General features: G+C 70.5%; 52 protein-coding genes and 1 tRNA gene (2 of these 53 cut by a window edge). 38 read left to right on the forward strand and 15 right to left on the reverse strand.

All coding sequences use genetic code 11. From position 1 onward, the window contains the following. From EG812_RS14400 to EG812_RS14410, 3 genes are all read right to left on the reverse strand, one after another. Positions 1–180, reverse strand: the 5' end (the start) of a protein-coding gene (locus tag EG812_RS14400) for a VWA domain-containing protein (RefSeq protein WP_126711821.1). Its footprint begins 1,146 nt before the window's first position; 180 of the gene's 1,326 nt are visible here — the first part of the coding sequence; its start codon is at positions 178–180; the stop codon falls past the left edge of the window. A gap of 48 nt (positions 181–228) precedes the next feature. Beyond that, positions 229–1,374, reverse strand: coding sequence for a hypothetical protein (locus EG812_RS14405; RefSeq protein ID WP_126711822.1), 1,146 nt, complete (start codon positions 1,372–1,374; stop codon positions 229–231). Between the two features lie 108 nt (positions 1,375–1,482). Then, positions 1,483–2,139 (reverse strand): 4'-phosphopantetheinyl transferase family protein, encoded by a 657-nt coding sequence (locus EG812_RS14410; protein ID WP_043722921.1) that lies wholly within the window; start codon positions 2,137–2,139, stop codon positions 1,483–1,485. A gap of 274 nt (positions 2,140–2,413) precedes the next feature. On the opposite strand from EG812_RS14410, the gene EG812_RS14415 reads away from it, so the two are divergent. After that, positions 2,414–2,686, forward strand: a complete 273-nt coding sequence (locus EG812_RS14415; protein ID WP_013731474.1) for a hypothetical protein — start codon at positions 2,414–2,416, stop codon at positions 2,684–2,686. Positions 2,687–3,045: 359 nt separating this feature from the next. On the opposite strand, the gene EG812_RS14420 is transcribed toward EG812_RS14415, so the two are convergent. Beyond that, a complete protein-coding gene (locus tag EG812_RS14420) occupies positions 3,046–4,743 on the reverse strand; it encodes a dolichyl-phosphate-mannose--protein mannosyltransferase (RefSeq protein ID WP_043722930.1) in 1,698 nt (565 codons plus the stop codon). Positions 4,744–4,809: 66 nt separating this feature from the next. Here EG812_RS14420 and rsmI point away from each other — a divergent pair, with 66 nt between their 5' ends. Next, a complete protein-coding gene (gene rsmI, locus EG812_RS14425) occupies positions 4,810–5,679 on the forward strand; it encodes a 16S rRNA (cytidine(1402)-2'-O)-methyltransferase (protein ID WP_502697190.1) in 870 nt (289 codons plus the stop codon). 61 nt (positions 5,680–5,740) lie between these two features. On the opposite strand, the gene EG812_RS14430 is transcribed toward rsmI, so the two are convergent. Next, positions 5,741–6,667: a hypothetical protein gene (locus EG812_RS14430; RefSeq protein WP_013731477.1), complete on the reverse strand. Its 927-nt coding sequence runs from the start codon at positions 6,665–6,667 to the stop codon at positions 5,741–5,743. A gap of 150 nt (positions 6,668–6,817) precedes the next feature. Between EG812_RS14430 and metG the strand changes: the two genes are divergently transcribed. Continuing rightward, a complete protein-coding gene (gene metG, locus EG812_RS14435) occupies positions 6,818–8,620 on the forward strand; it encodes a methionine--tRNA ligase (RefSeq protein WP_126711824.1) in 1,803 nt (600 codons plus the stop codon). Positions 8,621–8,674: 54 nt separating this feature from the next. Here metG and EG812_RS14440 read toward each other — a convergent pair whose 3' ends face one another. Together EG812_RS14440 and EG812_RS14445 are read right to left on the reverse strand one after the other, a co-directional pair. Continuing rightward, on the reverse strand, positions 8,675–9,526 hold the full coding sequence (locus tag EG812_RS14440; RefSeq protein WP_126711825.1) for an alpha/beta fold hydrolase: 852 nt from the start codon (positions 9,524–9,526) through the stop codon (positions 8,675–8,677). A 96-nt stretch (positions 9,527–9,622) separates the two neighbouring features. Beyond that, positions 9,623–10,870, reverse strand: a complete 1,248-nt coding sequence (locus EG812_RS14445; protein ID WP_126711826.1) for a hypothetical protein — start codon at positions 10,868–10,870, stop codon at positions 9,623–9,625. A 102-nt stretch (positions 10,871–10,972) separates the two neighbouring features. Here EG812_RS14445 and EG812_RS14450 point away from each other — a divergent pair, with 102 nt between their 5' ends. The 6 genes from EG812_RS14450 (at position 10,973) to EG812_RS14475 (ending at position 17,263) form a co-directional block, all read left to right on the forward strand. Continuing rightward, on the forward strand, positions 10,973–11,875 hold the full coding sequence (locus EG812_RS14450; protein WP_013731481.1) for a TatD family hydrolase: 903 nt from the start codon (positions 10,973–10,975) through the stop codon (positions 11,873–11,875). Between the two features lie 79 nt (positions 11,876–11,954). Beyond that, complete coding sequence (gene rsmA, locus EG812_RS14455) at positions 11,955–12,827, forward strand: 16S rRNA (adenine(1518)-N(6)/adenine(1519)-N(6))-dimethyltransferase RsmA (protein WP_013731482.1); 873 nt, start codon at positions 11,955–11,957, stop codon at positions 12,825–12,827. A gap of 96 nt (positions 12,828–12,923) precedes the next feature. Continuing rightward, positions 12,924–13,874, forward strand: a complete 951-nt coding sequence (locus EG812_RS14460) for a 4-(cytidine 5'-diphospho)-2-C-methyl-D-erythritol kinase (protein WP_126711827.1) — start codon at positions 12,924–12,926, stop codon at positions 13,872–13,874. A 284-nt stretch (positions 13,875–14,158) separates the two neighbouring features. Then, positions 14,159–15,967, forward strand: coding sequence for an ABC-F family ATP-binding cassette domain-containing protein (locus EG812_RS14465; protein ID WP_126711828.1), 1,809 nt, complete (start codon positions 14,159–14,161; stop codon positions 15,965–15,967). 140 nt (positions 15,968–16,107) lie between these two features. Continuing rightward, positions 16,108–16,563 (forward strand): DUF4383 domain-containing protein, encoded by a 456-nt coding sequence (locus tag EG812_RS14470; RefSeq protein ID WP_013731485.1) that lies wholly within the window; start codon positions 16,108–16,110, stop codon positions 16,561–16,563. Positions 16,564–16,783: 220 nt separating this feature from the next. Continuing rightward, a complete protein-coding gene (locus tag EG812_RS14475) occupies positions 16,784–17,263 on the forward strand; it encodes a DUF4383 domain-containing protein (protein ID WP_013731486.1) in 480 nt (159 codons plus the stop codon). A gap of 63 nt (positions 17,264–17,326) precedes the next feature. Here EG812_RS14475 and EG812_RS14480 read toward each other — a convergent pair whose 3' ends face one another. Both EG812_RS14480 and EG812_RS14485 read right to left on the reverse strand, forming a co-directional pair. Continuing rightward, a complete protein-coding gene (locus EG812_RS14480) occupies positions 17,327–18,010 on the reverse strand; it encodes a TetR/AcrR family transcriptional regulator (protein WP_013731487.1) in 684 nt (227 codons plus the stop codon). A 114-nt stretch (positions 18,011–18,124) separates the two neighbouring features. Then, on the reverse strand, positions 18,125–19,078 hold the full coding sequence (locus EG812_RS14485; RefSeq protein WP_013731488.1) for an acyl-CoA desaturase: 954 nt from the start codon (positions 19,076–19,078) through the stop codon (positions 18,125–18,127). Positions 19,079–19,206: 128 nt separating this feature from the next. On the opposite strand from EG812_RS14485, the gene EG812_RS14490 reads away from it, so the two are divergent. From EG812_RS14490 to cysN, 9 genes are all read left to right on the forward strand, one after another. Continuing rightward, entirely contained in the window at positions 19,207–20,049 is an 843-nt protein-coding gene (locus tag EG812_RS14490) for a helix-turn-helix domain-containing protein (RefSeq protein ID WP_013731489.1), read from the forward strand. 37 nt (positions 20,050–20,086) lie between these two features. Next, positions 20,087–20,158 (forward strand) — tRNA-Gln (locus tag EG812_RS14495). Positions 20,159–20,259: 101 nt separating this feature from the next. Continuing rightward, the gene (glmU, locus tag EG812_RS14500) at positions 20,260–21,786 is read left to right on the forward strand and encodes a bifunctional UDP-N-acetylglucosamine diphosphorylase/glucosamine-1-phosphate N-acetyltransferase GlmU (RefSeq protein ID WP_431883578.1); all 1,527 of its coding nucleotides are present in this window, start codon (positions 20,260–20,262) and stop codon (positions 21,784–21,786) included. A 63-nt stretch (positions 21,787–21,849) separates the two neighbouring features. Continuing rightward, positions 21,850–22,830, forward strand: a complete 981-nt coding sequence (locus EG812_RS14505) for a ribose-phosphate diphosphokinase (RefSeq protein ID WP_013731491.1) — start codon at positions 21,850–21,852, stop codon at positions 22,828–22,830. Positions 22,831–23,140: 310 nt separating this feature from the next. After that, positions 23,141–23,848, forward strand: a complete 708-nt coding sequence (locus EG812_RS14510) for a 50S ribosomal protein L25/general stress protein Ctc (protein WP_013731492.1) — start codon at positions 23,141–23,143, stop codon at positions 23,846–23,848. Between the two features lie 110 nt (positions 23,849–23,958). Next, positions 23,959–24,549, forward strand: coding sequence for an aminoacyl-tRNA hydrolase (gene pth / locus EG812_RS14515; RefSeq protein ID WP_126711830.1), 591 nt, complete (start codon positions 23,959–23,961; stop codon positions 24,547–24,549). A 113-nt stretch (positions 24,550–24,662) separates the two neighbouring features. Then, a complete protein-coding gene (locus tag EG812_RS14520) occupies positions 24,663–25,466 on the forward strand; it encodes an inositol monophosphatase family protein (RefSeq protein WP_126711919.1) in 804 nt (267 codons plus the stop codon). Between the two features lie 74 nt (positions 25,467–25,540). Continuing rightward, a complete protein-coding gene (gene cysD, locus EG812_RS14525; protein WP_102658843.1) occupies positions 25,541–26,452 on the forward strand; it encodes a sulfate adenylyltransferase subunit CysD in 912 nt (303 codons plus the stop codon). Continuing rightward, positions 26,452–27,774 carry a sulfate adenylyltransferase subunit CysN gene (gene cysN / locus EG812_RS14530; RefSeq protein WP_043719643.1) on the forward strand — a complete coding sequence of 441 codons (1,323 nt, stop codon included), beginning with the start codon at positions 26,452–26,454 and terminating at the stop codon, positions 27,772–27,774. The genes cysD and cysN overlap by 1 nt, the downstream gene beginning before the upstream one ends. Positions 27,775–28,360: 586 nt before the next feature. On the opposite strand, the gene galK is transcribed toward cysN, so the two are convergent. After that, complete coding sequence (gene galK, locus EG812_RS14535; protein ID WP_126711831.1) at positions 28,361–29,515, reverse strand: galactokinase; 1,155 nt, start codon at positions 29,513–29,515, stop codon at positions 28,361–28,363. Next, positions 29,512–30,531: a UDP-glucose 4-epimerase GalE gene (gene galE / locus EG812_RS14540; RefSeq protein ID WP_199743872.1), complete on the reverse strand. Its 1,020-nt coding sequence runs from the start codon at positions 30,529–30,531 to the stop codon at positions 29,512–29,514. Before galE ends, galK begins: the two co-directional genes overlap by 4 nt. 46 nt (positions 30,532–30,577) lie before the next feature. Here galE and EG812_RS14545 point away from each other — a divergent pair, with 46 nt between their 5' ends. Genes EG812_RS14545 through EG812_RS14565 form a run of 5 tightly spaced genes read left to right on the forward strand, consistent with a single transcriptional unit; the run spans position 30,578 to position 34,698 of the window. Continuing rightward, entirely contained in the window at positions 30,578–31,570 is a 993-nt protein-coding gene (locus tag EG812_RS14545) for a hemolysin family protein (protein ID WP_081476244.1), read from the forward strand. A 33-nt stretch (positions 31,571–31,603) separates the two neighbouring features. Further along, complete coding sequence (gene trpS, locus EG812_RS14550; protein ID WP_013731500.1) at positions 31,604–32,629, forward strand: tryptophan--tRNA ligase; 1,026 nt, start codon at positions 31,604–31,606, stop codon at positions 32,627–32,629. Between the two features lie 57 nt (positions 32,630–32,686). Beyond that, complete coding sequence (locus EG812_RS14555) at positions 32,687–33,232, forward strand: 2'-5' RNA ligase family protein (RefSeq protein WP_013731501.1); 546 nt, start codon at positions 32,687–32,689, stop codon at positions 33,230–33,232. 57 nt (positions 33,233–33,289) lie between these two features. Beyond that, positions 33,290–34,210: a YihY/virulence factor BrkB family protein gene (locus EG812_RS14560; protein WP_013731502.1), complete on the forward strand. Its 921-nt coding sequence runs from the start codon at positions 33,290–33,292 to the stop codon at positions 34,208–34,210. 56 nt (positions 34,211–34,266) lie between these two features. Further along, positions 34,267–34,698: a hypothetical protein gene (locus EG812_RS14565; protein WP_126711833.1), complete on the forward strand. Its 432-nt coding sequence runs from the start codon at positions 34,267–34,269 to the stop codon at positions 34,696–34,698. A 99-nt stretch (positions 34,699–34,797) separates the two neighbouring features. On the opposite strand, the gene EG812_RS14570 is transcribed toward EG812_RS14565, so the two are convergent. Then, a complete protein-coding gene (locus tag EG812_RS14570) occupies positions 34,798–36,429 on the reverse strand; it encodes a glycoside hydrolase family 13 protein (RefSeq protein WP_126711834.1) in 1,632 nt (543 codons plus the stop codon). 150 nt (positions 36,430–36,579) lie between these two features. Further along, entirely contained in the window at positions 36,580–37,659 is a 1,080-nt protein-coding gene (locus EG812_RS14575; protein WP_086011316.1) for a LacI family DNA-binding transcriptional regulator, read from the reverse strand. 318 nt (positions 37,660–37,977) lie between these two features. On the opposite strand from EG812_RS14575, the gene EG812_RS14580 reads away from it, so the two are divergent. The 11 genes from EG812_RS14580 (at position 37,978) to EG812_RS14630 (ending at position 50,679) form a co-directional block, all read left to right on the forward strand. Further along, positions 37,978–39,279, forward strand: a complete 1,302-nt coding sequence (locus EG812_RS14580) for an extracellular solute-binding protein (RefSeq protein WP_013731506.1) — start codon at positions 37,978–37,980, stop codon at positions 39,277–39,279. A 141-nt stretch (positions 39,280–39,420) separates the two neighbouring features. After that, a complete protein-coding gene (locus tag EG812_RS14585) occupies positions 39,421–40,437 on the forward strand; it encodes a carbohydrate ABC transporter permease (RefSeq protein ID WP_043719655.1) in 1,017 nt (338 codons plus the stop codon). Continuing rightward, positions 40,437–41,291: a sugar ABC transporter permease gene (locus tag EG812_RS14590; RefSeq protein ID WP_013731508.1), complete on the forward strand. Its 855-nt coding sequence runs from the start codon at positions 40,437–40,439 to the stop codon at positions 41,289–41,291. Before EG812_RS14585 ends, EG812_RS14590 begins: the two co-directional genes overlap by 1 nt. A gap of 47 nt (positions 41,292–41,338) precedes the next feature. Further along, on the forward strand, positions 41,339–41,680 hold the full coding sequence (locus EG812_RS14595; protein WP_013731509.1) for a hypothetical protein: 342 nt from the start codon (positions 41,339–41,341) through the stop codon (positions 41,678–41,680). A gap of 567 nt (positions 41,681–42,247) precedes the next feature. Beyond that, positions 42,248–43,315: a BMP family lipoprotein gene (locus tag EG812_RS14600; RefSeq protein WP_043719658.1), complete on the forward strand. Its 1,068-nt coding sequence runs from the start codon at positions 42,248–42,250 to the stop codon at positions 43,313–43,315. Between the two features lie 249 nt (positions 43,316–43,564). After that, complete coding sequence (locus EG812_RS14605) at positions 43,565–45,091, forward strand: ABC transporter ATP-binding protein (RefSeq protein WP_332416470.1); 1,527 nt, start codon at positions 43,565–43,567, stop codon at positions 45,089–45,091. Next, positions 45,088–46,410, forward strand: a complete 1,323-nt coding sequence (locus EG812_RS14610; protein WP_013731512.1) for an ABC transporter permease — start codon at positions 45,088–45,090, stop codon at positions 46,408–46,410. The genes EG812_RS14605 and EG812_RS14610 overlap by 4 nt, the downstream gene beginning before the upstream one ends. 3 nt (positions 46,411–46,413) lie before the next feature. Next, a complete protein-coding gene (locus EG812_RS14615; protein ID WP_013731513.1) occupies positions 46,414–47,694 on the forward strand; it encodes an ABC transporter permease in 1,281 nt (426 codons plus the stop codon). Positions 47,695–47,710: 16 nt separating this feature from the next. After that, the gene (locus EG812_RS14620; protein WP_013731514.1) at positions 47,711–48,412 is read left to right on the forward strand and encodes a cytidine deaminase; all 702 of its coding nucleotides are present in this window, start codon (positions 47,711–47,713) and stop codon (positions 48,410–48,412) included. Positions 48,413–48,609: 197 nt separating this feature from the next. Then, positions 48,610–49,890, forward strand: coding sequence for a thymidine phosphorylase (locus EG812_RS14625; protein ID WP_126711920.1), 1,281 nt, complete (start codon positions 48,610–48,612; stop codon positions 49,888–49,890). A gap of 108 nt (positions 49,891–49,998) precedes the next feature. Continuing rightward, entirely contained in the window at positions 49,999–50,679 is a 681-nt protein-coding gene (locus EG812_RS14630; protein ID WP_013731516.1) for a DUF4272 domain-containing protein, read from the forward strand. 25 nt (positions 50,680–50,704) lie between these two features. On the opposite strand, the gene EG812_RS14635 is transcribed toward EG812_RS14630, so the two are convergent. Beyond that, positions 50,705–51,691, reverse strand: coding sequence for a putative RNA methyltransferase (locus EG812_RS14635; RefSeq protein WP_126711835.1), 987 nt, complete (start codon positions 51,689–51,691; stop codon positions 50,705–50,707). A gap of 59 nt (positions 51,692–51,750) precedes the next feature. Here EG812_RS14635 and EG812_RS14640 point away from each other — a divergent pair, with 59 nt between their 5' ends. Continuing rightward, positions 51,751–52,830, forward strand: a complete 1,080-nt coding sequence (locus EG812_RS14640; RefSeq protein WP_013731518.1) for an adenosine deaminase — start codon at positions 51,751–51,753, stop codon at positions 52,828–52,830. A gap of 19 nt (positions 52,831–52,849) precedes the next feature. Here the strand turns inward: EG812_RS14640 and EG812_RS14645 are convergent, their stop codons facing one another. Next, positions 52,850–53,455 (reverse strand): uridine kinase family protein, encoded by a 606-nt coding sequence (locus EG812_RS14645; RefSeq protein WP_043719664.1) that lies wholly within the window; start codon positions 53,453–53,455, stop codon positions 52,850–52,852. Positions 53,456–53,648: 193 nt separating this feature from the next. Between EG812_RS14645 and EG812_RS14650 the strand changes: the two genes are divergently transcribed. From EG812_RS14650 to EG812_RS14660, 3 genes are all read left to right on the forward strand, one after another. Beyond that, a complete protein-coding gene (locus EG812_RS14650) occupies positions 53,649–57,092 on the forward strand; it encodes a sensor histidine kinase (protein ID WP_126711836.1) in 3,444 nt (1,147 codons plus the stop codon). Continuing rightward, positions 57,089–57,493: a roadblock/LC7 domain-containing protein gene (locus EG812_RS14655; protein ID WP_013731521.1), complete on the forward strand. Its 405-nt coding sequence runs from the start codon at positions 57,089–57,091 to the stop codon at positions 57,491–57,493. The genes EG812_RS14650 and EG812_RS14655 overlap by 4 nt, the downstream gene beginning before the upstream one ends. A gap of 100 nt (positions 57,494–57,593) precedes the next feature. Beyond that, positions 57,594–57,671 carry the beginning of a DUF742 domain-containing protein gene (locus EG812_RS14660; RefSeq protein WP_013731522.1) on the forward strand. Its footprint extends 297 nt past the window's final position, so the window shows 78 of its 375 coding nt (coding positions 1–78); its start codon is at positions 57,594–57,596; its stop codon lies beyond the right edge, outside the window.

Here is a 57,671-nt window from a genome sequence, read left to right on the forward strand (position 1 = left end):
CCGCATCGAGCCGCTCACGTCCAGCACGAGTTGGACGCGAGGCGGCTCGGTGACGGGTTCTGCCGTGTCGTCGGCGGATGCCGGCAATGCGCCGGCCAGCGTGGTTGTCGTCAGCAGTCCCAAAAGGACCACTGACGACCATTTTTTGTTGATCACTGGCCGGAGTGTAGCGACGTCCATTGAGGACAAACGCCCCGGTGCGCCCGGTTTCCCTCGGTGGTCTCCCGACTACGGCTTCCAGGAGCCGGCGATCTCGAACTGGTGGAGGTACTCCAGGACGCCATTGGTGTCGGTGACGTCGAAGACGACCCGGCCGGAACGCGTGGTGCCGGCGGGCAGACCGTTGCCGGCGTTGAGCGGATCGCCGCAGCCGTAGATCGCGCCCACCAGCCCGTTGACGGTGCTGCCGTCGGCGGCCCGCCACTGGAAGTAGAACGGGTTGATCGACGCGGTGCCCTTGGTGACCCTGGCGTTCACCTCGGCGATCAGGAATCGTCCCTTCTGCGGGGCGGGCGCGAAGGAACGGCAACTTTCGGTCACGGTACGGAACCGCGTCACGGTGATCTCGATCGTGCCGCTGTTGTCGCTCGCGACCAGCGTGTCGCCGGGCCGCATGTTGAACGTCTCGCCCTCCTCCTCCGAGAAGACCGGTGGGATCCCACCGTCCGGGGGCGGGGCGTCCGGAGTCCTCGGGGCGGTGACCGGGGGAGTCGGTATCGCCTCGGCGATCTCATCGGCGGTCCGGTTCATCCCGGCGATCAGTGCGACGACGCCGCCGGCGCAGCAGAGCAGCGCGAGGACCACCACCGTGATCACCACGATCAGCGTGGTCCTGCTGCCGCTGCCGCCGCTGGTGGGCATCGGCGCAGCGGAGCCCGGCGGATAACCACCGGCCGGGTAGGCGCCACCGGGCGGATAGCCACCGGGCGGCGGATAACCACCGGGCGGCGGGTAGCCGCCGCCGGCCTGCTTCGGGTCGGCCGGCGGATAGGCGCCGCCCGGCGCGTACGGTCCGGCCGGGTAGCCGGGGCCCGGCGGGAAGGGACCGCTGGGCGGGAGCGGGCCGGCCGGCGGGTACGGCGTGCCCGAGGTGGGCTGCGGGGGGCCGGAGGCGGGATGCGGCGTGCCCGAGGTGGGCTGCGGGGCGCCCGACGTGGGATGCGGCGTGCCGGACACCGGCGGGGCCGGCGGGGCGCTGCTCGGCGGCTGCGGAGCCGACCACGAGCCGCCCGGCTCGGCCGGTGGGGGAGGCGACCAGGTGCCGTCCTGCGGCGCGCCGTCCGTCGACCCGGCCGCAGGCGGTGGTGCCCACGGGTCGCTGGGCTGGGGTTGGTAGGGGTCCTGCGGTCCACCTGGGGGCTGGGGGTAGCTCACCGTACTCCTCGGGCACCTGATACCGGACGTGAACCGCCTGACGCTACCGCGTACCGGCAACACCGATCGGCCACCGTCATCGTCCGATCGGTGTTGCCGGGCGGAGCCCTACCGCGGCGCCAGGACGGCAGCGGTGCGGACCAGATTCGCGTCCACCGCGAAGCGTCCGGTGATCACCGAGGGCGGGTCGGCGGACCCGGCGGCGTCGATCCGGGCCGGTGCGATTCGGGCGATGAACGTCGCGGTGGCCGGGTCCAACTCCACCAGCGCGTCGTGAAAGCCGAGCCAGTCGCCGACGATCGGATGCCAGATCTTGTAGACGGTCTCCTTGGCGCTGAACACCACAGTCGACCAGGCGACGCCGGAGGGCAACCTGTCGTGTTGCTCCTCCTCCTCGGGCAGGCAGATCAGCCGGCTCACCTCCGCACCGAGCACTCGGTGCTGCTCGGCGTCCATGCCGACCGCCCGAATCTCGCTGGTGCGTCCCACCGCGGCGGCGCAGTAGCCCTTGGTGTGGGTGATGGTGCCGACGGTGCCCGGCGGCCAGACCGGCGACCGGTCCGGGCCGGCGGGGACGGCGACGGCGGGCAGGCCCAGCATGGCCATGGCCCGACGGGCACAGACCCGGCCGGCGGTGAAGTCGCGGCGGCGGCTGTCCACCGCCCGTTCGCCGAGGCAGGCCGCCTCGACGGCGTACAGCTCGCCGGTCCAGTCAGCAGGCTCGGCGACCGCCACCGCGACGGTCGGGGGCAACAGGTCACGCACCGTTGACTCCCGATCGCAGAGTCCGACCCGTGAGCCCGGTAGCATCGGCGGGCGCTGATTCGTCGATCGGGTGCGGGCAGCGGTTGTGGTGGGTGGTGACGGCCATGGCTCGTGAACGTACCGCAACGATGTAACGCCGCAGCGTTCCCGGGCGCTGTTCGTTCTGCGCGGGGATCACGGTTGCGGTCGATGATCGACAGCGGGTTCGCCTGCTGTCCGAGGCGAGGCGGAAGGGAGCGCGATGACGGGTGTTGCGGATCGCTCGGATGTCGGGGTGACGCAGGCGGACACCGGCGCGGTTGCGGTGGTGCCGGACGAGCACGCTCCACTGACACCCGACTGGACGTGCGGCACCTGTGGCGCGCAATGGCCGTGTGAGCAGAAGCGGGACCGGCTGCTCTCCGAGTACCTGACCGATCGCGCGATGCTCAGCGTCTACCTGGGTGCCTGTCTGGCCGCCGCCGCCGAGGACCTGCACCTGTCCGGGTCGACCTCCCTGCAGGACCGGTTCCTCGGTTGGTTGCCCCGCCGCCCCAGACGGTTCTGAGAGTTGATCGCCACGCCGGTGTGATCAGTAAGGCACCGGTCACCGCGGGGAGTTTGGGGCGCCATCGCCGTCTCGTCGGAAAACTGACCCGTGCCGCCCCGTTGTGCCGCTGGTCATGGGTGGTTAAGCTGCTGGTGCGCGCCCCAATCGCCCGCTTCCCCCGTGGCAGGCGATCGGGGCGCGTCCTATTTCCTGCTCAGGGCAAACCTGCCTCCTCAAGCCCTGAGGGCATCGGACGACTGCAAAAAGGCCTACACGACAGACGTGTAGGCCTTTTTGCGTAGGGCCTTTCGTGCCGGTGGCGGCGAACGGGGTCCACGCCGGGAGTCCCGGAACGGGCCGGGACTCCGCTCACGCGGTCAGATCCAGCGATCGCCCAGCCACATCCGCGCCGACCACTCGGCGTACGGGATGTTCAGGCCCACGAAGATCGGATAGAAGTACGCGAAGCAGATCACCACCAGTGCCACGTAGGCCCCGGCGATCACCGCGCCGATCATCCGGCGATCTCGGCTCGCCTCGGCGTCCGCGCCGTCGACAGGCAGAGTCCCGCTCATTCCGGCCGGCGACGCGATCGCACCCAGCACGTAGACCACCGCCAGCACGAGGAACGGCACGGCCGGCGCGGCGTAGAAGAAGAACATCGTCCGCCCGTCGAGGGCGAACCAGAACCAGGGCAGCAGCGCGGCGGCCACGAGGAGCAGGATCGCGCCGGCCCGCCAGTCCCGCCGGGCCAGACCCAGCCAGATCAGCGCCACCAGCGCCGGTAGGAACGACCACCACAGCAGCGGCGTACCGAGCAGCAGGATCTCCTCGGCGCAACCCGCTGCTGCCCCGCAGCCGCCCTGGGGCTGCACCCAGTGGAACGCGACCGGCCGGCCCAGCAGCAGCCACTGCCACGGCCAGGACTGGTACTTGTGCGGGTCGTCGAGCTGGCTGTGGAAGCCCAACGCGGCCTGGTGGTACTGCACCAGGTTCCACAGCGGGCCGATGATCGGGGTGTCACTGAGCCCGGCCTGCGGATAGCGCTCGGCGAGCCGGTAGTAGCCCTCATTGCTGAGCAGCCAGCCCGACCAGCTGACCACGTAGGTGACCGCCATCAGCACACCGGCGAGCACCATCCAGGGAAAACCGTCGAGCATGGTGGCCCGCCAGGGCCGCGGCACCCCGGCCGAGCGGCGGGCACCGACATCCCAGAGCAGCATCAGCAGGGCGAACACCGGCACGAAGAACAGCGCGCTCCACTTCACCGCGAAGGCGCAGCCGAGCAGCACCCCGGTCGCCAGCCGCCACCAGGGCCAGTTCCGCCAGCCACCCGGCGGTCGGCCGGCGCGGCCCCGCAGGGTCGGGTCGAGCCCGGCCTCCAGCGCCCGGGCCCACCGTCGGCGGGTGGCGTCCCGGTCCAGCACCAGCGCGCCGAACGCGGCGAGCACGAAGAAGAGCAGGAAGATGTCGAGCAACGCGGTACGCGACAACACCAGGTGGTACCCGTCGACCGCGAGCAGCAGACCGGCGGCGCAGCCGAGCACCGTGGAGCCGAACAGGCGGCGGCCGATGCGGATCAGCAGCAGCACCGACAGGGTGCCGATGAGCGCCGCCGAGAAGCGCCAGCCGAACTCGGGCGCGGTGGTGAACAGCTGGCCGGGCACCGAGATGCCGTGCTCGGCGTCGGAGTAGCCGAAGGCCCACTCGCCCAGGCCGATCAACCACTTGCCGAGCGGTGGGTGGACCACGTACGACGGTCCGCCGTCCTTGTAGTTCCACTCCACGCCCTTGTCGACCAGGGCCCAGGCGTCCCGCGCGTAGTAGATCTCGTCGAAGATCTTGCCCGGCGGGTGGCTGAGGTTGGCGAACCTGAGGATCGCCGCGATCGCCACCACCACCGCCGTGGCCAGCCATGACCGGCTGTCCAACCGGGTCTCGACGGTGGCCAGCCGGCGACGGACCATCGCCGGTACGCCGCTGTCGGTCCGATCGGTCGAACCGGTCGTGGCGGATCCGGCATCCGGCTGCGGCTGGTCGGCGCTCGCACTGTGTGCTGTCGACGCACTCGTCACCCGGCGATCGTAGGCTGCCAACGGGGTCGGTGGCGTACATCGTCCCCGAATCCGGTACGACCGTCGATGAAGGAGCGCGTAAACGTGGGTGAAATGTCCGACCTGGGGCGCCTGATTCTGCTCGGGGCACCCCTCGGCAACCCCGCCGACGCCTCCGCCCGCCTGCGCGACGTGCTCGCCACCGCCGACGTGGTCGCCGCCGAGGACACCCGCCGACTGGGCCGACTGGCCCGCGACCTGGACGTGACGGTCGCCGGGCGGATCATCTCCTACTTCGAGGGCAACGAGGAGCGCCGTACCCCCGAACTGGTCGACGAACTGACCGCCGGAAGGGTCGTCGCCCTGGTCACCGACGGTGGGATGCCGAGCGTCTCCGATCCCGGTTACCGGCTGGTCCGGGCCGCCCTGGAGGCCGGGATCCCGGTCACCGCCGCACCCGGACCGAGCGCGGTGACGACCGCGCTGGCGCTGTCCGGGCTGCCCTCCGACCGGTTCTGCTTCGAAGGGTTCCTGCCCCGCAGTCCGAGCAGTCGTCGGTCCCGGCTGCGTGCCCTGGCCGACGAGGAACGGACCCTTGTCATCTTCGAGGCACCGCACCGGATCACCGCCGCCCTCGCCGACCTGGCCGACACGTTCGGCGCCGACCGGCCCGCCGCGCTGTGCCGGGAGCTGACCAAGACGTACGAGGAGGTGGTGCGCCGCCCGCTGGGGGAGCTGGCCCGGTGGGCGGCCGACGGCGACCCGCGTGGCGAGATCACCCTCGTGGTGGCCGGTGCCCCAACGACACCCGCGACCCGCCCCGACGACGACACGCTGCGCGCCGCGGTGGCCGACCGGGAAGCCGCCGGCCTGACCCGCCGCGATGCGATCACCGAGGTGGCGAGCACCTTCGGCCTGCGCCGGCGCGACGTCTACACAGTCGTGCACCAGGTGTAAGGAAGGGCCCCCTGTTAACGCCTCAGGTATAGGAAGGGCCCCCTGTTAACGGGGCGAAATTTCACCAGGCGGCGACGAGGAAGCCGAGGGTGATCACCAGTGGGCCGGCGAACGCGGCGGCGACCGCCCAGCGTCGGTCACCCGGATCGGAGAACCGGGTGGCACCGGTCCATCGGGCGATGCCGGCGGCGCAGCCCAGCACCCCCAGCAGGCCGAGCAGCCAGCGCAGGTGGGCACCGATCCCCCGGTCGGCGTACGCGATGTCGGCGTTCGGGCCGGTGACCCGGGCGGGCAGCACCGCGCCCGCGGTGGCCCGCCGCTCGGGCACCCCGCTGACCCGGATGCCGTAGCTGCGGAACCGATCCTCGGCAGCGGCGAAGTTGCCCCGGCACCGCTGGGACAGGCCGCCGCCGGTGCAGTCGGTCACCACCACGCTGCCCGAGGTGGCATGCCCGACCGCGAGCCAGAGCGGGCCGGCGCTGACCCAGGCGAAGAAGGCCGTGGCCAGACTCAACCCGACAAGCGCGGCCAACCCGGCCAGCGGGTCCGGCGGACGGCTGGACCGCTTCCGGTCACGCCGCAGCCGCCAGGTGGGTCGCCACCAGGCGCGGGTGGCACCCGACGCGTCCTGCCGTACCGGGGTGCCGTCCCAGTGCACCTGCTCGATCGGCGCCCAGAACACCTCCTCCGTACCGTCGTCGGTCCGGCGGCCCCGGCGCCCGGCGGCCCGCAACGGCACCCGACGCGGCAGCGCGTCGACAGGTGCCCCGGTGGTGGGTTCCACCTCCACCCCGGGCGGCGCGGGGTCGGTGGACGTCGCGCCGTCGGGCGGCACCGTCCGGGGTTGCGGTGCCACCGCAGACGTACGCGCGGCCGCCGCCACCTCCGACCACGGAGTACGCGGGGCCGTGCCCGGATCGGGCCGGGCGTCCGTGGGAAGGCCGTCGTCGTGGTCGCGGGCGGCTCTGCTGCCAGTCACGCGGTTCATTTGACACCGGCAGAACAGTCACAGAGGGCAGCTCAGGCAGCGTGTCGGCGACAAATCGGACGAGTGGTCGGGTCGAAGTGGTCCGCTTCATCGACCCGGCACCCCTATTGGTTCGCGGCCACCCTCGACGGGTCACTAGGCTTGCTCGTCATGAGTCACGTTCTCGCGGCAGTGGCCTGGCCGTACGCCAACGGCCCGCGCCATATCGGCCACGTCTCCGGTTTCGGCGTTCCCTCCGACGTCTTCTCCCGGTACATGCGGATGGCCGGCCACGACGTGCTCATGGTCTCCGGCACCGACGAGCACGGCACGCCGATCCAGGTGCAGGCCGACGCCGAGGGGCTGACCCCGCGGGAACTCGCCGACCGGTACAACCGGGTGATCGTGGAGGACCTGCACGGCCTCGGCCTCTCCTACGACCTGTTCACCCGCACCACCACCCGCAACCACTACGCCGTGGTGCAGGAGTTGTTCGAGGGGATGTACCGCAACGGCTACATCGTGCCGAAGACCACGATGGGGGCGATCTCCCCGTCCACCGGCCGGACCCTGCCCGACCGGTACATCGAGGGCACCTGCCCGATCTGCGGCTACGGCAGCGCCCGCGGCGACCAGTGCGACAACTGCGGCAACCAGCTCGACCCGATCGACCTGATCGACCCCAAGTCGAAGATCAACGGCGAGACGCCCAAGTTCGTCGAGACCGAGCACTTCTTCCTCGACCTGCCGGCCCTGGCCGACGTGCTCCGGCAGTGGCTGGACACCCGGGAAGGCTGGCGTCCCAACGTGCTGCGGTTCTCCAAGAACCTGCTGGACGACCTCCAGCCCCGGGCCATCACCCGCGACCTGGAATGGGGCGTACCGATCCCGCTCGACGACTGGCGGGAGCGCACCGACAAGCGGATCTACGTCTGGTTCGACGCGGTGATCGGCTACCTCTCCGCCTCCATCGAGTGGGCCCGCCGCTCCGGCGACCCGGAAGCCTGGCGCAGGTGGTGGTCCACCGACGGGGCCGGGAAGGACGCCCAGGCGTACTACTTCATGGGCAAGGACAACATCGTCTTCCACTCGGTCATCTGGCCGGCCCTGCTCGCCGGCTACTCCGGCGAGGGCAGCCGGGACGGCGAGCCGGGGCAGTTGGGGCGACTCAACCTGCCCACCGAGGTGGTTTCCAGCGAGTTCCTGACCATGGAGGGGCGCAAGTTCTCCTCCTCCCGCCGGGTGGTCATCTACGTCCGGGACTTCCTCGAACGCTACGACGCCGACGCGCTGCGCTACTTCATCGCCGTCGCCGGCCCGGAGAGCAACGACACCGACTTCACCTGGGCCGAGTTCCTCCGCCGCAACAACGACGAACTGGTCGCCGGCTGGGGCAACCTGGTCAACCGGTCGATCTCGATGGCGGCGAAGAACTTCGGCCAGATCCCGGCGGTCGACCCGAACGGGCTCACCGAGGCTGACGAGGCGCTGCTCGCGGTGGCCCGCGCCGGCTTCACCACGGTCGGTGACCTGATCGCCCGGCACCGGCAGAAGCAGGCCATCGGCGAGGCGATGAAGGTGGTCGCCGAGGCCAACAAGTACCTCTCCGACCAGGCGCCGTGGAAGCTCAAGGACGAGGCGGACAAGCCCCGGATGGGCACCATCCTGCACGTCGCCCTGCAGGTGGTCAGCGATGCCAACACGCTGCTCACCCCGTTCCTGCCGCACTCTGCGCAGAAGGTCCACGAACTGCTCGGCGGCACCGGGGTGCACGCCCCGATGCCGGTCATCGAGCAGGTCGAGGACCTCGACGGCGGGCCGGCGTACCCGGTGCTGACCGGGGACTACACGCAGGGCGCGCGGTGGGAGTCCGTACCCCTGGAGGTGGGGCGACCGCTCGCGGCGCCCAAGCCGATCTTCCGCAAGCTCGACCCCTCGATCGTGGACGAGGAACTGGACCGGCTCGACGGCTGAACGGCGCGACGGGCGCGACCCCCGCACCGGGGTCGCGCCCGCGTCCGTGGGCGGTCAGGCTCGGGCCATCGCCGGCGCCCCGATGAACTCCATGATCGCCTGGAGTACGTCGTCGGCGTTGGTCCACGGGGTGCCGTGCGGCGCGCCCTTGAGGGTGACCAGCCGGCTGTCCGACAGCATCGGCTGCAACCGCTGGCCGGTCTTCGGGTACGGCAACACCATGTCCTTGTCGCCCTGCACGATCAGCACCGGCACGTCGATGCGGGACACGTCGCCGCGGAAATCGGTGCCCCAGGCGTCCACGGAGTCGTGCGTGCCGATCGCCGAGGCCCGTGCGCCGATCTCCCAGTGCGCCCGGTACGCCTCCTCGCTGACCAGCTTGCCCCGGTTCTCGTCGTAATTGAAGAAGTTGTTGCAGAACTGGGTGAGGTAGGCGAACCGGTCGTCGATGATCGCCTGCTTGAAGCCTTCGAAGAGGCTCGGGTCGACCCCCTCCGGGTTGTCCGGCGCCTGCTTCAGGTACGGCGCCAGGGGCGCCAGCAGCACCGCCCGGTCCACCCGGTCCGAGCCGTACGCGCCCAGGTAGCGGGTCACCTCGCCGGTGCCCATCGAATGGCCGACCAGGATCGCGTTACGCAGGTCGAGTTCGGTCATCAGCACGTCGAGATCGGCGGTGAAGGTGTCGTAGTCGTACCCGAGGGCCGGCTGCGCCGAATTGCCGAAACCACGTCGGTCGTACGTGATCACCCGGTACCCGGCCGCGAGCAGCGGCCCGGAGATTTTCTCCCAGGTCGCCCCGTTGAACGGGAACCCGTGGATCAGCACGATCGGCTGACCGGAACCGTGATCCTCGTAGTACAGGTCGATGGGCGCGGAGTTCTCCGTACCGACGGTGATGAAGGGCATCTCACTCTCCTGCGGTCGGACGACATGGTCGCCCGCGCATTCCCGTGCCACCGGCCGATATGCGTGGCTCGGCCGCATACGGCGGTGTCCGGTTCGTCAGAGGACGTACGGATGATCGATCACCCGGTCGTCGGTGACCTCGTTGCCGGGCGCCCAGGTCTCGTAGACACCCCGTTCGTGGCACTGCGCGCCGGTCACGGCCACCGCGTCCGGATTCGGATGCCGCAGCCGCAACCGCAGCCAGTCCGCCTCCTCGCCGAGCACCAGACAGGGCACGCCGCGCCAGGTTGCCTGCCGCAGCCGGCGGGACACCCCGTCGACCGGGTAGCGGGCGGCCCGGGTCAGCGCCAACACCCGGAACCCGCCCGGCAGATCCGCCACCGCCTCGTACTCCCCGCCGGCGTACGTGCCGACCAGCCGCGTGGACCAGGGCGCCGCACCGGTCGGCACGTACTCCTGATCCGGCGACAGCCCCGGCACCGCGGCGAGCAGATGCCGCCACTGCGGACCCACCATCCGCAGCCAGCCGCGCTGCTCGGCCTGGTAGACGTAGAGCACCACCTCGATGCCCTCGGCCGGATAGGCCAACAGGGTCGCGTTGGCCGGCATCGGCAGGTCGGCGAAGTCCCGGGTGACGAACTCGGGAACGAGTTGACTGCTGCTCGGCGCGAAACCGGTACCGAGCACCGCCGGCCCCAACCGGTCCCGGGCGCCCAGCGCGGTCAACCCCCGGTACGCCACACCGGCCGGCACGTCGTAGTCACCCGGATCGGCCGCCCGCCACCGCAGCGCGTACGTCACCTCCGCCGCGTCCCCACCACCCCCGCCATCGGTACGCAACACCGAGGTGGCCGCCGGAGTACGCAGGTGCGCCACATCGTGCTCCCGGTAACAGAACCCGTGCGGCAACCAGCCCCGGACATGACCGGCGAGTTGCCGGGCGGAAAGGATCTTCACCATCCGGGTGCCCCGGCGGATGATCGCGGACGCGCGAACCGCCCGGACCAGGGGATCATCCGCCGCGTTCGGCTGCTGGCTGAGCCGGTGCACCTCCGACCAACCCCGCTCGCGGTGTAGCGGCACCAGCAACGGCGCCTCCGGCTCCTCCGCCGGCTCGGTCGGGCAGTGCACCGCACCGACCTCGGTGACGTGCACGAACCGCCGCCACGGCAGCGCCGAGTTCGGTCGGGGCGCCCACTGGAAACCCGGCACCTCGTGTGGGCTGAACAACTCGTACGCCGCACCGCGGGCGATCTCCTCGGCGGGATAGACGGCACCGCCGTACGCCACCCGCAGCCCGGTCTGCTCCGGCGCCGCGCCCTCGGCGCGAGGGGTGATGCTCACGGCCTCACCTCGCTTCCTGCGGTCACCCCCGCGACGGTAGGACCGCCCGGCGTAGTCGAGGTGAACACCGGGTGGCGGACGGGTGGACCGACCGCGTGTGTGATGCTGTCGCTGATGAGCCAGCCGACCGAGTCCCGCAGCCAGCGCGCCGCGCGCCGCGCCGGTGAGTTCCCGCCCGCCCCCGAACCGTTGCCCCGGCCGGTGCTCGACAGCCACACCCACCTGGACATCACCGTCAGCGAGGTCGGGGTGCCGGGTGCCGGTGACGCCACCGACCCGGTCACCGCGGCGATCGACGTGGCCACCGCCGTCGGCGTCGACCGGCTGGTCCAGGTCGGCGTCGACGTGGAGTCCTCCCGCTGGGGCGCCGACGTGGCCGACCGGCATCCCGCCGTGCTGGCCACCGTGGCGCTGCACCCCAACGAGGCGCCCCGGCTGGCCGACCTCGACGCCGCGCTGCGGGAGATCGAGTCGCTGGCCGCCCGGGACCGGGTACGCGGCGTCGGCGAGACCGGCATGGACTTCTTTCGCACCGGCGACGACGGCCGCGCCGCCCAGGAGGAGAGCTTCCGGGCCCACATCGCCATCGCCAAGCGGTACGGCAAGACCCTGGTCATCCACGACCGCGACGCCCACGCCGACGTGCTGCGCATCCTCGACGACGAGGGCGCACCCGACACGGTGGTGATGCACTGCTTCTCCGGCGACGCACAGTTCGCCGCCGAGTGCGTCCGCCGCGGATACCTGCTCAGCTTCGCCGGGACGGTCACCTTCGCCAGCGCCGGATCGCTGCGCGAGGCTGCCGCGCTGACCCCGCTGGACCAGATCCTCGTCGAGACCGACGCGCCGTACCTCACCCCGATGCCGTACCGGGGGCGGCCGAACGCGTCGTACCTCATCCCGCTGACCGTGCGGGCCCTGGCCGACGCCACCGGCGCCGACCTCGACGACCTCTGCGCCGCGATCTCCACCACCGGCGAGCGGGCCTTCGGCCCCTGGTACTGATCCCGCACGTTAAGAAGGGGCCCTTGCTATACACGAGGCGTTAATAAGGGGCCCTTCCTTACCCGTAGGCTGTCGGGCTATGGCCGCAGACCTGCTCGGACCGGCGGAGATCCGGGACCTCGCCGCCCGGCTCGGTGTCGCCCCCACCAAGCGGCTCGGGCAGAACTTCGTGCACGACCCGAACACCGTGCGGCGAATCGTCACCACCGCCGGGCTCACCGGAGACGACGTCGCGCTGGAGGTGGGACCGGGGCTCGGCTCGCTGACCCTCGCCCTGCTGCCCGTCGCCGCCCACGTACACGCCGTGGAGATCGATCCGACGCTGGCCGCGGCGTTGCCCGACACCGCCGCCCGGCACGCCGGCCCGCACGCCGCGCGGCTCACCGTGCACCACGCCGACGCGCTGCGGATCACCGGTGCCGAACTGACCGACCCGGCACCCACCGCGCTGGTGGCGAACCTGCCCTACAACGTCGCCGTACCGGTGGTGCTGCACCTGCTGGCCGTACTGCCCAGCCTCCGCCACGGCCTGGTCATGGTGCAGAAGGAGGTCGCCGACCGGCTCGTCGCCGGTCCCGGCTCCAAGGTGTACGGCATCCCGTCGGTCAAACTCGCCTGGTACGCCCACGCCCGCGCCGCCGGCAAAGTGCCACCTAACGTGTTCTGGCCGGTGCCCAACGTCGACTCCGGCCTGGTCGCCTTCACCCGCCGCGAACCACCCCGCGCCGACGTACCCCGGGAACAGGTCTTCGCCGTGGTGGACGCGGCGTTCGCGCAGCGCCGCAAGACACTGCGGGCCGCCCTGGCCGGCTGGGCCGGCGGCGCCGACCGGGCCGCCGCGGCGCTCACCGCAGCCGGGGTCGACCCCGGCGCACGGGGGGAGTCACTCACCGTCGAGCAGTTCGCCGCGGTGGCCGCGTCGGCCCGAGGCGGTACGTCCGCAGCGCAGTAGGCTGACGCGGACGCGGGACCGGCCGCCTGACACCGCCGAGGAGCTGATCGTGGAGAAGTCGTTCGACATCGCGTCGTGCGGACGGGGTGGCATCCGGTGACCGAGGCCTGGCGACCGGGGGACGACGACGAACGGCGCGGGGCCACCGGACCGGTCCGGGTCCGGGTGCCCGCCAAGGTCAACCTGCATCTGGGGGTCGGACCGTTGCGGCGGGACGGCTACCACGAGCTGAACACCGTCTACCACGCGATCTCGATCTACGACGAGCTGACCGCGCGGCGGGGCGACACCCTCACCCTCACCATGGAGGGCGAAGGCACCGGGGAACTCGCCCTCGACGACTCGAACCTGGTCATCCGGGCCGCCCACGCGCTCGCCGGTTACGCCGGTGTGATGCCGCACGCCCGCCTGCACCTGCGCAAGCAGATCCCCCTCGCCGGCGGCCTTGCCGGGGGCAGCGCGGACGCGGCCGCCACGCTGGTGGCCTGCGACGCGCTCTGGGGCACCGGCCTGTCCCGCGACGAACTGGCCGGCATCGCCGCCGACCTCGGCTCGGACGTGCCGTTCCTGATCCACGGCGGTACCGCCCTCGGCACCGGCCGGGGCGAGGCGATCAGCCCCGTCCTGGCCCGCCCCACCTCCTGGCACTGGGTGGTGGCCATCGCCGACGGCGGCCTGTCCACCCCCCAGGCGTACCGCGAACTCGACCGGCTTCGCGAGGCCGGCGCCGCGGGGCCGGCGCTCGGCAGCACCGACGCCCTGCTTGGCGCGTTGCGCCAGCGCGACCCTCGGGTGCTGGCCCGGACCCTCGGCAACGACCTGCAGGACGCCGCCCTGTCCCTGCGCCCCTCCCTGGCGGCCACGCTGAAGGCCGGGGAGGCGGCCGGCGCCCTGGCCGGCATCGTCTCCGGCTCCGGCCCCACCTGCGTCTTCCTCGCCGCCGACGCGGCCGACGCCGAGCGGGTCGCCGCCGAGTTGACCGCCGCCGAGGTGTGCCGCCACGTCCGCACCGCCCACGGCCCGGTCCACGGCGCCCGCATCACCTGACCACCACGCCCGCTGGCCGCCCAGACCGCCCCGACCACCGCGCCGCTGTCGGCAAGATCGCGCTCGATCCGGGATCGAGTGGCCTCATCGGGGCCGCTGAGCCACTTGATCCCAGATCGAGCGTGACCTTGGCTGTTGTTCCCTGGCTGCGCAGGCAGTGTTCCCTGGCTGCGCGGGCGACGGGGCGCTGCCGGCAGGCGGAGCACCGCTCCGCGTACCCTGAAAGCCAGGCGTCCCCAGGTGCCCGCCGGCACCGGGACGCCTTGATCATGAGAGGTGGGTTCGTGGCCAACATCGTCAACCTGGACCGGGTGTCCAAGGGCTACGGCGCCGCCGGGCCGCTGCTCACCGACGTCTCGCTCGGCCTGGACGACGCCGACCGGATCGGCGTGGTCGGGCTCAACGGCGCCGGCAAGTCGACGCTGCTGCGGCTGCTCACCCGCGCCGAGGAACCCGACGACGGCCGCGTCACCCACCGTCGTGACCTGCGGGTCGCCTGGCTGCCCCAGAACCTCACCCTCAGCCCCGACGCCACCGTCCGCGACGTCGTGCTCGGCACCGAATGGCTCGCCGAGAGCATGGGCGCCGAGCACGAATGGGCCGGCGACGCCGGCGTACGCGCCATCCTCGACGGGCTCGGCATGCCCTACCTCGGCCTCGACACCCCCGTCGGACCGATGTCCGGCGGCGAACGCCGCCGCGTCGCGCTGGCCGCCCTGCTGGTCCGCGAAGCCGACCTGCTCATCCTCGACGAGCCCACCAACCACCTCGACGTCGGCGGCGTCGATTGGCTGGCCCGCCACCTGCTCGGCCGCAAGGGCGCCCTCGTCGTGGTCACCCACGACCGCTGGTTCCTCGACGCGGTCTGCACCACCACCTGGGAGGTGGCCGACCAGACCGTCCGCGCCTACGAGGGCGGCTACGCGGCCTGGACCCTGGCCCGCGTCGAACGCGAACGGGTCGCCGCCGCCACCGAGGCCCGCCGACAGAACCTGCTCCGCAAGGAGATCGCCTGGCTGCGCCGAGGCGCACCGGCCCGCACCTCCAAGCCCAAGTTCCGCATCGACGCGGCCAACGCGCTCATCGCCGACGTGCCACCCCCGCGCGACACCACCTCCCTGCAACGGCTGGCCACCGCCCGGCTCGGCAAGCAGGTGTACGACCTGGAGCACGTCCGACTGCACGCCGGCCCCAAGACCATCCTCGAAGACGCCACCTGGCAGGTCGGCCCCGGCGACCGGGTCGCCATCCTCGGCGCCAACGGCGCAGGCAAGACCACGCTGCTGCGGATGCTCGCCGGCATCACCCACCCCGACGGCGGTCGGCTGATCACCGGCTCCACCGTGCGACCCGCGTTCCTCTCCCAGGAACTGCGCGAACTCCCCAGCGAACTGCGCGTCCTCGAAGCCGTCGAGGAGGTCGCCCGGCGGGTACGCCTCGGCGACCGGGAGATCTCCGCCGCCCAACTCGCCGAGGTCTTCGGCTTCGACGACCGGCGGCTCTGGACCCCCGTCGGGGACCTGTCCGGCGGTGAGCGCCGCCGGTTGCAGATGCTGCGCCTGCTCGCCGGCGAGCCGAACGTGCTGCTGCTCGACGAGCCCACCAACGACCTCGACACCGACACCCTCGCCGCGCTGGAGGACCTGCTCGACTCCTGGCCCGGCACCATCGTGGTGGCCAGCCACGACCGCTACCTCATCGAGCGGGTGGCCGACACGGCGTACGGGATGTTCGGCGACGGTCGGCTGGTGCACCTGCCCGGCGGCGTGGAGGAATACCTCAGCCGAGCCGCCAACCGGCCCGGCCTCAACGCCGCACCCGGCGAACCGGCCGCGCCGACCACCACCGCCGCGACCACCAGCGGGATGAGCGCCGCCGAGGCCCGACAGGCCCGCAAGGAACTGACCCGGTTGGAGCGGCAGGTCAGCAAGCTGGAGCAGAAGGAAGCCACGCTGCTCGACCAACTCGCCGCCAATGCCACCGACTACAACAAGGTCGCCGAGCTGGACGCCCAGCTCAACCAGGTACGGGCAGAACGGGAACAGATCGAGGAGGCCTGGCTCGCCCTGGCCGACGAGATCCCGGCCGGCTGAGTCGGTCACCGGTCCTCGGTGACGCGCCGACGACCGGCAGCGACGTCCCGACCTGCCGGGGACCCCGTGTGCGGCGTCACACCGTGGGGTACGGGACAATCCCCGGAAGACCCTGACCCAACGGCGTTGGAGACACAGAAATGGCCCACACCCCCGTCAACCACCCCGCGCGGCCGATCTACCGGGCGATCGGCGGGCTGATCGGTCTGTACCTGGTGCTCTTCGGTCTGCTCGGCTTCTTCGCCAGCACCGGCGACCCGTTCTTCGGTCAGGGCGACACCCAGGTGCTCGGGCAGGGGACCAACCTCGGCTTCTCGCTGGTGAGCATCGTGATCGGTGCCGTCGTGCTGGCCGGCACGGTCATCGGCCGCAACCTGGACGTGCTGATCAACCAGTGGAGCGCGTACCTGATCATGGTGGTGAGCCTGGGCGGGCTCGCCTTCCTGCGTACCGACGCCAACATCTTCAACCTCAGCGTGGCCACCGTCATCGTGCTCATGCTCCTCAGCCTCGCGCTGCTGATGTCCGGCATGTACAGCAAGGTCGGCACGGACGAGGAGCACGAGGCCTGGCAGAAGGCTCGGCTCGTGCTCTGAGTTGTGAACTGGCTGCGGTGGGCTTCCGCCGGAGCCCGACCTGCTCCGGGCGGTCAGGCTTGATCCCTGCGCGAGTCGGGCTCCGGCGAAACCCGCCGTGGTTGCGCATCGCCTTCACTGTGCGGCCGGAAGCGTGGGCGATCCTTGGGGGAATGGCTGACGCGGGTGGGGATGGTGGGGGACAATTGTCCGGATTGTTCCCGGTGGCGTGGAGGGGTCGATGCCGCACTTTCCCATCAACCATCCGGCGCGGCCGATCTACCGGGTGCTGTCCGGCCTGATCGGGCTCTACATCCTGGCATTCGGCGTCTGGGGCACCGTGTCGACCTGGGGTGACCCGCTGTTCTCCCGCGACGGGAGCTGGGCCCTCGGACTCCGCACCAACCTGGCCTTCTCGCTGGCCTCGGTGATCTTCGGAGCCGTGCTCATCGTCGGCGCGTCCCGGCGCGGCAACCTGGGCCACTACATGAACCTGACCGCCGGAGTCGTCTTCCTGGTCACCAGCATCCTGATGATGTCGTTCCTGCAGACCCGCGCCAACTTCCTGAACTTCTCGATGTCGACGGTGATCGTGTCGATGCTGTTCGGGCTGATCCTGCTCGGCACCGGCCTCTACGGCAAGGTGGGCGAGCCAGAGCACGCCGAGGCTGAGCGGGAGCGCCGCTACCACCCCGTCGCCGAGATCCACCGCCGCCGCTGACCCGGCCGAGCAACCGCCTCGCCACGACCAGCCGTCCTGCCACCATCGACCGGCGTGCGGTGATCAGCGGCCGGCGGTGATCAGCCCCGGCTTCGCCTCCAGGTGCGACAGGCCGTTCCAGGAGAGGTTCACCAGGTGCGCCGCCACCGTCTCCTTGCGCGGCTTGCGTACCTCCAACCACCAGCGGCCGGTCAACGCGACCATCCCCACCAGCGCCTGCGCGTACAACTCGGCAAGCTTCGGGTCGTACCCCCGGCTGGAGAACTCCGCGCCCAGGATGTGCTCCACCTGGTGCGCCACGTCGTTCATCACACTGCTGAAATTGCCTGTCGCGGAGAGCACCGGCGACTCGCGCACCAGCACCCGGAACCCGCTCGTCTCCTCCTCGATGTAGCCGAGCAGCGCCAACGCCGCCTGCTCCAGCAACTCGCGCGGATGACCGGCGGTCAACGCGGTGGTGATCCGGTCCAGCAGGGCCCGGACCTCCCGGTCCACCACCACCGCGTAGAGCCCTTCCTTGCCGCCGAAGTGCTCGTAGACCACCGGCTTGGAGACCTTGGCGCGCGATGCCACCTCCTCGATGGAGGTGGCATCGAAGCCCCGCTCGGCGAAGATCTGCCGACCGATCGAGATCAGCTGTTCGCGACGTTGAGCAGCCGACATGCGTACCCGTGAGGTCGGCTTGGCCGACGCGGTGCGCACGGTACGCCGCCGCTTGTCGCTTCCCTCGCTGGCAACCTCGGCCATCGCGTCACCTCGTTGGCGCTCGGTGACGCCCTGTTGGGGAATGCTGCCTGTCTTTTGCCCGGTCATCCCGAACATACTGCCAGGTAACTTGCCGGTGGACTGTCGGCTTTCTCGTTACGCCGGCTGGTCCGTCGGCTTGACCAGCTTCGCCGCGAGCCGTTCCGGCTTCGGCCAGCGCACGTCCCACGCCGCGCCGACCTTCTCGAACAGCCAGATCACCCGGGCCGAAATATCGATCTGACCCCGCAGAACCCCGTGCCGGGCACTCGTCGGGTCGGCGTGATGCAGGTTGTGCCAGCTCTCGCCGAACGACAGCAGCGCCAACGGCCAGAAGTTCGACGCCCGGTCACCGTGACGCATCATGAACGGCCGCTCGCCGTACACGTGGCACACCGAGTTGATCGACCAGGTGACGTGGTGCAGCAGCGAGATGCGGACCAGGCCGCCCCAGAACAACGCGGTCAACGCACCCTGCCACGACCAGGTCAGCAGCCCACCCATCAACGCCGGGCCGAGCACCGAGACGATCACCAGTACGGGGAAGAGCCCGCTCACCCGCCGGATGTCCCGATCGTTGAGCAGATCCGGGGCGAAACGCTCCCGGTTGGACAGTTCGCGGCCGAACAGCCAGCCGACGTGCGCGTGGAACAGCCCCTTGGTCAGGCCCCAGAGGGTGGGACCGAACCGCCACGGGGAGTGCGGGTCACCCTCCAGATCGGAGAATGCGTGGTGCCGACGATGATCCGCCACCCACTGGATGATGTCGCCCTGCACGGCGAGTGAACCGGAGACGGCCAGGCCCACCCGCAGCCCTCGCTTCGCCTTGAACGAGCCGTGGGTGAAGTAGCGGTGGTAGCCCACCGTGATGCCCAGACCGGAGACCACGTACCAGAACGCGGCGACGCCCACGTCGACCCAGCCGAGCCAGCCACCCCAGGCCACCGGCACGGCGGCGACAAGTGCGGCGAACGGGATCACCACGAAGGCCCACAACGCGACGAGGATTCCGCGCGACTGGGCGCCCTGAGTGAGTGGTTTCGGGCCGGGATCGAGTAGGGCGGTGGACATGGCACCTCACACAGCGGTAATGCGAATCTACGGCTACGTCACCGTAACTTACGGGTCCGGTAGATCGCATCAGACAGCGAAGTGAATCGATGACAAAGTTGTCGTACAGCGGTCCTAACCTGCGTCGCATGACCGACCCGCGCGGCGACGAGGTGCGCCGCCTGCGCACCGTGGAACAGCTCTCCGTCCGCGAGATCCGGGCCCGCACCGGCCTCGGCCGCAACCGGGTGTACGACTTGCTGCGCGGTGTGCCGCCGCCGGAGCGGACCCGGCGCCCCAACGCCAAGGACAGCCTGCGGGCCGAGGCGGTCGCACTGCGCTCGACCGGGCACTCCGTCCCGGAGATCGCGCAGCGGCTGGGCGTCAGCCGGTCGACGGCGTACCTCTGGGTGCGCCACCTGCCGCTGCAGCGAGACCCGGAGCAGGAACAGCAACGCCGCCGAGCCCACTCGAAGACCATGACCGAAGGGCGGTGGGCGACGCACCGCCGGGAGCGCGATGAAGCCCAGGCAGCGGTGCACGACCTGGCTGCCCGTGTTGTCGGCGATCTCGACGACCGGGACGTGTTGTTGCTCGGAGCGGTCAGCTACTGGTGCGAGGGCACCAAATCCAAGCCTTGGCGTCGCGACGACCATGTGCAGTTCGTCAACAGTGACCCAGGGCTCCTGTTGCTTTTCCTTCGATTCCTTGAGGTCTGCGGAGTTGACCGCGCCGCGCCGAGCTACCGGGTGAGCATCCACGAGACCGCCGACGCCGAGGCGGCCGCTGACTGGTGGGCGGAGGAGTTGGCGTTGCCACGTGACCGGTTTCAGCGTTCGACGCTGAAGAAACACAAGGTCAACACGGCCCGTCGAAACGTGGGCGATGCTTATCGGGGATGCCTTGTGATCAACGTGCCGGGCAGCCGCGAGCTCTACTGGCGGATTGAAGGTATGATCGCCGGGCTGTTCCAGTCCGTGCGGCACGTTTGAGCATTGGTTGACGTGGCGTTACGGGTTGACATGTCAATGGGGTGTGGGGTAACGGCAACCCGCAGGCCTTTGGAGCCTTGAGCTCCTGGTTCGAATCCAGGCACCCCAGCACGGGCGGAAGTGCTGCCGATCCTCGTGGCCATGCCAATCGCAACGGATTGTCTGGTTAGCATGGCCGCGAGACTGTCCGCGTCCGACGGGAGCCACGTCGTGCCCGAGCCCCACCTCCGTACCGTCGTCGTGCTCGCCGCCGGTGAGGGCAAACGGATGAAGTCCTCCCTGCCCAAGGTGTTGCACCCGCTGCTGGGTCGCACCCTGCTCGGGCACGTGCTGAGCGCTGCCGAGCCGCTGGCCGCGCAGCGGACGATGGTGGTGGTGGGGCACGGCGCGGACCAGGTCCGGGCGCATCTGGCCGAGGTCGCGCCGGAGGCCGTCGCGGTGCACCAGGCCGAGCAGCTCGGCACCGGCCACGCGGTGCGGATCGCGTTGGAGGCGGCGCCGGAGGCCACCGGCACGGTGGTCGTCCTCAACGGCGACGTGCCGCTGCTGCGTCCGGAGACGGTCGCCGCGCTGGTGGCGGCGCACGAGGGCGAACGGGCGGCGGCAACCGTGCTGGCCGCCGAGGTGCCCGATCCGACCGGGCTGGGCCGGATCGTGCGTGACGCGGCGGGCCGGCTGGAGCAGATCGTCGAGCAACGCGACGCCACCGCGGACCAGTTGGCGATCCGGGAGATCAACGCCGGGATCTACGCGTTCGACGCGGCCCGCCTGCGGGACGTGCTGGGCAAGCTCTCCACCGACAACGACCAGGGCGAGGAGTACCTGACCGACGTGTTCGGGCTGCTGGGCTCGGCCGGGGAGCCGGTGGTGGTGCACCTGGCCGCCGACCACACCGAGACGCTCGGCTGCAACGACCGGGTGGAGCTGGCGGGGCTGCGGCGACTGCTGCGGGACCGGGTGAACGAGCGCTGGATGCGCGCCGGAGTGAGCCTGCTCGACCCGGCCACGACCTGGATCGATGTGACGGTGGCGCTGGACCGGGACGCGGTGGTGGACCAGAACACCCAGCTGCGCGGCGGTTCGGTGGTGGGTAGTGGCGCGGTGGTCGGCCCGGACGTGACGTTGATCGACACGGTGGTGCACGCCGGTGCGACGGTGCTGCGTAGCCACGCGATCGGTGCGGAGGTCGGCCCGGGGGCCAGCGTCGGGCCGTACGCCTATCTGCGGCCGGACGCCCGGTTGGCGGAGAAGTCGAAGGTCGGCACGTTCGTCGAGGTGAAGAACTCCGAGTTGGGTGCGGGTGCCAAGGTGCCGCACCTGTCGTACGTGGGTGACGCGACGATCGGGGCGCGGGCGAACATCGGCGCGGCGACGATCTTCGTGAACTACGACGGGGTCAACAAGAGCCGTACCGTGGTCGGCGAGGGTGCGTTCGTGGGCTGTGACACGAATCTGATCGCGCCGGTCGAGGTGGGTGCGGGGGCTTATGTGGCGGCGGGCAGCGCGATCAGCACGGATGTGCCGCCGGGTGCCCTCGGGGTGACCCGGGCGCCGCAGCGCAACATCGAGGGATGGGTGGCGCGTAAGCGGCCGGGGACGGTGTCGGCGGAGGCGGCTGAGCGGGCGTTGCAGGGTGGGTCGTCCCAGGTGCCGGCCGCAAGTGAAGGTGAGGCAATCCACGGCACTGCCGAGTCGGTGGGCGCGGCGACCGAGGCGGGAGATACTGCAACCGACTAGTCCCCGGCCAGCTACCACCTCCAGGCCGGGTACCACCGACCAAAAACGGGAGCAGACGGGCCCATGGGCAGCATCGTCGCCGAAAACCGCAAGAGCCTGATGCTCTTTTCCGGACGTGGCTTTCCGGAGCTGGCCAAGGAGATCGGTGAGGTGCTCGGCGTCGCGCCGACGCCGGCCGACGCGTACGAGTTCGCCAATGGCGAGATTTTCGTACGGTTCAAGGACTCGGTACGTGGTTCGGACGCCTTCGTGGTGCAGTCCGTCACGCACGGGGTGAACACGTGGGTCATGGAGACCCTGATCATGGTGGACGCGTTGAAGCGGGGTTCCGCCAAGCGCATCACCGTGGTTCTGCCGTTCTATCCGTACTCGCGGCAGGACAAGAAGCACCGTGGCCGGGAGCCGATCTCGGCGCGGCTGGTGGCCGATCTGTTGAAGACGGCGGGGGCCAACCGGATCCTCACCGTGGATCTGCACACCGCGCAGATCCAGGGCTTCTTCGACGGGCCGGTGGATCACCTCTTCGCGATGGACATTCTGGCCGAGTACGTGGAGCGCAGGTACGCGGGTCGGCCGATGACGGTGGTCGCCCCGGATTCGGGTCGGGTACGGGTGGCCGAGCGGTGGACCGACCGGTTGGGTGGCTGCCCGCTGGCGTTCATCCACAAGACCCGGGATCCGTTGAAGCCGAACCAGGTGGTGGCGAACCGGGTGGTCGGTGAGGTCGAGGGTCGGGTCTGCCTGATCGTCGACGACATGATCGACACCGGTGGCACGATCTGCAAGGCGGCGGACATCCTGAAGGAGTCCGGTGCGGCGGATGTGATCGTGGCGTCCACCCATGCGTTGCTCTCCGACCCGGCGACGGAGCGGTTGAAGAACAGCCCGATCAGCGAGGTGGTGGTGACCAACACGCTGCCGTTGCCGCCGGAGAAGCAGCTCGACAAGCTCACCGTGCTGTCCATCGCGCCGCTGCTGGCGCGGGCCATCCGCGAGGTGTTCGACGACGGTTCGGTGACCACCCTGTTCGGTGGTCTGAGCTGATCTGATCACAAGGATCCGGACGGGTCGGTCGACTCGTCCGGATTCGTCCCGGGCCGGTGCTGGCGGAAAAGGGCTGCGGGCCGGTCGGTGGCGGTGGTACGGGGACTGCCGGAACTTCGGGATTCCGCTCGGGTAGACTGGTGCGGTTGCCACGGCGAGGGTGCCCTGCGGGCCGCTGAAAAGCGCCGCACGGAGGCACCGTGATCGACGCGGTGCTCCGGGCAGTCTGCTGACGCATGAGCCCCTGCGAGCCCCCCGCCCAGCACCGCCAGACGACAAGCTGCCGCAGCGAAGCATCAGGAGTTTTCCCGTGTCCGAGGTAAAGATCAGCGCCGAGCCCCGTACCGAGTTCGGCAAGGGTGGTGCCCGTCGTACCCGCCGGGCCGGCAAGGTGCCCGCCGTGCTGTACGGGCACGGTGAGAAGCCCAAGCACATCGCGCTGCCGGCGCGTGAGTTCGCGGCGGCCATCCGCAAGGGCGGCGCGAACCAGCTGTTCGCGATCGAGGTGAGCGACGGCACCCAGGCGCTGGCGCTGCCGAAGGCGATTCAGCGTGACCCGATCAAGGACACCTTCGAGCACGTCGACCTGCTGTTGGTGCGCCGGGGCGAGAAGGTCACCGTCGAGGTGCCGGTCGAGCTGACCGGTGAGGCCGCGAAGGACACCCTGATCGTGCACGACCACGACACGGTGTCGGTGACCGCCGAGGCGACCAAGGTGCCGGATCACCTGGAGGCCTCGATCGAGGGTGCCGAGCCGGGCGTCCAGGTCACCGCCGCGGACGTCGACCTGCCGGCGGGTGTGGAGCTGGCCGGTGACCCGGAGCAGACGGTCGCCACGGTGACCGCCGCGCCGACCGCCGAGCAGCTCGAGGCGACGCTGCCCGAGGTCGAGGTGGCCGAGGCCGAGGTCGAGGCCGGGGTCGGCGAGGAGGGTGCCGAGTCGTCCGAGGGTGCCGAGGCCGGTGAGCCGGCGGCTGCGGGTGGCGAGGAGACCGCCGAGGCCAAGACCGAGGCCTGATCGGTTCGTAGGCTGTGCGACAGGCGTCCCCGGTTCTCCGGGGGCGCCTGTCGGCGTACCGGGCTCGCCTGCGGCTTCGCCCCGGGCGACGATGACGGAGGGAACGGGCGGTGACGGACGAGACCGGGCCGTGGCTGGTGGTCGGGCTGGGCAATCCGGGTCGGGAGTACGCGGGCAACCGGCACAATGTCGGGTTCATGGTGGCCGATCTGCTGGCTGACCGGTTGGGTGTGAAGTTCGGCCGGTACAAGCGGGCGATGGCGGATGTGGCCGAGGCGCGGCTGGGTTTCGGCGGGCCGAAGCTGGTGCTGCTCAAGCCGTTGACGTACATGAACCTTTCGGGTGGCCCGGTGGCCAGCCTGGCGCAGTTCTTCAAGGTGCCGGCGACTCAGGTGGTCGCGGTGCACGACGAGTTGGACATCGAGTACGGCCAGGTGCGGGTGAAGTTCGGCGGTGGTGAGGGCGGGCACAACGGGCTGCGCTCGATGTCCAAGTCGCTTGCCACAAAGGACTATGTGCGGGTGCGGTTCGGCATCGGTCGTCCGCCGGGGCGGCAGGATCCGGCGGATTACGTGCTGTCGGATTTCTGCGCGGCTGAGCGCAAGGAGTTGGACTTCCTGGTGGACCGGGCCGCCGATGTGGTGGAGTCGGTGATCATCCGGGGTGTGGAGCCGACGCAGAATCTGTACCACGGCACCTGAGGACGGCCGGCCGGGCGGCTGGTCGATAGGGTGCGGGTTTGCGGCCGAGCGGGGCGGCTGCTCGGCGTAGACGGATTGCGACGGGAGCGCGGGGCATGAGCAGCAGTCCTCCGATGGTCGACGGGGAGTTCGCCCGCTGGTTGGCGGCCCGGGCGGGTGAGGCGCTGGTGGGCCTGCGGGCCGAGTTGGGGTTCGACGATCCCGCCGCGTTGAAGGCGGCCGGGGACAAGGTCTCGCATGATCTGATCCGGGCCGAGTTGGCGAGGTGGCGTCCGGGTGACGCGGTTCTCTCCGAGGAGGACGAGGGTTCCCGTCAGGCGTCCGCGGCGCAGGGCGAGGCGGGGGTCGGGTCCCGGTTGACCGCCGACCGGGTGTGGATCATCGACCCGTTGGACGGTACGCGGGAATTCAGCGAGCAGGGGCGTACGGACTGGGCGGTGCACGTGGCGCTGTGGGCGCGGGACGCCTCGGCTTCCCACGGTCTGGTCGCGGGTGCTGTCGGGTTGCCGGCACAGCAGCGGGTGTTGGCGACGGACCAGCCGCCCGCGTACCCGTCGGTGTCGGTCGGTGGTGCGGGCCGGTTGCGCCTGGCGGCCAGTCGGAGCCGGCCGCCGGCGTTCCTGACCGACCTGGCTGAGGAGGTCGGGGCGCAGTTGGTGCCGATGGGATCGGCCGGCGCGAAGATCGCCGCGGTGGTGACCGGTGAGGTGGACGCGTACATCCACGCGGGCGGGCAGTACGAGTGGGACTCGGCGGCACCGGTGGCTGTGGCGACGGCCACCGGCCTGCACGCTTCCCGGATCGACGGTTCTGCGCTGAAATACAACGAGGCGGACCCCCGTCTGCCTGACTTGTTGGTGTGCCGCAAGGATCTCGCCAGCCGGTTACTTGCAGCGCTGCGCCGGCATGGCGGGTAGCCTGGCGCTACTTTCTGACATCCCCGACCGGAAAGGTCTGGAAAGCGGATGAGCGAGCGAATCGAGTCGGTGTCATGACCGCGACCGCGGCCTACCAGGTCACCCACCTCGACGCCCTGGAGGCGGAGAGCATCTTCGTGATGCGTGAGGTGGTCGCCGAGATGGAGCGACCGGTGCTGCTCTTCTCCGGCGGCAAGGACTCGATCGTCATGCTCCGGCTGGCGCAGAAGGCGTTCGCGCCGGCGCAGATCCCGTTCCCGGTGATGCACGTGGACACCGGCCACAACTTCCCCGAGGTGCTGGACTACCGCGACCGTCGGGTCGCCGAGTTGGGCCTGCAACTGGTGGTGGCCAGTGTGCCGGAGGCCCTGGCCAGCGGGCTGGTCCGGGAGTCGGCGGACGGGATGCGTAACCGGATCCAGACGCCGGTGCTGCTGGACGCGGTGGAGAAGCACCGCTTCGACGCGCTCTTCGGCGGTGCTCGCCGGGACGAGGAGAAGGCCCGCGCCAAGGAGCGGGTGTTCAGCTTCCGCGACGAGTTCGGCCAGTGGGACCCGAAGAACCAGCGACCGGAGCTGTGGTCGCTGTACAACGGGCGGCACCACCCGGGCGAGTCGATCCGGGTGTTCCCGCTGTCCAACTGGACCGAGCTGGACGTGTGGCACTACATCGCCCGGGAGCGGATCGAGCTTCCGTCGATCTACTACGCGCACGAGCGTGAGGTGGTCGAGCGCGACGGGATGCTCTACGCGGTGAACGAGTTCCTGCCGGCCCGTGCCGGCGAGGACCGGTTCAAGGCCCGGGTGCGGTACCGGACGGTCGGCGACGCCTCCTGCACGGCGGCGGTCCGCTCGGACGCGGACACCGTCGAGAAGGTCATCGAGGAGGTCGCCGCGACGCGGATCACCGAGCGCGGGGCCACCCGGGGCGATGACCGGGTCAGTGAGGCCGCGATGGAGGACCGCAAGCGAGAGGGCTACTTCTGATGACCACCGAGACGCTCGCGCCGGGCGACGCGGCGGACCCGACCCGCGCCGCGGCGGAGGCCCGCCCGATGGATCTGCTGCGGTTCGCCACGGCCGGCAGTGTGGACGACGGCAAGTCGACCCTGATCGGTCGGCTGCTGTACGACACCAAGTCGCTGTTCACCGACCAGTTGGCCGCGGTGGAGGCGGTCAGCGCGGCCCGGGGCGACGAGTACACAAACCTGGCGTTGCTCACCGACGGCCTGCGGGCAGAGCGGGAGCAGGGCATCACCATCGACGTGGCGTACCGCTACTTCGCCACGCCACGGCGCAAGTTCATCATCGCCGACACCCCCGGGCACATTCAGTACACCCGGAACATGGTCACCGGCGCCTCGACCGCCGACCTGGCGTTGATCCTGGTGGACGCCCGTAAGGGCCTGGTGGAGCAGTCCCGCCGGCACGCCTTCCTCTGCTCTCTGCTGCGGGTGCCGCACCTGGTGCTCTGCGTCAACAAGATGGATCTGGTCGACTACTCGCAGGAGGTCTTCGACCGGATCGCCGACGAGTTCACCGCGTTCGCGGCGAAGCTGGACGTGCCGGACCTGACCGTGGTGCCGATCTCCGCGCTCAAGGGTGACAATATCGTCACCCGCTCGGAGAGCATGCCCTGGTACGAAGGCCCGGCGCTGCTGCACCACCTGGAGCGGGTGCACATCGCCAGCGACCGGAACCTGGTCGACGTCCGTTTCCCGGTGCAGTACGTCATCCGCCCGCAGTCGACCACGGTCACCGACTACCGGGGTTACGCCGGCCAGGTGGCCTCCGGGGTGCTCAAGCCGGGCGACGAGGTGATGGTGCTGCCGTCCGGCTTCACCAGCCGCATCTCCTCGGTGGAGACCGCCGACGGCCCGGTCACGGAGGCGTTCCCGCCGATGTCGGTGACGGTACGGCTGGAAGACGAGATCGACATCTCTCGGGGCGACATGATCTGCCGCCCGAACAACGCGCCCGCCGTCGCGCAGGACATCGAGGCGATGGTCTGCTGGATGGACGAGACCCGTCCGTTGCAGGTCGGCGGCAAGTACGCGATCAAGCACACCACCCGCGCGGCCCGGGCGATCGTCCGTGGCCTGCACTACCGCCTGGACATCAACTCGCTGCACCGGGACGAGTCGGCGAGCGAACTGCGGCTCAACGAGATCGGCCGGGTCCGCCTGCGGACCACCGTCCCGCTGCTCGCCGACGAGTACCGCCGCAACCGCACCACCGGCGGCTTCGTCATCATCGACGAGAGCACCAACCGTACGGTCGGCGCAGGCATGATCGTCGAAGCGGGCTGAGCTGCGTCGGCCGGCCCCTCCGGCCGGCCCCGTTGTCCCGCTTCTTGCCCGACCTCGCTCGTCAACTCGACGCGCCGTGACGGCCCGCGCCGCACCCGTGCCGCGCGGGCCGCATCCGCTTCCGGGCCAAAGCACCTGCTTCCGGACACACTGGCCTGCTTCCGGGCCGCGCCGTACCCAGGGGAGCGGATGTCTTCCTGGACCCCTTTGCTCTGCTTCAACCCACGCAACAGGTATCGCCGGTTTCCGTTGCGTGGGTTGAAGCAGAGCAAAGCGGAGTTGGCGAAGGTGCGTGGGCGCACGTTCGAGCGTCCAGAGTGCGGTTGCCCTGGCGTTCCGGAGGCGCACCACGTCGACCGCGACCACGTCTTGCCGGCATTCACACCAAGATCGTGCTTGATCCGGGATCGAGTGGCTATCCGTGCGCTCGGAAGCCACTCGATCCCAGATCGAGGCGACATGTCGCCCGGAGGCGCGGCGCGCGGGGCAGAGCGCTGAGCGTGGGCAGCGCGCAAGGCGCGGGGCGGGGGCGTGGGCAGCGCGCTGAGCGGAGGCAGTGTGTGGGAGAGCGCGGGCGGGGAGCGGGTCAGTCGAGGCGGGTGGCGCCGGCGGCGGGGGTGACGGTGGTGTGGGTGGGGGCGGTGAAACCCCGTCGGGCGTACGCGTCGGTGACGGCGTTCGCGACCGTGTCGGAGTGGTCGGCCTCGACCAGGGCGAGTACGCAGCCACCGAAGCCGCCGCCGGTCATCCGGGCACCGAGTGCGCCGGCGGCGAGGGCGGCCTCGACGGCGGTGTCGATCTCGGGAACGGTGATGGCGAAGTCGTCGCGCATGGAGGTGTGTGAGGCGACGAGCAGCGGGCCGATCTGCTGGATCTGGCGGGCGCGCAGCAGGTCGACGGTGTCGTACACCCGCTGGTTCTCGGTGACGACGTGTCGGACCCGGCGGCGGGTCTCGTCGTCGGGGAGCCGGGCCAGCGCGTCGTCGAGGTTGTCGGTCGGGACGTCGCGCAGCGCGGGTACGTCGAGCAGGGCGGCGGCCTTCTCGCAGCTGTTGCGGCGGGCCGCGTACTCGCCGTCGACGTGGCGGTGCGGGGCGTTGCTGTCGATCACGAGGATGGCGAGGCCGGCGGCGGCCAGGTCGAACGGGATGTGTTCCACCTGCTCGGTGCGGCAGTCGAGGAAGAGGGCGTGCCCGGCGCGGCAGCGGATCGCCGCCGACTGGTCCATGATTCCGGTGGGTGCGCCGACGTAGCGGTTCTCGGCGCGCTGGGCCAGCCGGGGCTGGGCCTCGGCGGGCAGGTCGAGGCCACCGAGGTCGGCCAGGGCGGCGAGCACGGCGGCCTCCAGCGCGGCGGAGGAGGACAGGCCGGCGCCGAGCGGCACGTCGGAGGCGATCGCCAGCCGGGCACCGGGCACCGGGTAACCGGCCTCGCGCAGCGCCCAGACGATGCCCGCCACGTAGCCGGCCCAACCGGTGACCCGACCGGCGGCGGTCACCTCGGCGGCACCGAAGTCGACCGTCTCGCCGGTCAGCTCGGACCAGACCGTCCAGGTCTCGCCGGGCTGCGGCGCGGCGGCGGCGACGGTACGCAGGGGGAGAGCGAAGGGCAGCACGAAGCCGTCGTTGTAGTCGGTGTGCTCGCCGATCAGGTTGACCCGTCCGGGAGCCGCCCAGCGGCCGGCGGGCGGCTGGGCGTACACCTGGTGGAAGCCGGCGGCGGCGCGGTCGGCGACGGTCACGGTTGGGCCAGTCGGTGCGTGCGGTAGAAGGCCCAGGCGTCGGTGATCATGTCGTGCAGGGTCGGCTTCTGCGGCTCCCAGCCGAGTTCGGCGCGGGCCAGCGCGGCGGAGGCGACCAACTCGGCCGGGTCACCTTCGCGGCGGGGCGCCATCTCGACCGGAACAGGGTGGCCGGTGACCTCGCGGACCACCTCGACCACCTGCCGGTTGGTGAAGCCGTTGCCGTTGCCGAGGTTGTAGATGCGGTGCTGCCCGGGCACGGCCGCGCCGAGGGCGAGCAGGTGGGCCCGGGCCAGGTCGGCGACGTGGATGTAGTCGCGTACGCAGGTGCCGTCGATCGTGGGGTAGTCGTCGCCGAACAGTTGCAGCTTGTCCCGCCGGTCGGCGGCCACCTCCAGCGCGATCGGGATGAGGTGGGTCTCCGGGTCGTGGCGTTCGCCGAGGGCGGTGTCACCGTCGAGGTACGCCCCGGCGACGTTGAAGTAGCGCAGCGAGACGGCGGCCAGGCCGTGCCCGATCGCCTCGGAGGTGAGCGCCATGTCGACGGCGAGTTTGGTCGCCCCGTACGTGTTGGTGGGGGCCTTGATGGCCGTCTCGACGATGGGCAGCTCGACCGGGTTGCCGTAGACGGCGGCGGTGGAGGAGAAGACCAGCCGGGGTACGCCGGCGGCGCGGACCGCATCGAGCAGGGCCAGCGAACCGACTGTGTTGTTGTGCCAGTACCGCTCCGGGGCGACCATCGACTCACCGGCGGCGATCAGCGCGGCGAAGTGCAACACGCCGTCGAAGCCGGCCTCTGGGGTGAGCACCCGCGCCGCGTCGTGGATGCCCGCCTCGACGAATGTGGCGTCGGGGGCGAGGGCTTCCCGGTGACCGGTCCGTAGATCGTCCAGGACGACGACCTGGTGACCCGCGTCGAGCAACATCCGGGTCACCACGCTGCCGATGAAGCCGGCGCCGCCGGTGACGAGCAGTTTCACCTCGGTCCTCCTGCCTGGCCCGTTCGGTGTGGCCATGTGGTGAGGACAGCCTACGGCGGCTGTGCTGACTACCATCACTGTCATGCGGGCAGCGCGTCGGCGCGGATCCCGGCGGCGGTGGCCATCCCAGCCCCGCCGCGAGCCTGGGCGGCTCGCCCGGGCGGTGGCCCGGGTGGTGGTCCGGGCCGTCGACGGTGGGTTGCGGCTGGTCACGGCGTTGCTGGGCACAGGTCCGGCCGCCGGTCGGGAGCGGATCAGCGAGGCGGAGCTACGCGATCTGGTCGCCGCGAACACGGTGCTCGATCCGGTGGGCCGGCGCATCATCGACGAGGTGCTGGTGGCCGGGGCGAGTCTGGTGCGTGAGGTGATGATGCCCCGCACCGAGGTGGTGTTCCTGTCGGCGGCGTTGACCCTCGCCGAGGCCGAGCCGCTGGTCCGGGCCGGCATGCACACCCGCTATCCGGTGGTCGACGGCACCCACGACGACGTGGTCGGCTTCGTGCACCTGCGCGACGTGCTGTGGCATCCGGACCGCGATCCGGACACCACGGTCGGTGCGCTGGTCCGGGAGGTCAAGCGGCTGCCGGCCAGCAAGCGGGTGCTCGCCGCGTTGACCGAGATGCGGCGGGAGGGACACCACCTGGCCGTGGTGATCGACGAGTACGGCGGAACGGCGGGCATCGTGACCTGCGAGGATCTGATCGAGGAACTGGTCGGTGAGATCCACGACGAGTACGCCGAGGTGCCGGAACCGGAGCTGGCCGGGCTGCCGGCCGTGGTGGAGGGGCGACTGAATCTCGCCGATTTCGCCGAACGCACCGCTGTGGTGCTGCCCGTCGGGCCGTACGAGACGGTGGGTGGGTTCGTGATGGCCGCGCTCGGGCGGCTGCCCAGGCCGGGTGACGAGGTTCCGGTGCCCGATCCGTCCGGGAGCGGCGGGGGTTGGCTGCTGCGGGTGCTGACGCTCGACGGGCGTCGGGTGGCCCGGCTCGCGGTCACCGCCGGCCGCCTGCCCGAACAACGGCGGACGGTGGGTCGATCCGCCAGCCGGACCGGACCGGCCAGCCCGTCATGACGTACGCGGGGTGATGCTGACAGAATTGCCGGCATGTCCGACGTACCTGCCCGCCCGCGCGTCTTCTCCGGCATCCAGCCGACGGCCGACTCGTTCCACCTCGGCAACTACCTGGGTGCGGTGCGGCACTGGGTGGCGTTGCAGGAGTCGCATGACGCCGTCTACTGCGTGGTCGACCTGCACGCCATCACCGCCGGGCACGACCCGAAGGTGCTGCACCAGCGCAGTCGGGTGGCCGCCGCGCAGCTGCTCGCCGTCGGGTTGGACCCGGAGCGGTGCACGCTGTTCGTGCAGTCGCAGGTGCCCGAGCACGCCCAGCTGGCCTGGGTGCTGGGTTGCCTCACCGGGTTCGGTGAGGCCAGCCGGATGACGCAGTTCAAGGACAAGTCGCAGAAGCAGGGCAACGAGCGGGCCAGCGTGGGCCTGTTCACGTACCCGATCCTGCAGGCCGCCGACATCCTGCTCTACCAGGCCAACGCGGTGCCGGTGGGTGAGGACCAGCGTCAGCACCTGGAGCTGTCCCGCGACCTGGCGCAGCGGTTCAACACGCACTTCGGGCCGACGTTCACCGTGCCCGTCCCGCACATCGTCAAGGCCACCGCGAAGATCACTGATCTTCAGGACCCGACGGCGAAGATGTCGAAGTCGTCATCGTCGCCCGCGGGCATCGTCGACCTGCTGGAGGATCCGGCCCGCTCGGCCAAGAAGATCCGCTCGGCGGTCACCGACACCGGTCGCGAGATCGTCTTCGACGAGGAGACCAAGCCGGGCATTTCCAACCTGCTGACCATCTACTCGGCGCTGAGCGGGCGCGAGATCGACGATCTGGTCGCGGCGTACGACGGCAAGGGCTACGGCGATCTGAAGAAGGACCTCGCCGAGGTGGTCCGGGAGTTCGTCACGCCGATCCAGGCGCGGACCCGCTCGTACCTGGAGGACCCGGCCCAGTTGGACAAGCTGCTCGCCGCCGGGGCGGAGAAGGCGCGGCGGCTGGCGGTGCCGACGCTGCTCAAGGTGTACGAACGGGTGGGCTTCTTCCCGCCGGTACGCGGCGAGTAGCCGTTCGCGGCAGCGCGGGCGGTCCGGACAGGTCGGTGGCAAGGAGTGGCGCGGAACGTGGATCACGGGAGCGGGTCGCCGGATGCCGGCGACACCATCCAGATCGGCATCGCGGTGGACATCCCCGAGCCGTGGGGCGGCACGCTGACCCGGCGTCGGTTGGCGTCCGGCGACCCGAACACGGTGCCGGCACATGTCACCCTGCTCGGGCCGACCGAGATCCCGATGTCCGCGCTGCCCGCGGTGGAGCGGCATCTCGTCCAGGTCGCCGCCGCTCACCTGCCGTTCACCCTGCACCTGCGGGGTACCGGCACGTTCCGGCCGGTGACCCAGGTGGTTTTCGTCGCGGTCGCCGCCGGCATCAGCGAGTGCGAACTGCTGGCCGCGGCGATCAACGCCGCTCCCGAGTTGCAGCGGGAACTGCGCTTCCCCTACCACCCGCACGTGACGGTGGCGCAGGATGTCGCGCCGGAGGCCCTGGATCGGGCCTACGAGGATCTGGCGGACTTCTCGGCGATGTTCGAGGTGGAGCATTTCACGCTCTTCTCGCACAGTGGTGAGGCCCGGTTCCAGCCCCGCCGGGACTTCCGGCTGGGCGGTTGATCCTCCGGCCGTGCCGAGGAGCGAGCGCGGTGACGAGGAAGCGGCGAGGATGACGAGGTGAACCTCCTGGGGCGGGTCGAGGCGGGCATCGACCGCCGACTCAGCGCCGCCCGGCACCGCTGGCCGGCCTTCGGGCATCTGTGGCGGGCCGGGGTGCGCTACACCGATCTTCAGGGTGGTCGGCTGGCCGCCGCGATCGCGTACTACGGCTTCTTCGCGGTCTTCGCGCTCGCGCTTGTGGCGTACGCGGCGTTCGGCGCGGTCCTCGACGACAACGACGAGGTACGCGCGGCGGCGGAGGAGTTCCTCGGGGAGAATCTGCCGTTCCTCGATCCGGCCCAGGTCGCCGACAGCAGTGGCACGGTCGGGGTGGTGGGTCTGCTGATCCTGATCCTGACCGGGATCGGCTGGGTCGAGGCGATCCGTTCCTCGCAGCGGCTGATCCACGGTCTCCACCAGCATCCGGGCAACCTGGTCGTCCGCCGGCTCGTCGATCTCGGGGTGCTGCTCGTGGTCTTCGTGCTCCTCGGCGCCTCGGTGGCGGCGGTGGACGCGCTGGAGTCGCTGCTGCGCTTCCTGCTGCGCAGCACCGGATCGGTCGGGTTGACCACGATCAGCGCGGTGCTCAGCGTGCTTGTCAACGCGGTGCTGGCCACCCTGATGCTGATCGTGGTGCCTCGGGTGCAGATGAGTCGGGCGCGGCTGCGGCCGATCGTGCTGCTGGTCGCGGTCGGCATCACCCTGCTCAACACGGTCGGTCGGTTCTGGGTGGGGCGGGTCGAGCACAACCCGGCGTACACCGTGGTGGCCACCGCCGTGGGCCTGCTGGTCTACCTGTACCTGCTCAACCAGTTGGTGCTCTTCGGTGCGGCGTTGGCGGCGACCAGCCGACGCGGGCGGGTGGTGGACCTGGCGGGTGGCCGGCGCTCCGATCTCGGCTCGGACACCGATCCGGGTACCCCGGGCGGGGCTGGTTGATCCGGTGATGTGCCGAACCTGCCGCGGGAGGTTCGGGCAGCGGCGATGATGGGCCGGTGGGGGCACTCGTGACGTTGGACCTGCCCAGCGACTCGCCGCTGAGCGAGCTGCCGTGGATCATCACGTTCGGCCCGCTCGGTGACGACGAGTGGGAGCCGGTGGTCTGTGGTCCGTACGAGCGACCGCACGCGCTGGCCCTGGCCGAGGCGCTGGTCGCCGACGACGAGCTGATGGCGGTGGTCGAGCCGCTGATACCTGCGGTCTCGGTGGACCAGATCCGGGGCGAGATCGCCGCCGCTCAACTCGCCGCTGCGGACGAGACGGTCCAGGTGGAGCGGGCCGACCTCTACGGCGACTACGAGGACACCATCGACGAGGAGGAGTTGGCGGCCGAGGACGACCACGCGACCGGCCCGCTGCCGGTGCCGGACGTGGCCGAGCTGCGTGCCGGGTTTGCCCGGATCGCCGCCCAGTTGACCGACGGTTGACGTGGTGCGCCAGCGAGCCGGGTGTTGGTCGGCGGTCAGCCCCAGTCGTCCGGCGGCGCGCAGCACGCCGGACGACCAGGTTGCTGATGGACTACCCGTTCAGTGCCGTTCGAACCAGGCGGCCGCGTCGACCGGGAGCACGTGGCCATCGTGCTGCTCGGTGAGTGCCTCGCTGGCCACCAGCGGAGTGCCGTACCCGTCGATCCGTGCCGGGGTGTCGCCGGTGTTGACCACGCAGGTCAGCACCGTGTCGCCGGTGGACCGGCTGAAGGCGAGCACGCCGGGTGCGGTCTCCTGCCAGGTGATGCCGCCGGTGCCGGCGAGGGCGGGGTGGGTGTGGCGGATCCGCAGCGCCGCCCGGTACAGCTCCAGGGTCGAACCGGGCACGCCGGTCTGGGCGGCCACCGACAGCGCACGCCAGGTGGCCGGGGCCGGCAGCCAGCTCAGCTCACTGCCGACCGGCCCGAAGCCGTACGGGGCCACCTCGCCGCTCCACGGGATGGGCACCCGGCAGCCGTCCCGGCTCTCGCCGGTACGTAGGAAGGCCGGGTCCTGGCGCAGCTCGTCGGGCAGGTCGAGCACCTCCGGCAGCCCCAGTTCCTCACCCTGGTAGAGGTAGGCGCAGCCGGGCAGGGCGAGCATCATCAGCGCGGCGGCGCGAGCCCGGCGCAGGCCGACCTCACCGTCGCCGTAGCGGGTGACGTGCCGCTGACGGTCGTGGTTGGACAGCACCCAGGTGGTCGGGGCGCCGACGATCGTCGACTCGGCCAGCGCGGTGTCGACCACCTTGCGGAACGAGTCGGCCGACCAGGTGGCGTCGAGGAAGTCGAAGCTGAACGCCTGGTGCAGTTCGTCCGGTCCGATGTAGCGGGCCAGCCGTTGCGGGGTCTCGGCCCAGGCCTCGGCCACCGCCATCCGGCCGCCGGGGTAGCTGTCCAGGATGGGGCGCCAGGCGCGGTAGATGTCGTGCACCTCGTCCTGGTCGAAGTAGGGCAGCCGGCCCTTGCCGAGCAGTTCGGACTGACGGCGGCCGGTGGTCATCGAGTTGAAGCCGACGTCCGGCAGCCCTTCGGCCTTGATCATGCCGTGGGCCACGTCGATGCGGAACCCGTCGACCCCACGGTCCAGCCAGAACCGCAGGATGTCCTCGAACTCGGCGCGTACCTGCCGGTTGCGCCAGTTCAGGTCGGGCTGGGCGGGGTCGAACAGGTGCAGGTACCACTGGCCGTCGGGCACCCGGGTCCAGGCCGGGCCACCGAAGATGCTCTCCCAGTCGTTTGGCGGCAGCTCGCCGTCGGTGCCCTTGCCGTCGGCGAACAGGTAACGCTCGCGTTCGGGTGAGCCGGGGCCGGCCGCCAACGCCGCCTGGAACCAGGGGTGCCGGTCGGAGGTGTGGTTGGGCACGATGTCGACGATGATCCGCAGGCCGAGGGCGTGGGCGTCGGTGATCATCGCCTCGAAGTCGCCGAGCGTGCCGAACATCGGGTCGACGTCCCGGTAGTCGGCGACGTCGTAGCCACCGTCGACCATCGGGGAGGTGTAGAAGGGGGTCAGCCAGAGCGCATCCACACCCAGTTCGCGCAGGTACGGCAGGCGTGCCCGGATGCCCGGCAGGTCGCCGATGCCGTCACCGTTGGCGTCGGCGAAGCTGCGGACGTAGACCTGGTAGACGACGGCGGATCGCCACCAGTCGGCGTCGGAGGTCAGCGGCGAGGGGTTGCTGACGGTCATCGGGTGTTCCCCGTTCTGTGGCGCGGGACGGCGGCACCCGGCGTGGCAACGGTGGGACGCGGGTGTCTGAGAAGGATGCCGGGCCAGCGCTGCAAGAGTCAAGCAGACCTTGCGCAAGAAATGCCTACGACCGCCGGAACGCGGCAGGTGTCACGCCGGAACCGCGAACGCCGGTGGCGTGGGGCGCTGCGAACCGCCCTGCGCGGGCGGGGTGTCCGTCCGGGCCACCGCCGTCGAGCCGCGTACCACCAGTTCAGGCCGGAACAGGTACTCCGAGTGCGGGGCGCCGTGGCCGTTGATCTCGTCGACCAGCGCCCGGACGGCGGCGACCGCCATCGCGGCCACCGGCTGCCGCATGGTGGTCAGCGGTGGGTCGGTGAAGGCCATCAGCGGTGAGTCGTCGTATCCGACCACGGAGAGGTCACCCGGTACGGAGAGCCCGCGCTGCCGGGCGGCCCGGATCGCGCCGAGCGCCATCAGGTCGGAGCCGCAGACGATGCCGGTGACGCCGCGCTCGATCAGCCGTCCGGCTGCTGCCTCGCCGCCCTCCACACCGAACAGCGACAGTTCGGTCAGGTCGGTCAACTCGTCCTCGGGGATGTCGGTGAGGCGCTGCATGGCCGTCTTGTATCCGCTGACCTTGCGCAGCACCGGCACGAACCGGTCCGGGCCGGTGATCAGGCCGATCCGGCGGTGGCCCAGGGCCACCAGGTGCGCGACCGCCAACTCCGCCGCCTCCCGGTCGTCGCACGAGACGAACGGCGCGCCGAGCCCGGGGGCGTACCCGTTGATCATGACGATGGGCAGTGGCCGGGCGATCAGGGTCCGGTACCGGTCGTGGTCGGCGGCGGTGTCGGCGTGCAGGCCGGAGACGAAGACGATGCCGGAGACCTGCCGGTCGAGCAGCATCTCGACGTACTCGTCCTCGCGGACGCCGCCGGGAGTCTGGGTGCACAGCACCGGGGTGTAGCCGGTGGGCGCCAGGGCCGACTCGATGATCTGGGCGAAGGCGGGGAAGATCGGGTTGTCCAGCTCCGGCACCACCAGCCCGACCAGCCCGGCGCTGCGTTTGCGCAGCCGGGCGGGGCGTTCGTAGCCGAGCACGTCGAGGGCGGTCAGGACGGCCTGCCGGGTTTCGGGTGCCACGCCGGGGCGGTCGTTGAGCACCCGCGACACCGTGGCCTCACTGACGTCGGCCTGCTGGGCGATGTCGGACAAGCGAGCGCGCATGGCGGCACTGTAGCTCACGGCCAAGTTCTTGCGCAGTAGGCAGCAAGAACTTGCACAATCGAGCAGCGGATGCCGAAAAAGGTGCCCGCTGCGCTCGCGTATCCCCGCGTGAGCGTGGGCTGTACGTGGACTCCTGCTCACCTTGGGTGAGGTGGGCCCGCCCCGGCAGGCGGGGAAATGCCCAGTTGGCGACACTTGTCGACGATTGACGTTGCGGATGGGGCACGGTTGTTGCAGGGAGGTTCGCAAGGGGTTTCGAGTTACGAAAACTCTTGCTACTGTCCCCGCCGTTACCCGGCAGGCAATTTAGGAGCGAACATGCGTCGCACAGCCAGGGGGATCGCCGTACTCGCCTCCGCCAGTCTCGCCCTCACCGTCGCCGCGTGCGGCGGCGAGGACAAGGCGGCCGAGGAGCAGCCGAAGGCCGACCCCGCCTCCCTCACCGCGGAACTGACCTGGTGGGACACCTCCGACCCGCAGAACGAGGGCCCGGCGTTCAAGGAGTTGATCGCCAAGTTCAACCAGACCTACCCGAACGTGAAGATCAACTACCAGTCGGTCCCGTTCGGTGAGGCCCAGAACAAGTTCAAGACCGCCGCCCAGGCCAAGAGCGGTGCGCCGGACATCCTGCGGGCCGAGGTGGCCTGGGTGCCCGAGTTCGCCTCGCTCGGATACCTCTACGCGCTCGACGGCTCGGAGCTGCTCAGCGACGCGTCCGACTTCCTGGCGACCCCGCTCGCCTCCAACAAGTACGACGGCAAGACCTACGGTGTCCCGCAGGTCACCGACAGCCTCGCGCTGATGTACAACAAGGAACTGCTGACCAAGGCCGGTATCAGCGCGCCGCCGAAGACCTGGGCCGAGCTGAAGTCCGCCTCGCAGACCATCAAGGACTCAACCGGCGCCGAGGGCGTGTACGTCAACCCGGCCGGCTATTTCATGCTGCCCTTCATGTACGGCGAGGGCGGTGACCTGGTCGACCCCGAGGCCAAGAAGATCATCGTCAACTCCGAGCAGAACGCGGCCGGGCTGGCGATCGCGAAGGACCTGATCGACAGTGGCGCCGCCGCCAAGCCGTCCGCCAACGACGCGTACGGCACCATGATGACCCTGTTCAAGGAGCAGAAGGTCGCCATGATCATCAACGGGCCGTGGGAGGTCAACAACGTCTCCTCGGCGCCGGACTTCGGCGGTCTGGAGAACCTGGGCATCGCCCCAGTGCCGGCCGGCTCGGCCCGTGCCGGTGGCCCGGTCGGCGGCCACAACTACGTGATCTGGTCCGGCATGCCGCAGGAGAAGATCGACGCCGCCGTCGCGTTCGTGAAGTTCATGGCCTCCGCCGAGTCGCAGGCGTTCCTGTCGGAGAAGCTCGGCCTGCTGCCCACCCGCACCTCCGCGTACCAGGTGGACGCGGTCAAGAACAACCCCGTGGTGGCTGCCTTCCAGGCGGTGAACGAGGCGGCCGTGGGTCGCCCGTGGATCCCCGAGGCCGGCCAGTTCTTCGGCCCGCTCGACCAGATGGCCACCGAGGTCCTGATCCAGAACAAGGACCCCAAGGCCGCGCTGGACGGCGTCGCCAAGAAGTACAAGGCCGAGGTCGTTCCCGGCTACGGGCTCTGAGCCCCACCGTCGGCGGGCCGGCGCGGTAGGCCCGCCTCCGTACACCGGTGACACGCCGGTGAACCTTCGGCACCCGGCAGCGGGTCGGCGACCGTCACGGTCGCCGACCCGGCCGGACCCTCTGCTCTGGAGCGCAGCTGGATGACCACCGTGACTGCCGACCCGGCGCCGCCGTCGACGCCGCCCGGCCGACCTGCTCGTCCCTCCCGGCTGCGCCGCAGCTGGGAAAAGCACTGGTACGCCTGGGCGATGGTGCTGCCCGTCGTCATCGTCCTGGCAGTTCTGATCTTCTACCCGCTGTTCCGCGGGGTCTGGCTCTCCTTCACCAACCTCACCGAGGCCAACCAGGTCGCCGAGATCTGCACCAGGTCGATCACCGGCGGCGAGGTCTGCACCGACAACCCCAACAAGTGGGAGTTCGTCGGGCTGGACAACTACGTGCGGGTGCTCACCGGCGAGGTCGGCGAGTTCTGGCAGTGGACCGGTGTCACGCTGATCTGGACGTTCGTCTGCGTGGCCTGTCACTTCGGGCTGGGCCTGGGCCTGGCCAACATGCTCAACCGCCCGATGCGGGCGCGCGGGTTCTACCGGGTGGTGCTGGTGCTGCCCTGGGCGGTGCCGGCCTTCGTCAGCGCGTTCGCCTGGAAGTTCATCTTCAACGAGCGCTTCGGCCTGGCCAACGCGCTGCTCACCGCCCTCGGCATCGACCCGGTCTCGTGGTTCGCCGACCGGTGGACGGCCCTGCTCACCGCCATCGTCACAAACGTCTGGCTGGGTGTGCCGTTCATGATGGTGGCCCTGCTCGGCGGCATGCAGACCATCCCGAGTGAGCTGTACGAGGCGGCCGAGATCGACGGCGCGTCGGCCTGGCAGCGGTTCAAGAACATCACCCTGCCCGGGCTGCGTCCGGTCAGCATGACGGTGGTGCTGCTCGGCACCATCTGGACCTTCAACATGTTCCCGATCATCTTCCTGGTGACCGAGGGGCAGCCGGCCGGGCAGAGCGAGATCCTGGTGACCGGTGCGTACCGGGCCGCCTTCGAAGGCATCCGCAACTACTCGCTGGCGTCGACGTACGGCGTACTGATCCTGTCGATCCTGCTGGTCTTCTCGGTGTTCTACCGGCGGGTGCTGCGCAAGCAAGGCGAGGTGTGGTGATGAGCAAGGTGACGCGCCGCGGGCATCGGCGACGCAGCCCGGCGATGTCCGTCCTGCTGCACGGCACGCTGATCCTGGCCTCGCTGATCGCGATCGGCCCGATCGTCTGGGTGCTGCTCTCCTCGCTCAAGCCCGGGTACGCGATCCAGAGCAGCGAGCTGACCCTGTTCCGGGACACCACGCTTGCCAACTACCGCTACGTGCTCACCGAGACGAACTTCCCGCGCTGGTTCCTCAACTCGGTGATCGTCGCGGCCTTCACCATGACCATCGGCATCTTCCTGTCCGCCACCACCGGCTACGCGGTGTCCCGGTTCAACTTCCCGGGCCGCCGACCGCTGATGATGGTCTTCCTGATCACCCAGATGTTCCCGGTGGCCATCCTGATCGTGCCGATCTACACGATCCTGGCCCGGCTCGGCCTGATCAACACCATGCCGGCGCTGATCGTCGCGTACCTGACCATCGCGGTGCCGTTCTGCGCCTGGATGTTGAAGGGCTACTTCGACTCCATCCCGACCTCGCTGGACGAGGCGGCGGCGCTGGACGGCTGCGGGCCGTTCGCCATCTTCTGGCGGGTGGTGCTGCCGCTGGCCCGCCCGGCCGTGGCGGTCACCGCCTTCTACACCTTCCTCACCGCCTGGGGTGAGGTGGCGTACGCCTCGGCGTTCATCCAGACCGACAACAAGTTCACCCTGGCGTACGGGCTCCAGCAGTTCGTGCCGCAGTTCAATCCGCAGTGGGAGTACCTGACGGCCGCCGCCGTCCTGGTGACGATCCCGGCCGGGCTGGTCTTCTTCTTCGCCCAGAAGCACCTGGTGTCCGGCCTGACGGCCGGTGGCACGAAGGGCTGACCGAGTGGCTCTACTACGATCCGTCGTTGATGGGGCAGGATAGGTGGATGGAAGCACTCCGACTCATCCTCCTCTACGTCCACCTCATCGGGTTCGCGCTGTTGCTGGGCGGTGCGATCGCGCAATACATCAGCGGCAAGCTCCGGATCAACGCGGCCATGCTCTGGGGCGCGGTGATCCAGCTGTTGAGCGGCACCGGCCTGGCGGCCCCGCTGCGGGACGGTGACGAGCCGGATCCGGCGAAGCTCGTCGTCAAGTTCCTGATCGCCCTGGCGATCTTTGTGATGGTCTTCTTCTCCCGGAAGCGGGACGAGGTCAACCGGGGTCACTTCCTCGCTATTGTCGGGCTGACGCTTGTCAATGCGGCGGTGGCGGTTTTCTGGCGGTGAGCGGGCGAATTCACGCGATGGTTGTGTGAATCCGGTTTATTTCCTGGTTCGGTGGGTCAGGCGGGGCCGCGAAAGGCCCCGCCTGACCTCGTGTGCTGCTCGGCAGGGTGGAGTGGGTATCCGCTGACCGCGCCGCAGCTGATTGCGAAATCCGGTTTGTCCGGGACCGCGACCCCGGGCTGCGGGGGAAGTCATTTCCGCCGGTCCCGGCGTGCGGGAATGCAAGATCGAAAATGTGGTCGACGATGAGCGGTATGGGGGCGACCGTCAGCGCGATGACCGGTATTCGACAAAATGCCGGATCCGTAATCGGGGTGGCCCGATCCGGTAGGTGATCAAACCAGACAAAGCGTTACGAGAGCGTGAGCTTCCCCACCACAAGCATTACGTACGGGTAACAGGCGTCCAACAGTCCTGCACGCTTGTCGTTGGTCAGATGGGCGCGGGCGTACGCTCGGCGTCCGTAACGTGGGAGACCGGCGGCAAGGCGCAGGCCGGTTCAAGGGCAGCCACCGCAACCACGCGGTGTGCAATGGGAAGGGAGACGTCTTGCGCTCGGTGCGTGGGATGCGGATTGCCTCGATGATCGCGGCGGGTGGGCTCGTGCTGAGCGCCGCCGCCTGTGGCGAGGCTCCGGATGAGGACAACAACGCCGGTTCAGGCGGCGAGAAGTACAGCGCCTGTATGGTCACCGACGTCGGCGGCATCGACGACAAGTCGTTCAACGCCTCGGCCTGGAAGGGCCTTGAGGCTGCCAAGGCCGAGAACAGCAACGTCGACATCAAGTACGTCGCGTCGCGGGCCGAGGCCGACTACGAGCCCAACCTTTCCGCGTACGTCAACCAGGACTGCGACTTCATCCTGGCCGTCGGCGGCCTGATGGGCGAGGCCACCAAGAAGATCGCCGAGGCGAACCCGAACCAGCAGTTCGCCATCGTCGACGCCAACCCCGGCGTGGCCAACGTCTACCCGATGGAGTTCGACACCGCGCAGGCCGGCTTCCTCGCCGGTTACGTGGCCGCCGGCATGAGCCAGAGCGGCAAGGTCGGCACCTACGGCGGCATGAAGATCCCGCCGGTGACCATCTTCATGGACGGTTTCGTCGACGGCGTGGCCCACTACAACCAGGCCAAGGGCGCCAAGGTCCAGGCCCTCGGCTGGAACAAGGAGACCCAGAACGGCTCCTTCACCAACGACTTCGTCAAGCAGGACGAGGGCAAGAAGGTCAGCGACGCGCTGGTCGCCCAGGGCGCGGACATCGTCATGCCGGTCGCCGGCGGCGCCGGCCTCGGCACCACCGGTGCGGCCAAGGCCTCCGGTGGCAAGTACAACACCATCTGGGTGGACGTCGACGGCTGCGAGAGCACGCCGGACTGCTCGGCGATCATCACCACCGTGGTGAAGAACATCCCGGGTGCGGTCAAGGAGGCCGTGCTGAAGGCCGCCGGTGGCGAGAAGCTCAGCGCCGAGCAGGGCTTCGTCGGCACCCTGGCCAACGACGGCGTCTCGCTCGCTCCGTACCACGAGTTCGACAGCAAGGTCCCGGCTGAGCTCAAGGCCGAGGTCGACAAGCTGAAGGCGGACATCGCGGCCGGCACCGTCAAGGTCGAGTCGGCCGCCCAGCCGAAGAGTTGAGCCCTGCGCCGCCCGCCTGCGGTGCGACGATCACCGTAGGCGGGCGGTGGGTACGCCACATCATGATCCGACCGCCCCGCAGCGGGGAGTCCCGCTGCGGGGCGGTGGCGCACCCCGGCCGGGTCGGCGCCGTGCCCCGTTCGCCAGCGGCTACGCTGCACCATCGCTTCGCACTCCCAGGAGGTTGCGCTGAGACTCGAACTGCGCGGCATCACCAAGCGGTTCGGTGATCTGGTCGCCAACGACCACATCGACCTGACGGTGGAGCCTGGAGAGATTCACGCCCTGCTCGGCGAGAACGGTGCTGGCAAGTCGACTCTGATGAACGTGCTCTACGGGCTCTACCAGCCCGACGAGGGCGAGATCCTGGTCGACGGCGAGCCGCTGAAGTTGCGCGGGCCGTCCGACGCCATCGCGGCCGGCATCGGCATGGTGCACCAGCACTTCATGCTCGTACCGGTCTTCACCGTCACCGAGAACATCATGCTCGGTGCCGAGCAGGTGCGCGGCGGCATCGCCGGGTTCCTGGACCGGCGGCGGGCCCGCCGCGAGGTTGCCGAGGTGTCGCAGCGGTACAACCTGCGAGTCGACCCGGACGCGATGATCGAGGACCTGCCGGTCGGCGTCCAGCAGCGGGTGGAGATCGTCAAGGCCCTCACCCGGGACGTCGACCTGCTCATCCTGGACGAGCCGACGGCGGTGCTCACCCCGCAGGAGACCGAGGACCTGCTCGCCGTGATGCGGTCGCTCAAGGCCGCCGGCAAGTCGATCGTCTTCATCACCCACAAGCTCGGCGAGGTCAAGGCGATCGCCGACCGGATCACCGTGATCCGGCGGGGCAGGACCGTGGGCACGGCCTCGCCGCAGGCCAGCCGCGACGAACTGGCCGCGCTGATGGTCGGCCGTACCGTCCGGCTCACCGTGGACAAGACCCCCGCCACCCCCGGCGAGCCGGTCCTGGAGGTCGCGGGGCTGGTCGTCGACGACGACCGGCAGGTCCGCGCGGTGGACGGCGTCGACCTGACCGTACGCGCGGGCGAGGTGCTCGGCATCGCGGGCGTACAGGGCAACGGCCAGACCGAGCTGATCGAGGCGATCATGGGTCTGCGCCCGTTGCTCGCCGGCACGGTGACCCTCGACGGGCAGCGCATCGACGGCTGGTCGACCAAGAAGGTGCTCCGGGCCGGCGTCGGCTACGTCCCGGAGGACCGCAGCGTGGACGGGCTGGTCAAGGAGTTCTCCGTGGCGGAGAACCTGGTGCTGGACATCTACGACCGGCCGCCGTTCGGCCGGGGCCTGTCGATCAAGCCGGACGCGATCGCCAGGTCGGCGCGGGAACGCATCGAGCAGTTCGACGTACGCACCTCCTCGGCGCAGGCGCCGGTGGGCACCCTCTCCGGCGGTAACCAGCAGAAGGTGATCGTGGCCCGGGAGCTGTCCCGGCCGCTGAAGCTCTTCATCGCCGCCCAGCCCACCCGGGGTGTGGACGTCGGCTCGATCGAGTTCATCCACAGCCGGATCATCCGCGAGCGCGACGTCGGCACCGCCGTGCTGGTGGTCTCCAGCGAACTCGACGAGGTGATCGGGCTGGCCGACCGGATCGCGGTGATGTACCGCGGCCAGATCATCGGCATCGTCGGCCCGGACACCCCCCGCGAGGAGATCGGCCTGCTGATGGCGGGCATCACCCCCGATTCGACGGGCGACGCCCCGGCGACCACCGACGGCGTGGCGTCAGGTCCCGAGGGGCCAGGCAGCAAGGACGAGAAGGCATGACCGACAACCTTCAGCCGGGCTCCCCGGACAAGGAGCCGGCGAGCGAGGAGCAGGCCGCCCAGGTCACGCTCGGCAACACCGAGCAGGCCGAAGCCGCCACCACGCCGACCGCACCGGAGCAGCGCCCCACCCTGGGACGGCTGTTCCTGGAGAACCTGTGGGCCGCCAACACCTTCACGGTGACCCTGCTGTCGCTGGTGCTGGCGATGGTCGTCGGTGCCGTCCTGATGATCATCTCCGACCCGGACGTGCTGGCCACCTACGCCTACATCACGGCCCGCCCGTCGGACGCGATAAACGCCAGTTGGACCCTGGTCAGTGAGGCGTACGCGAACCTGTTCAAGGGCTCGGTCTTCGACCCGGGCGCGACCACCCTCACCGCCGCGCTGAACCCGATCTCGGAGACGCTCACGTACACCGCGCCGCTGGTCTTCACCGGCCTGTCGGTGGCGCTTGCCTTCCGGGGCGGTCTGTTCAACATCGGCGCCCAGGGGCAGGCCATCATGGGCGTCGTCCTGGCGGCGCTGGCCGGCTTCCTGCTGCCGCTGCCCCCCGTGGTGCACCTGCTGGTCGCGGTGCTGGCCGGGGCCCTCGGTGGCGCCGTCTGGGGCTTCATCCCGGGCATCCTCAAGGCGCGCACCGGCGCCCACGAGGTGATCAACACGATCATGCTCAACTACATCGCGGTCTACTTCCTGACCTGGCTCATCGTGCAGAAGGGCGTGCAGGACCCGAACCGTACCGACGCGATCAGCCGGCCGGTCGACGCCTCGGCCCAGTTGCCGCGCCTGTTCGACGAGCCGCTGCGGGCGCACGGCGGCATCCTCCTCGCCGTACTGGCCACCTGGGCGGTCGCCTGGCTGCTCAACCGTTCCACCCTCGGGTTCGAGCTGCGGGCGGTGGGGGCCAACCCGGACGCGGCCCGCACCGCCGGCATCAGCGTCACCCGGACGTACGTCCTGGTCATGGTCTTCGCCGGGGCGCTGGCCGGGCTCGGCGGCTCGCAGATGGTGCTCGGCACCACCGCCGCCGCGCTGACCCCGCTGGTGATCGCCCAGATCGGCTTCGACGGCATCCTGGTCGCCCTGCTCGGCCGGGTGAAACCGTGGGGTGTCGCCCTGGCCGCGCTGCTGTTCGGCGCGTTGCAGGCCGGCGGCAACCGGATGCAGTCGTACTCGGGCATCTCGCTGGAACTGGTCACCGTGCTGCAGGCGCTGATCGTCATCTTCATCGCCGCACCGGCCCTGGTGAAGGCGATCTTCCAGCTCCGGGCCGCGCGGGCCGCCCGGTTGCAGACGAGCCTCGCGAAGGGCTGGTGAGGCATGTCCACCATGGCTGTTCCCGACGTCGCCGTCGCCGCGGTCGACGAGGGCTACTGGACCCGTACCCGCAAGGTGGGCCTGGTGCTGCTGGCGCTCGGCCTGCTGGCCACTGTGCTGTTCGGCGCGCTCGCCACCGGCGAGCAGGCCCGCTTCACGCTCAGCGAGGACGCCGCCGGGGCCGCGCTGGAGATCAACGGCACGGTCGGGGCGGTTCTCTTCGGGCTGATCACGCTCGCCGCGGGTGCGGCGATGCTGGCCCGGCTGCCGAAGCGCTGGTTCATCCCGGTGCTCGCGGTGGGTCTGGTCGCGTTCGTGCTGTCGTTCCTGTGCTGGCAGGTCTCCGCCGCACCGACCGGGCAGAACTTCATGCCGCTCGTCAACATCGTGCGCGGCACCTTCCTGCTCGCCCTGCCGCTGATCTTCGGGTCGCTGGCCGGTGTGCTCTGCGAACGCTCCGGCGTGGTCAACGTGGCAATCGAGGGGCAGTTGCTGATGGGCGCGTTCAGCGGCGCGCTGTTCGGCAGCATCAGCGGCAGCGTCTGGGTGGGTCTGGTCGCCGCCGCGATCGGCGGCTCGTTCATCTCGCTGCTGCTGGCCGTGTTCTCCATCAAGTACCTGGTCGACCAGGTGGTCATGGGCATCGTGCTGAACCTGCTGGCGCTCGGCATCACCGGCTTCCTCTACGAGCGGCTGATGCAGACCGACGCGGCCCGCTACAACAGCGCCCCCCGGTTCAGCAACTGGGAGATTCCGCTGCTGTCGGACATCCCGGTGCTGGGCCCGGCGTTGTTCCGGGGCAACATCTTCCTCTACCTCGCCCTGGTGCTGGTGCTCGTGATCCACATCGCGCTGTTCCGGACCCGGTGGGGGCTGCGGACCCGGTCCGTCGGCGAGCACCCGACGGCGGCGGACACCCTCGGCGTGAAGGTGCTCGGGCTGCGCTACCGCAACGTGATCATGGCGGGCGCGATCGCCGGTATCGGTGGTGCGTCGTACACGCTGGCGCTCTTCTCGTTCACCAAGAACATGATCGGCGGTAAGGGCTTCATCGCGCTGGCCGCGCTGATCTTCGGGCGCTGGAGCCCCACCGGGGCCCTGCTCGCCGCGCTCTTCTTCGGCTTCGCCGACCAGCTGGCCACCTACCTGGGCGCGATCAACAGTGTGATCCCCGGCCAGTTCCTGGCCATGCTGCCGTACCTGGCGACGATCCTTGCCGTGGCCGGGCTGGTCGGCCGGGTGCGGGCACCGGCCGCCGATGGTAAGCCGTACATCAAGGGCTGAGCCAGGGGAGCAGACCATGGAGATCGACTGGGGGCGGCTACGGGCCGCGGCCACCGAGGTGATGCGGCACGCGTACGTGCCGTACTCGAAGTTCCCGGTGGGGGCGGCGGCGCTTGTCGACGACGGCCGGGTGGTGGTCGGCTGCAACGTCGAGAACGCCGCGTACGGTGTCGTGCTCTGCGCCGAGTGCGGCGTGGTCTCCTCGCTGCACGCCACCGGCGGCGGCCGGATCGTCGCGCTGTCCTGCGTCGACGCCACCGGTGAGCCGCTGATGCCGTGCGGGCGTTGCCGGCAGCTGCTCTGGGAGCAGGGCGGCCCGGAATGCCTGATCGAGGCCAAGGGCGGCCCGCTGCGGATGGCCGAGTTGCTGCCGCACGCCTTCGACGTCGCCGACCTCGAAGCGGTGACCGGTGAAGATCCGGTGCCGGTCGTACCCGCCCGGCTGGCCGCCTGGCGTGGCCGGGGATCGGTCTTCGTGCACCCGGACCTCTCCGCCGGGCAGCAGGTCTGGACGGCGTACTGGGAGCGGTCGTCCGGCGACGACGCGGGCGCCGAGACCGGGGTGCTGGAGGAGGGGCCGAGCTGGGACGATCCGGCTGAGGCGATCAGCTGGGGTCTGGCGCGGACGCCTCGGGTCGTGGTGGTGGACGCGTCCGGCACCATCTTCTGGGCCGGTGAGGGTGAGCCGCCGGCGGAGATTCCGGTTCGCTGGGGTTGAGTTCATGGTTGCGGTGGGGGTCGGGGGCCTGCCGTACCCGGCTCCGGGCGGTCAGGCTTGATCCCTCCGCCGGGCACGGCAGGCCCCCGACCCGTGCGCGGTACGGGCCGTCCGTCGGTGTCGGACCGATGATCGACTTGTGCTCGCTGCCGATGGTGTGTGACTGCTGGCGGGGTGAATAGGGATTGGACTCAATGGTGAGTGGTTTTGCGGCGGTTGATGTTATTCGGGTGAAGCGGGACGGGGGGGCGCTCTCCGACTCGCAGATCGACTGGGTGGTGGATGCGTACACCCGGGGGGCGGTGGCCGACGAGCAGATGTCGGCGCTGGCCATGGCGATCCTGCTCAACGGGATGACGGTGCCGGAGATCGCCCGGTGGACGGCCGCGATGATCGCCAGCGGTGAGCGGCTGGACCTGTCGTCGGTGGCTCGGCCGACAGTCGACAAGCACTCGACCGGCGGGGTCGGCGACAAGATCACTCTGCCGTTGACGCCGCTGGTGGCGGCGTGCGGCGCGGCGGTGCCGCAGCTGTCCGGGCGCGGGCTCGGGCACACCGGCGGCACGCTGGACAAGCTGGAGTCCATCCCCGGGTGGCGGGCCGCGCTGAGCAACCAGGAGTTCATCGCGCAGCTGCGCGACATCGGCGCGGTGATCTGCGCCGCCGGGTCCGGACTGGCCCCGGCCGACCGCAAGCTGTACGCGCTGCGCGACGTCACCGGCACCGTCGAGGCGATTCCGCTGATCGCCAGTTCGATCATGAGCAAGAAGATCGCTGAGGGGACCGGCGCGCTGGTGCTCGACGTGAAGGTCGGCTCCGGCGCGTTCATGAAGTCCGTCGATGACGCCCGGCAGCTGGCCCGGACCATGGTGGAGCTGGGTGGCGCGCACGGCGTGAAGACCGTGGCCCTGCTCACCGACATGTCCACCCCGCTCGGCCTGACCATCGGCAACGGCGTCGAGGTGACCGAGTCCGTCGAGGTGCTCGCCGGTGGCGGCCCCGCCGACGTGGTGGAGCTGACCCTGGCCCTGGCCCGGGAGATGCTCGACGCGGCCGGGCTGACCGACGCCGACCCGGCTGCCGCGCTGCGCGACGGGCGGGCGATGGACGTGTGGCGGTCGATGATCCGCGCGCAGGGCGGTGACCCGGACGCGCCGATGCCGCAGGCGCCCGAGGTCGAGGTGGTCCGGGCGGACGCCGACGGCTACGTGGCGGGAGTCGACGCGTACGCCATGGGGGTTGCCGCCTGGCGGCTCGGCGCGGGGCGGGCCCGCAAGGAGGACCCGGTGAGTGTCCCTGCCGGTGTGGTGCTGCACAAACGTCCCGGTGATCCGGTGCGGGCCGGCGAGCCTCTGTACGAGCTGCGGGCCGAGCGGGCCGAGACGATCCCGGCGGCGTTGGCGGAGGCGGCGTCGGCGGTGACCATCGAGGCGCGGCCACCGGCGGCGACGCCTTTGGTGATCGAACGCGTCGAGTGACTCAACCGGGTCCGTCGGCCCCATGGTGCCCGACCATTCGGGCGGCTATTGTCGCAGGCCAGGGGGGACCATCGGCGTGAGACGCCGTGAGCAGACAGGGATGTTGCTGTGATCGTTCCTGCCCCGGACCCCCGGGAAGTGCGTGAGGCGAGCCTGGAGGAGCTGGCCCGGTTGCGGCTACCGCTGCCACCTCCGCAGTTCCCGCTGGTCTGGGAGCCGGGCGACCGGATCGAGCTGCGTCCCACCGCGGAGATCGAGGCGCGGATCGCGGTGCTGCACCTGATCCTGGCCCGCTGCTTCGGCATGCCGCCGCAGGCGGCGATGAGCTGGCTGCTCGCCTCGCACCTGGTGGAGATGGTGACCCCGCCGGAGTTCCAGTTCGTCACCGGCGCCAAGGGCGACCACCGCTCGTTCGTCCTGCACCACGACGCGCTGTTCTCACTGGCCTGGGTGCTCGGCCTGACCAAACAGCTCGACCCCACCATGGCCGTGGACGAGCGGCTGGTGGAACGGCTGCCGAACATCGCCGAGGGGGAGACCTTCCCGCAGTGGCGCTCCCGCATCCTGGCTGCCCCGCAGCACCCGGCGGACGCGGCGGCCCTGCTCGACCTGCACTACTGCCTGGACTGGGCGTACCTGGAGGTGGATCGCTCCGGCGGACGGCTGCCCGGCCTGGTCGACGCCAACGCGATCGGCCAGCGGCGGTGGGCCCTGGAGTGGGCGGTGATCCTGCGCGGGCCGTACCACGACGAACCGCCGGGCTGGGAAGAGGTCGACCTCTCCACCTAGCAGGCCGGTACACCCCGAGTCGGACCTAGCGGGGCCGGTAGACCCCGAGTCGGACCGCCACGGTCACCCGGACCGGTTCGCCGAGGGCGGTGATCCGGGCGGCCAACCCCGCGGGATCGGTGTGCCAGGCGCTCGGACCCATGCCGACCAGGGTGGTCACCTCCGGGCCGGACAACGTCAGCTCCTGCCGGTGCAGGGTGGTCGACTCCTCGGTGAAGTGCTCGCCGAGGCTGGTCGCCACCCGGTCCGCCTTGGCCGGGTCGACCCGCAGCAGACCGAGCGCGTCGACCAGTTCGGTGAGGTGGTCGGCGGCCGGGGTCACCACCAGCAGCCGCCCGGACGGGGCGAGGACCCGGTGGAACTCCTTTCCGTTGCGGGGCGCGAAGACATTGAGCAGCAGCGCCGCCGAGGCGTCCGCCAGCGGCAGCCGCTGCCAGGTGTCGGCCAGCGCCGCGGTCACGCGCGGGTGCACCCGCGCGGCCCGACGCACCGCAGGCTTGGCGATGTCCAGCGCCAGGCCGACCGCCGCAGGCACCGCCGCCAGCACCGCCGCAAGGTGCCGGCCGGTGCCGGCACCCGCCTCCACCACCAGCGGGTACGCCTCAGTCGCCGTACCGTCGACGGCCGGGACACGGTGGTCCGCCCCCTTTGCTCTGCTTACCTCCACGCAACGCTTCCGCCCGCTGTCCATTGCGTCCGTTGAAGCAGAGCAAGGGGCGTGCGGGGTGGTCAGGTGGTGCGCGGCGGCCTCGGCCAGGGCGGTGGAGATGGTGTCGTAGTGGCCCGCCTCCAGGAACTGCGCCCGGGCGGCGACCATCTCCGCCGTGTCGCCGCCGTGCGGGGAACGACCGGTGAGCAGGTTGACGTAGCCCTGCCGGGCGATGTCGAAGCTGTGCCGGCGGGGGCAGCGCAGCGCATCGGCCGTGCCGGCGGTGGCGGTGGTCAGCCCTTCGCCGCAGACCGGGCAACGCAGACGGTCGACGACCCGGGGGTCCGGTCCAGGTGCGGTCACCAGGCCATTGTCCCCGGCGTCGGGTGGGGACGGACGGCGGCGGGGACTAGGGTCAGACCATGGCGACGACTCTGCGCTACGAGGACATTGTCAAGGCACCGAAGGCGCTGCTGCACGACCACCTGGACGGCGGCCTGCGACCTGCGACGATCATCGAGTTGGCCGCCGAGGTCGGGCATCCGCTGCCCACCACCGACCCGCAGGAGTTGGCGCGCTGGTTCGTGGCGGCGGCCGACTCCGGGTCGCTGGAGCGCTACCTGGAGACCTTCGCGCACACCGTCGCCGTCATGCAGACCGCCTCGTCGCTGCGTCGGGTCGCCCGGGAGTGTGCGCTGGACCTGGCCGCCGACGGGGTGGTCTACGCCGAGGTGCGGTTCGCCCCGGAGCAGCACCTGGAACGGGATCTGAGCCTGGACGAGGTGGTCGAGGCGGTGCTGGCCGGATTCGTCGAGGGCAGCGCCCTGGCCGCCGAGGCCGGTACGCCGATCCGGGTCGGCACACTGCTCACCGCGATGCGGCACGCGGCCCGGTCGCAGGAGATCGCCGAGTTGGCCGTGCGGCACCGCGACCACGGTGTGGTGGGTTTCGACATCGCCGGTGCGGAGGCCGGCTTCCCGCCCACCCGGCACCTGGACGCCTTCGAGTACCTCCAGCGGGAGAACTTCCACTTCACCATCCACGCCGGTGAGGCCTTCGGGCTGCCGTCGATCTGGCAGGCCATCCAGTGGTGCGGGGCGGACCGCCTCGGTCACGGCGTACGCATCGTCGACGACATCACGCCGGGTCCCGAGCCGGTGCTCGGTCGGCTGGCCGCGTACGTGCGGGACAAGCGGATCCCGCTGGAGCTGTGCCCGTCGTCCAACGTGCAGACCGGTGCCGCCCCCTCGATCGCCGAGCACCCCATCGGGCTGCTGCGTGACCTGCGGTTCCGGGTCACCGTCAACACCGACAACCGGCTGATGAGCGGCACCTCGGTCTCCCGGGAGATGGCCCTGCTCTGCGACGCCTTCGGCTACGGCTGGCGCGAGGTGCAGTGGTTCACCATCAACGCGATGAAGAGTGCTTTCATCCCGTTCGACGAGCGGCTGCAGATCATCGACGAGGTGATCAAGCCGGCGTACGCGAAGCTGCTGGCGTGACGGCCGGGCCGGGCGGGGATCACCGCGCGGGCGGATGACCGGCGAGCAGGTGGGCCACGCGACGCAGCACCTCCCGGCCGCGGGCGGCCTCCGCGCCGAGTCCGGTCTGCCGGCGCAGCACCGCCGGCTCGGCGCGGAGCAGCGCCACGCCGCGACTCAACAGCACCCGGGGGCCCTTGCGCTGCTCGGCGAGATCCCGGCTCAACCGCCGGAGGAAGGTCGCGCTCCGGGGCCGCCGCAGGGCGTACGCTCCGGCGAGTAGATCGCGTCGGCGGCATTCCTCGACGATCTCCGCAGCGAAAATCCCTTCGGCTACGAAAAGTGGCGCATCGGCCAGATCAAATCGTCGGGTGGCCACCCGACGATCCTCATTTATGGCATAGACGGGTACGTCTGCCTTGCCGTCCCGGACGAGTCGCGCAATGACCTCGACAGCGTTGTCCGCGTCCCAGGAAGCGGGTGACTCCCAGTCGATCTGCCCGTTCCGTCGAGGTAACGTAGGGTCATCGCCGTCCTTGTAGAAGTCGTCCAAGCAGAGGACGGGAAGTCCGGTTCGTCGCGCTATGTACGACTTTCCGGAGCCAGAAGGGCCAGCAAGTAGGATGACTCGGCGCTGGGTGATCATTACTCTGAGTGACTCCGGACAGACGGACTGCGATCAAATTGCATCAACATCTCATCACACCGCCAGCTGGGGCCAACCTGGGCTTTCTCTTTGCCGACGAGCGTGATGGAATCTCGGATGGTCCGACCCGCCGGGTCGGCCGCTGGGCGTTGCCCGGGAGCAACGCCGACGCAGCAATCACGAGGGCGGTGACGTGAGCAAACGGCCGAAGACGGCAGGCTCCTTCCTGTCGCGCCTGCGCCGGCCGGTCGGTCGGCTCCGCGACATGCCGATCTGGTCAAAGCTCGGTCTCATCATGATCGTGCCGACCATCGCCACGGTCGTCGTGGGCACCAGCGGCCTGTTCGACCACCTGGACTCGCTCAACGACGCCAACCGGGCCGGTGACCTCGCCGAGCTCATCGGCTACTCCGGCGAGCTGGTGGACGGCCTGCAGGACGAGCGGACCGCTGCGGTGCTGCTCCTGGGGGTGCCGCCGCAGCAGGCGGGGCAGCCCGAGCCGGAGGCGAAGAAGAAGTACTCCGCCCTCTACAACGAGGTTGCGAAGCGGGTCGACGACGACAAGGGCCCCTATTCGCAGCAGCGCTCCGAGCTGACCGACCTGCCTGTCAGCCTCGCCGGGCTGCTCGACCAGATCGACGGGCGGCTGGCCGACCTGCCGGGCACCCGCAGTCAGGTGTTCAACGGCAAGTTCAAGATCACTGATGCGCTCCAGTCGTACGACGAGCTGATCAACCAGCTGCTCACCATCCGCGACTCGGCCAGCCAGCTCGCCGGTGACAACGAGCTCAGCGACCGGATGCGGGCGGCAGCCGCCGTGGCCCGCGAGAAGGAGTGGCTCTCCGTACGCCGGGTGGTGGTGCACCGGGCGCTCCAGCGCGGCATGAGCTCCGCGCTGCGCACTGACTACATCGCCAGCGAGACCGGTCAGCAGCAGGCGCAGCAGAGCTTCACCTCCGTCGCCACCGAGGAGGAGGCGGAGTTCCACGCCCAGACCATCGGCGGTGGTGACCGCCGGCAGGCGACCATCTACATCAGCCAGGTCAACGCCGACACCTCGGCGGACCTCTCCGGAGTCTCCTTCAACGCCGACCAGTGGGACGCGGCGCTGGTCGCCAACGGCAAGCTGATCCGTACGGTCGAGGCGAAGTTCGACGCCGACGTGCAGGACCAGGCCGCCGAACTCCGCTCCGACGTGCAGCGTCAGGTGTTCCTGGAGACCGGCCTGCTGCTGACCATGCTGCTGCTGGCCGTCATCCTGGCGTACCTGGTGGCCCGCTCGATGGCTCGCTCCCTGCGCGAGCTGCGCCAGGGTGCGCTCTCCATCGCCCAGTACGGGCTGCCCCAGGCGGTCGCCCGGCTGCGCGACCCGCAGGTCACCGGGCAGCTCTCCCCGGTGCAGCTGGCCAACCAGATCGCCGAGCCGCTGCCGGTACGCAGCCGCGACGAGTTCGGTCAGGTGACCGAGGCGTTCAACGCGGTCCACCTGGAGGCCGTCCGTACCGCCGCCGAACAGGCCGCCCTGCGGGCCTCGGTCGCCACCATGTTCGTCAACCTGGCCCGCCGGTCCCAGATCCTGGTCGACCGGCTGATCGGGCACCTCGACCGGCTGGAGCGCGGCGAGGAGGACCCGGACCGGCTGGCCGAGCTGTTCCAGCTGGACCACCTCGCCACCCGGATGCGCCGCAACGACGAGAACCTGCTGGTCCTCGCCGGTGCCGACTCGACCCGGGTGCAGCGCGAGCCGGCCGCACTGATCGACGTGCTGCGCGCCGCGCAGTCCGAGGTCGAGCACTACACCCGGATCGAGTTCGGGGTGATCGACCGGGACATCGAGGTCGCCGCGCACGCGGTCAACGACCTCGTGCACCTCGTCGCCGAGCTGTTCGACAACGCCACCGCATTCTCACCGCCGGACTCGCAGGTGCTGGTCGAGGCCCGCCGGGTCGGCGACCGCGCCTCGCTGTACGTGGAGGACCGCGGCATCGGGATCAGCCCCGAGCAGTTGACCGACCTGAACGAGCGGCTGGCCACGCCGCCGCAGGTGGACGTGGCCGTGTCCCGGATGATGGGCCTGGTCGTGGTCGCCCGGCTGGCGTCCCGGCACGCGGTCAAGGTCGAGCTGCGCCCCGGCACCGATCGGGGCACGGTGGCCGATGTCACGCTGCCGCCGACGGTGCTGGTGCCCCGGGCGCTCTCCGGTCGGGGTCCGCATCCCGCCGCCCTGCCCGCCCCGGCCGCACCGCTGCCCGGGCCGAGCCCGGCCTTCGGTGCCCTGCCCGCCCTCGGCAACGGCCCGAGCGCGCCGGCCGCGCCCTCGGTGCCGACGCAACGATCCGGCGGCTCGGGTAACCAGGTGACCCTCGGCGGTCGGCCCTTCGAGCCGGCCAACCGCAACGGTTCGGGCACTCCGGCGGGTGCGGGCAACCTGCCCGCCTGGTCGGACCTGACCGGGGCGAGCGGCGTCACCGGCGGCAACAGCTTCACCCCGCGCCCTACGGGTGGCCAGTCGACCGATCCACTGCCGCAGCGGCGGGTCGCCGACGAGCAGACCGGTGGCCAGCCGTCCGTTCCCCGTCAGCTGTCGAGCAGCCCCGAGGTCGCGCCGTACGCGCCGCCCGCGGTGTCGGCACCACCGATTCCGCCGGTCTCGTCGCCGCCGGTCTCGGGCACTCCGTACTCGGCCCCGCCGGTCTCCGCCGCCCCGGTTTCCGGGCAGCCGGTCTCGGCCGCGCCGATCTCGACGCCGCCGGGCAGCCCGCTGCCGCAGCGGCCGGTGTCCGCGGGACCGGCCGGCCCCGCGACCCCGGCACCCCCCGCCTGGCCCCCGGTCGCCGCAGAGCAGGCGGCTCCGGCGGTGCCCGAGCGGCTGGCCGCCGCGCTGGACATGACCACCGAGCTGCCTCGGGTGCCACGTCCGGCCGCACAGCCGACCAGGCCGGCGCAGCCGACCGTGCCCACGCCGGCGCAGGCGCAGAACCGACAACGGTACGCGGATGAGACGATGGAGCTGCCGATCTTCCGGGAGCTCGAGTCGGCGTGGTTCCGTACCCGCCGTCCCGGCCCGGAGGAGTCCGCAGGTGCCCGCCAACCGGCGGCGAACGGGGCACCTACCCAGCAGTTCTCCTCGGTCGACCCGGTCGGTCGGCCCAGTACGCAGAACCAGACCGGAACGACAGGTAACGCACCGATGGCAGAGACTCCGACAGCTGCGGGCGGGAACGGCGCTGCGGCGAACGGCGGCCCTCGCCCGGGCAGTGCTGAGAGCCGGCCCACCTACCGTCCGCCATCGCCGGAGAGTGTGTGGCAGACTGCGGCCGACGACGGCTGGCGGGCGGCCTCCGCCGCCAGTCAGGCGCCGCCCGCCGGCACCACCCAGACCGGGCTGCCCAAGCGCACGCCGATGGCGCAGCTCGTTCCGGGCGCGGTGGAGAAGCCCACCAACTCGGTGCAGCGACGTAACCCGGAGTCGGTGCGCGGACTCCTTTCCGCCTACCACCGGGGTGTCCAGCGGGGGCGCAGCCACCCGTCGGACGGCAACCCGACCGGCCCGGAGGGGACTCCGGGCGGGCAGCAATCCTCGCAGTCTGGCTCAGGCCCGGTGGCCGGGAGCAGGCAGAAGGAGCAAGAAGGATGACTAGTACGCAGGACCTCGGTTGGCTGCTGGCCAACTTCGCCGATCGGGTACCCGGTGTCGCGCACGCGGTCGCCGTCTCCGCGGACGGTCTGCTCCTGGCGTCGTCACGAGACCTTCCGCGGGACCGGGCGGACCAGCTGGCGGCGATCGCCTCCGGCCTGGTCAGCCTGACCCAGGGTGCGGCCCGGTGTTTCGAGGGCGGTGCCGTGTTGCAGACCGTTGTCGAGATGGACAATGGCTTCCTGTTCCTGATGTCGATCTCCGACGGTTCGTCGTTCGCGGTGCTCGCCGCACGCAGCTGCGACGTGGGACAGGTGGGCTACGAAATGGCCCTGCTCGTAGACCGGGTGGGTGACGCCCTGACCCCGCAGCCACGTACGGCTGTGGGGATGATGGGCTGATCGTCGCGCCAGCCGGTGGGGCGGGCGGGGCGACAACACTGCATACGACGGGTAGCACCGGTGGGTTCCGGTGCCGGGTACGAAGGAGGTGAGCGGCGACATGGATCGTGACGAGCCGACCGGTGCGTTGGTCCGTCCATACGCCGTTACCCGCGGTCGTACCCGACCCCGCCTCGAC

The sequence above is a fragment of the Verrucosispora sp. FIM060022 genome (assembly GCF_003977705.1).
GTDB lineage: Bacteria > Actinomycetota > Actinomycetes > Mycobacteriales > Micromonosporaceae > Micromonospora > Micromonospora gifhornensis.

What these genes read in the sequence shown, in the direction of transcription:
- rsmI (WP_502697190.1), top strand. Translation starts at nt 4,810, where the DNA reads ATGAAGGAGCGCGTAAACGTGGGTGAAATGTCCGACCTGGGGCGCCTG.
- EG812_RS14430 (WP_013731477.1), bottom strand. Translation starts at nt 6,667, where the DNA reads ATGAACCGCGTGACTGGCAGCAGAGCCGCCCGCGACCACGACGACGGC.
- metG (WP_126711824.1), top strand. Translation starts at nt 6,818, where the DNA reads ATGAGTCACGTTCTCGCGGCAGTGGCCTGGCCGTACGCCAACGGCCCG.
- EG812_RS14440 (WP_126711825.1), bottom strand. Translation starts at nt 9,526, where the DNA reads ATGCCCTTCATCACCGTCGGTACGGAGAACTCCGCGCCCATCGACCTG.
- EG812_RS14450 (WP_013731481.1), top strand. Translation starts at nt 10,973, where the DNA reads ATGCTGTCGCTGATGAGCCAGCCGACCGAGTCCCGCAGCCAGCGCGCC.
- rsmA (WP_013731482.1), top strand. Translation starts at nt 11,955, where the DNA reads ATGGCCGCAGACCTGCTCGGACCGGCGGAGATCCGGGACCTCGCCGCC.
- EG812_RS14470 (WP_013731485.1), top strand. Translation starts at nt 16,108, where the DNA reads ATGGCCCACACCCCCGTCAACCACCCCGCGCGGCCGATCTACCGGGCG.
- EG812_RS14475 (WP_013731486.1), top strand. Translation starts at nt 16,784, where the DNA reads ATGCCGCACTTTCCCATCAACCATCCGGCGCGGCCGATCTACCGGGTG.
- EG812_RS14480 (WP_013731487.1), bottom strand. Translation starts at nt 18,010, where the DNA reads ATGGCCGAGGTTGCCAGCGAGGGAAGCGACAAGCGGCGGCGTACCGTG.
- EG812_RS14485 (WP_013731488.1), bottom strand. Translation starts at nt 19,078, where the DNA reads ATGTCCACCGCCCTACTCGATCCCGGCCCGAAACCACTCACTCAGGGC.
- EG812_RS14490 (WP_013731489.1), top strand. Translation starts at nt 19,207, where the DNA reads ATGACCGACCCGCGCGGCGACGAGGTGCGCCGCCTGCGCACCGTGGAA.
- EG812_RS14505 (WP_013731491.1), top strand. Translation starts at nt 21,850, where the DNA reads ATGGGCAGCATCGTCGCCGAAAACCGCAAGAGCCTGATGCTCTTTTCC.
- EG812_RS14520 (WP_126711919.1), top strand. Translation starts at nt 24,663, where the DNA reads ATGGTCGACGGGGAGTTCGCCCGCTGGTTGGCGGCCCGGGCGGGTGAG.
- cysD (WP_102658843.1), top strand. Translation starts at nt 25,541, where the DNA reads ATGACCGCGACCGCGGCCTACCAGGTCACCCACCTCGACGCCCTGGAG.
- cysN (WP_043719643.1), top strand. Translation starts at nt 26,452, where the DNA reads ATGACCACCGAGACGCTCGCGCCGGGCGACGCGGCGGACCCGACCCGC.
- galE (WP_199743872.1), bottom strand. Translation starts at nt 30,531, where the DNA reads ATGGCCACACCGAACGGGCCAGGCAGGAGGACCGAGGTGAAACTGCTC.
- EG812_RS14545 (WP_081476244.1), top strand. Translation starts at nt 30,578, where the DNA reads ATGCGGGCAGCGCGTCGGCGCGGATCCCGGCGGCGGTGGCCATCCCAG.
- trpS (WP_013731500.1), top strand. Translation starts at nt 31,604, where the DNA reads ATGTCCGACGTACCTGCCCGCCCGCGCGTCTTCTCCGGCATCCAGCCG.
- EG812_RS14570 (WP_126711834.1), bottom strand. Translation starts at nt 36,429, where the DNA reads ATGACCGTCAGCAACCCCTCGCCGCTGACCTCCGACGCCGACTGGTGG.
- EG812_RS14575 (WP_086011316.1), bottom strand. Translation starts at nt 37,659, where the DNA reads ATGCGCGCTCGCTTGTCCGACATCGCCCAGCAGGCCGACGTCAGTGAG.
- EG812_RS14580 (WP_013731506.1), top strand. Translation starts at nt 37,978, where the DNA reads ATGCGTCGCACAGCCAGGGGGATCGCCGTACTCGCCTCCGCCAGTCTC.
- EG812_RS14585 (WP_043719655.1), top strand. Translation starts at nt 39,421, where the DNA reads ATGACCACCGTGACTGCCGACCCGGCGCCGCCGTCGACGCCGCCCGGC.
- EG812_RS14590 (WP_013731508.1), top strand. Translation starts at nt 40,437, where the DNA reads ATGAGCAAGGTGACGCGCCGCGGGCATCGGCGACGCAGCCCGGCGATG.
- EG812_RS14595 (WP_013731509.1), top strand. Translation starts at nt 41,339, where the DNA reads ATGGAAGCACTCCGACTCATCCTCCTCTACGTCCACCTCATCGGGTTC.
- EG812_RS14600 (WP_043719658.1), top strand. Translation starts at nt 42,248, where the DNA reads ATGCGGATTGCCTCGATGATCGCGGCGGGTGGGCTCGTGCTGAGCGCC.
- EG812_RS14610 (WP_013731512.1), top strand. Translation starts at nt 45,088, where the DNA reads ATGACCGACAACCTTCAGCCGGGCTCCCCGGACAAGGAGCCGGCGAGC.
- EG812_RS14615 (WP_013731513.1), top strand. Translation starts at nt 46,414, where the DNA reads ATGTCCACCATGGCTGTTCCCGACGTCGCCGTCGCCGCGGTCGACGAG.
- EG812_RS14620 (WP_013731514.1), top strand. Translation starts at nt 47,711, where the DNA reads ATGGAGATCGACTGGGGGCGGCTACGGGCCGCGGCCACCGAGGTGATG.
- EG812_RS14640 (WP_013731518.1), top strand. Translation starts at nt 51,751, where the DNA reads ATGGCGACGACTCTGCGCTACGAGGACATTGTCAAGGCACCGAAGGCG.
- EG812_RS14645 (WP_043719664.1), bottom strand. Translation starts at nt 53,455, where the DNA reads ATGATCACCCAGCGCCGAGTCATCCTACTTGCTGGCCCTTCTGGCTCC.
- EG812_RS14655 (WP_013731521.1), top strand. Translation starts at nt 57,089, where the DNA reads ATGACTAGTACGCAGGACCTCGGTTGGCTGCTGGCCAACTTCGCCGAT.